56 protein-coding genes (1 of these 56 cut by a window edge) are annotated in these 54244 nt (G+C 75.6%); 26 read left to right on the top strand and 30 right to left on the bottom strand.

The genetic code is table 11. The annotated features are described in order from the left end of the window. The 8 genes from ACFU74_RS06330 to ACFU74_RS06295 form a co-directional block, all read right to left on the bottom strand. A protein-coding gene (locus ACFU74_RS06330) for a VOC family protein (RefSeq protein ID WP_380752611.1) crosses the window boundary here: on the bottom strand, window positions 1-45 show its 5' end (the start). Its footprint begins 711 nt before the window's first position; only the first 45 of its 756 coding nucleotides appear in the window; its start codon is at window positions 43-45; the stop codon falls past the left edge of the window. Window positions 46-951: 906 nt separating this feature from the next. After that, window positions 952-1776, bottom strand: a complete 825-nt coding sequence (locus ACFU74_RS06325) for a class I SAM-dependent methyltransferase (protein ID WP_380752608.1) — start codon at window positions 1774-1776, stop codon at window positions 952-954. After that, window positions 1773-2450 carry a hypothetical protein gene (locus ACFU74_RS06320; protein ID WP_380752659.1) on the bottom strand — a complete coding sequence of 226 codons (678 nt, stop codon included), beginning with the start codon at window positions 2448-2450 and terminating at the stop codon, window positions 1773-1775. Before ACFU74_RS06320 ends, ACFU74_RS06325 begins: the two co-directional genes overlap by 4 nt. A 2-nt stretch (window positions 2451-2452) precedes the next feature. Then, on the bottom strand, window positions 2453-3571 hold the full coding sequence (locus ACFU74_RS06315; RefSeq protein ID WP_380752605.1) for a dipeptide epimerase: 1119 nt from the start codon (window positions 3569-3571) through the stop codon (window positions 2453-2455). Between the two features lie 28 nt (window positions 3572-3599). After that, the gene (locus tag ACFU74_RS06310; RefSeq protein ID WP_380752602.1) at window positions 3600-3794 is read right to left on the bottom strand and encodes a hypothetical protein; all 195 of its coding nucleotides are present in this window, start codon (window positions 3792-3794) and stop codon (window positions 3600-3602) included. Window positions 3795-3822: 28 nt separating this feature from the next. Beyond that, window positions 3823-4938 carry a PLP-dependent cysteine synthase family protein gene (locus ACFU74_RS06305; protein WP_380752599.1) on the bottom strand — a complete coding sequence of 372 codons (1116 nt, stop codon included), beginning with the start codon at window positions 4936-4938 and terminating at the stop codon, window positions 3823-3825. Then, entirely contained in the window at window positions 4935-5819 is an 885-nt protein-coding gene (locus ACFU74_RS06300) for a Rossmann-like domain-containing protein (RefSeq protein WP_380752596.1), read from the bottom strand. Before ACFU74_RS06300 ends, ACFU74_RS06305 begins: the two co-directional genes overlap by 4 nt. Beyond that, window positions 5816-7114 carry an ATP-grasp domain-containing protein gene (locus ACFU74_RS06295; RefSeq protein ID WP_380752593.1) on the bottom strand — a complete coding sequence of 433 codons (1299 nt, stop codon included), beginning with the start codon at window positions 7112-7114 and terminating at the stop codon, window positions 5816-5818. The genes ACFU74_RS06300 and ACFU74_RS06295 overlap by 4 nt, the downstream gene beginning before the upstream one ends. 222 nt (window positions 7115-7336) lie before the next feature. Here ACFU74_RS06295 and ACFU74_RS06290 point away from each other — a divergent pair, with 222 nt between their 5' ends. From ACFU74_RS06290 to ACFU74_RS06275, 4 genes are all read left to right on the top strand, one after another. Continuing rightward, a complete protein-coding gene (locus tag ACFU74_RS06290; RefSeq protein WP_380752590.1) occupies window positions 7337-7933 on the top strand; it encodes a GNAT family N-acetyltransferase in 597 nt (198 codons plus the stop codon). 111 nt (window positions 7934-8044) lie between these two features. Continuing rightward, window positions 8045-8710 (top strand): TetR/AcrR family transcriptional regulator, encoded by a 666-nt coding sequence (locus ACFU74_RS06285; RefSeq protein ID WP_380752587.1) that lies wholly within the window; start codon window positions 8045-8047, stop codon window positions 8708-8710. A gap of 194 nt (window positions 8711-8904) precedes the next feature. Further along, a complete protein-coding gene (locus ACFU74_RS06280) occupies window positions 8905-10431 on the top strand; it encodes an MFS transporter (RefSeq protein ID WP_380752584.1) in 1527 nt (508 codons plus the stop codon). A 395-nt stretch (window positions 10432-10826) separates the two neighbouring features. Continuing rightward, window positions 10827-11267, top strand: coding sequence for a PPOX class F420-dependent oxidoreductase (locus ACFU74_RS06275; RefSeq protein WP_380752581.1), 441 nt, complete (start codon window positions 10827-10829; stop codon window positions 11265-11267). Window positions 11268-11342: 75 nt separating this feature from the next. On the opposite strand, the gene ACFU74_RS06270 is transcribed toward ACFU74_RS06275, so the two are convergent. Continuing rightward, the gene (locus ACFU74_RS06270; protein WP_380752578.1) at window positions 11343-11540 is read right to left on the bottom strand and encodes a hypothetical protein; all 198 of its coding nucleotides are present in this window, start codon (window positions 11538-11540) and stop codon (window positions 11343-11345) included. Continuing rightward, a complete protein-coding gene (locus ACFU74_RS06265; protein ID WP_380752575.1) occupies window positions 11537-11806 on the bottom strand; it encodes a DUF1876 domain-containing protein in 270 nt (89 codons plus the stop codon). The genes ACFU74_RS06270 and ACFU74_RS06265 overlap by 4 nt, the downstream gene beginning before the upstream one ends. 159 nt (window positions 11807-11965) lie before the next feature. Between ACFU74_RS06265 and ACFU74_RS06260 the strand changes: the two genes are divergently transcribed. The 3 genes from ACFU74_RS06260 to trxA all read left to right on the top strand — a co-directional run bounded on the left by ACFU74_RS06260 (window position 11966) and on the right by trxA (window position 15019). Beyond that, window positions 11966-12799 (top strand): YndJ family protein, encoded by an 834-nt coding sequence (locus ACFU74_RS06260; RefSeq protein WP_380752572.1) that lies wholly within the window; start codon window positions 11966-11968, stop codon window positions 12797-12799. After that, window positions 12796-13326 carry a DUF1990 domain-containing protein gene (locus ACFU74_RS06255; RefSeq protein WP_380752569.1) on the top strand — a complete coding sequence of 177 codons (531 nt, stop codon included), beginning with the start codon at window positions 12796-12798 and terminating at the stop codon, window positions 13324-13326. The genes ACFU74_RS06260 and ACFU74_RS06255 overlap by 4 nt, the downstream gene beginning before the upstream one ends. A gap of 1303 nt (window positions 13327-14629) precedes the next feature. Then, window positions 14630-15019, top strand: a complete 390-nt coding sequence (trxA, locus tag ACFU74_RS06250; protein WP_380752566.1) for a thioredoxin — start codon at window positions 14630-14632, stop codon at window positions 15017-15019. A gap of 87 nt (window positions 15020-15106) precedes the next feature. Here trxA and ACFU74_RS06245 read toward each other — a convergent pair whose 3' ends face one another. Further along, window positions 15107-16072: a helix-turn-helix transcriptional regulator gene (locus ACFU74_RS06245; protein ID WP_380752563.1), complete on the bottom strand. Its 966-nt coding sequence runs from the start codon at window positions 16070-16072 to the stop codon at window positions 15107-15109. A 143-nt stretch (window positions 16073-16215) separates the two neighbouring features. Here ACFU74_RS06245 and ACFU74_RS06240 point away from each other — a divergent pair, with 143 nt between their 5' ends. The 3 genes from ACFU74_RS06240 (at window position 16216) to ACFU74_RS06230 (ending at window position 19879) form a co-directional block, all read left to right on the top strand. Next, entirely contained in the window at window positions 16216-16959 is a 744-nt protein-coding gene (locus tag ACFU74_RS06240) for an alpha/beta fold hydrolase (protein ID WP_380752560.1), read from the top strand. A 138-nt stretch (window positions 16960-17097) separates the two neighbouring features. Next, window positions 17098-18603 (top strand): dihydrolipoyl dehydrogenase family protein, encoded by a 1506-nt coding sequence (locus ACFU74_RS06235; RefSeq protein ID WP_380752557.1) that lies wholly within the window; start codon window positions 17098-17100, stop codon window positions 18601-18603. Window positions 18604-18754: 151 nt separating this feature from the next. Beyond that, window positions 18755-19879, top strand: coding sequence for a WD40/YVTN/BNR-like repeat-containing protein (locus ACFU74_RS06230; protein WP_380752554.1), 1125 nt, complete (start codon window positions 18755-18757; stop codon window positions 19877-19879). Window positions 19880-19917: 38 nt separating this feature from the next. Here the strand turns inward: ACFU74_RS06230 and ACFU74_RS06225 are convergent, their stop codons facing one another. Next, the gene (locus tag ACFU74_RS06225) at window positions 19918-20370 is read right to left on the bottom strand and encodes a hypothetical protein (protein ID WP_380752551.1); all 453 of its coding nucleotides are present in this window, start codon (window positions 20368-20370) and stop codon (window positions 19918-19920) included. Window positions 20371-20566: 196 nt separating this feature from the next. On the opposite strand from ACFU74_RS06225, the gene ACFU74_RS06220 reads away from it, so the two are divergent. Continuing rightward, complete coding sequence (locus tag ACFU74_RS06220) at window positions 20567-21343, top strand: GNAT family N-acetyltransferase (RefSeq protein WP_380752548.1); 777 nt, start codon at window positions 20567-20569, stop codon at window positions 21341-21343. 29 nt (window positions 21344-21372) lie between these two features. Here the strand turns inward: ACFU74_RS06220 and ACFU74_RS06215 are convergent, their stop codons facing one another. Further along, on the bottom strand, window positions 21373-22233 hold the full coding sequence (locus tag ACFU74_RS06215; RefSeq protein ID WP_380752545.1) for an EamA family transporter: 861 nt from the start codon (window positions 22231-22233) through the stop codon (window positions 21373-21375). Window positions 22234-22313: 80 nt separating this feature from the next. Here ACFU74_RS06215 and ACFU74_RS06210 point away from each other — a divergent pair, with 80 nt between their 5' ends. After that, the gene (locus ACFU74_RS06210; protein WP_380752542.1) at window positions 22314-23177 is read left to right on the top strand and encodes a MurR/RpiR family transcriptional regulator; all 864 of its coding nucleotides are present in this window, start codon (window positions 22314-22316) and stop codon (window positions 23175-23177) included. A gap of 150 nt (window positions 23178-23327) precedes the next feature. After that, window positions 23328-24356, top strand: a complete 1029-nt coding sequence (locus ACFU74_RS06205; RefSeq protein ID WP_380752540.1) for a LacI family DNA-binding transcriptional regulator — start codon at window positions 23328-23330, stop codon at window positions 24354-24356. 46 nt (window positions 24357-24402) lie between these two features. On the opposite strand, the gene ACFU74_RS06200 is transcribed toward ACFU74_RS06205, so the two are convergent. The 4 genes from ACFU74_RS06200 to ACFU74_RS06185 all read right to left on the bottom strand — a co-directional run bounded on the left by ACFU74_RS06200 (window position 24403) and on the right by ACFU74_RS06185 (window position 28203). Further along, window positions 24403-25659, bottom strand: a complete 1257-nt coding sequence (locus ACFU74_RS06200; RefSeq protein WP_380752537.1) for an FAD-dependent oxidoreductase — start codon at window positions 25657-25659, stop codon at window positions 24403-24405. Between the two features lie 124 nt (window positions 25660-25783). Continuing rightward, window positions 25784-26821 (bottom strand): ABC transporter permease subunit, encoded by a 1038-nt coding sequence (locus ACFU74_RS06195; protein WP_380752534.1) that lies wholly within the window; start codon window positions 26819-26821, stop codon window positions 25784-25786. Beyond that, window positions 26818-27744, bottom strand: coding sequence for an ABC transporter ATP-binding protein (locus ACFU74_RS06190; protein WP_380752531.1), 927 nt, complete (start codon window positions 27742-27744; stop codon window positions 26818-26820). The genes ACFU74_RS06195 and ACFU74_RS06190 overlap by 4 nt, the downstream gene beginning before the upstream one ends. Window positions 27745-27762: 18 nt before the next feature. Further along, a complete protein-coding gene (locus ACFU74_RS06185; RefSeq protein WP_380752528.1) occupies window positions 27763-28203 on the bottom strand; it encodes a GntR family transcriptional regulator in 441 nt (146 codons plus the stop codon). Between the two features lie 189 nt (window positions 28204-28392). Here ACFU74_RS06185 and ACFU74_RS06180 point away from each other — a divergent pair, with 189 nt between their 5' ends. Continuing rightward, on the top strand, window positions 28393-29445 hold the full coding sequence (locus ACFU74_RS06180) for a fatty acid desaturase family protein (RefSeq protein ID WP_380752525.1): 1053 nt from the start codon (window positions 28393-28395) through the stop codon (window positions 29443-29445). Window positions 29446-29597: 152 nt separating this feature from the next. On the opposite strand, the gene ACFU74_RS06175 is transcribed toward ACFU74_RS06180, so the two are convergent. Beyond that, the gene (locus tag ACFU74_RS06175; protein ID WP_380752522.1) at window positions 29598-30110 is read right to left on the bottom strand and encodes a GNAT family N-acetyltransferase; all 513 of its coding nucleotides are present in this window, start codon (window positions 30108-30110) and stop codon (window positions 29598-29600) included. A gap of 88 nt (window positions 30111-30198) precedes the next feature. Between ACFU74_RS06175 and ACFU74_RS06170 the strand changes: the two genes are divergently transcribed. Next, complete coding sequence (locus ACFU74_RS06170; RefSeq protein ID WP_380752519.1) at window positions 30199-31326, top strand: hypothetical protein; 1128 nt, start codon at window positions 30199-30201, stop codon at window positions 31324-31326. A 90-nt stretch (window positions 31327-31416) separates the two neighbouring features. On the opposite strand, the gene ACFU74_RS06165 is transcribed toward ACFU74_RS06170, so the two are convergent. Then, window positions 31417-31743 (bottom strand): rhodanese-like domain-containing protein, encoded by a 327-nt coding sequence (locus ACFU74_RS06165; RefSeq protein WP_380752516.1) that lies wholly within the window; start codon window positions 31741-31743, stop codon window positions 31417-31419. A gap of 45 nt (window positions 31744-31788) precedes the next feature. Here ACFU74_RS06165 and ACFU74_RS06160 point away from each other — a divergent pair, with 45 nt between their 5' ends. The 3 genes from ACFU74_RS06160 to ACFU74_RS06150 all read left to right on the top strand — a co-directional run bounded on the left by ACFU74_RS06160 (window position 31789) and on the right by ACFU74_RS06150 (window position 34420). Next, complete coding sequence (locus ACFU74_RS06160; RefSeq protein WP_380752513.1) at window positions 31789-32454, top strand: TetR/AcrR family transcriptional regulator; 666 nt, start codon at window positions 31789-31791, stop codon at window positions 32452-32454. A gap of 209 nt (window positions 32455-32663) precedes the next feature. Next, a complete protein-coding gene (locus tag ACFU74_RS06155; RefSeq protein ID WP_380752510.1) occupies window positions 32664-33038 on the top strand; it encodes a YciI family protein in 375 nt (124 codons plus the stop codon). Window positions 33039-33196: 158 nt separating this feature from the next. Continuing rightward, a complete protein-coding gene (locus ACFU74_RS06150; protein WP_380752656.1) occupies window positions 33197-34420 on the top strand; it encodes an RNA polymerase sigma factor in 1224 nt (407 codons plus the stop codon). Between the two features lie 50 nt (window positions 34421-34470). On the opposite strand, the gene ACFU74_RS06145 is transcribed toward ACFU74_RS06150, so the two are convergent. Next, window positions 34471-34986 carry a MarR family winged helix-turn-helix transcriptional regulator gene (locus tag ACFU74_RS06145; RefSeq protein ID WP_380752507.1) on the bottom strand — a complete coding sequence of 172 codons (516 nt, stop codon included), beginning with the start codon at window positions 34984-34986 and terminating at the stop codon, window positions 34471-34473. Between the two features lie 138 nt (window positions 34987-35124). Between ACFU74_RS06145 and ACFU74_RS06140 the strand changes: the two genes are divergently transcribed. Further along, window positions 35125-35907, top strand: a complete 783-nt coding sequence (locus ACFU74_RS06140; RefSeq protein WP_380752504.1) for a dioxygenase — start codon at window positions 35125-35127, stop codon at window positions 35905-35907. Window positions 35908-35936: 29 nt separating this feature from the next. Here ACFU74_RS06140 and ACFU74_RS06135 read toward each other — a convergent pair whose 3' ends face one another. After that, on the bottom strand, window positions 35937-36596 hold the full coding sequence (locus ACFU74_RS06135; RefSeq protein WP_380752501.1) for an NAD(P)-dependent oxidoreductase: 660 nt from the start codon (window positions 36594-36596) through the stop codon (window positions 35937-35939). A 122-nt stretch (window positions 36597-36718) separates the two neighbouring features. Here ACFU74_RS06135 and ACFU74_RS06130 point away from each other — a divergent pair, with 122 nt between their 5' ends. Further along, on the top strand, window positions 36719-37309 hold the full coding sequence (locus ACFU74_RS06130) for a maleylpyruvate isomerase N-terminal domain-containing protein (RefSeq protein WP_380752498.1): 591 nt from the start codon (window positions 36719-36721) through the stop codon (window positions 37307-37309). Between the two features lie 9 nt (window positions 37310-37318). On the opposite strand, the gene ACFU74_RS06125 is transcribed toward ACFU74_RS06130, so the two are convergent. Genes ACFU74_RS06125 through ACFU74_RS06115 form a run of 3 tightly spaced genes read right to left on the bottom strand, consistent with a single transcriptional unit; the run spans window position 37319 to window position 38755 of the window. Then, window positions 37319-37705, bottom strand: a complete 387-nt coding sequence (locus ACFU74_RS06125) for a VOC family protein (protein ID WP_380752495.1) — start codon at window positions 37703-37705, stop codon at window positions 37319-37321. A gap of 40 nt (window positions 37706-37745) precedes the next feature. Beyond that, window positions 37746-38300, bottom strand: coding sequence for a GNAT family N-acetyltransferase (locus ACFU74_RS06120; protein WP_380752492.1), 555 nt, complete (start codon window positions 38298-38300; stop codon window positions 37746-37748). Continuing rightward, window positions 38297-38755, bottom strand: a complete 459-nt coding sequence (locus ACFU74_RS06115; protein ID WP_380752489.1) for a group II truncated hemoglobin — start codon at window positions 38753-38755, stop codon at window positions 38297-38299. The genes ACFU74_RS06120 and ACFU74_RS06115 overlap by 4 nt, the downstream gene beginning before the upstream one ends. A gap of 171 nt (window positions 38756-38926) precedes the next feature. On the opposite strand from ACFU74_RS06115, the gene ACFU74_RS06110 reads away from it, so the two are divergent. The 3 genes from ACFU74_RS06110 to ACFU74_RS06100 are packed head-to-tail and all read left to right on the top strand — an operon-like array spanning window position 38927 to window position 41705. Continuing rightward, complete coding sequence (locus ACFU74_RS06110) at window positions 38927-39694, top strand: SDR family NAD(P)-dependent oxidoreductase (RefSeq protein ID WP_380752486.1); 768 nt, start codon at window positions 38927-38929, stop codon at window positions 39692-39694. A 45-nt stretch (window positions 39695-39739) separates the two neighbouring features. Then, window positions 39740-40120: a MerR family transcriptional regulator gene (locus ACFU74_RS06105; protein ID WP_380752653.1), complete on the top strand. Its 381-nt coding sequence runs from the start codon at window positions 39740-39742 to the stop codon at window positions 40118-40120. 52 nt (window positions 40121-40172) lie between these two features. Beyond that, window positions 40173-41705, top strand: coding sequence for an AMP-binding protein (locus ACFU74_RS06100; RefSeq protein ID WP_380752483.1), 1533 nt, complete (start codon window positions 40173-40175; stop codon window positions 41703-41705). Between the two features lie 18 nt (window positions 41706-41723). On the opposite strand, the gene ACFU74_RS06095 is transcribed toward ACFU74_RS06100, so the two are convergent. After that, window positions 41724-42509, bottom strand: coding sequence for a LuxR C-terminal-related transcriptional regulator (locus ACFU74_RS06095; RefSeq protein ID WP_380752480.1), 786 nt, complete (start codon window positions 42507-42509; stop codon window positions 41724-41726). Between the two features lie 216 nt (window positions 42510-42725). Between ACFU74_RS06095 and ACFU74_RS06090 the strand changes: the two genes are divergently transcribed. Then, window positions 42726-43556 carry a TIGR03084 family metal-binding protein gene (locus tag ACFU74_RS06090; protein ID WP_380752477.1) on the top strand — a complete coding sequence of 277 codons (831 nt, stop codon included), beginning with the start codon at window positions 42726-42728 and terminating at the stop codon, window positions 43554-43556. Between the two features lie 89 nt (window positions 43557-43645). Next, complete coding sequence (locus ACFU74_RS06085) at window positions 43646-44134, top strand: hypothetical protein (RefSeq protein WP_380752474.1); 489 nt, start codon at window positions 43646-43648, stop codon at window positions 44132-44134. An 84-nt stretch (window positions 44135-44218) separates the two neighbouring features. Here the strand turns inward: ACFU74_RS06085 and ACFU74_RS06080 are convergent, their stop codons facing one another. The 5 genes from ACFU74_RS06080 to ACFU74_RS06060 all read right to left on the bottom strand — a co-directional run bounded on the left by ACFU74_RS06080 (window position 44219) and on the right by ACFU74_RS06060 (window position 51635). Next, the gene (locus ACFU74_RS06080; protein ID WP_380752471.1) at window positions 44219-44851 is read right to left on the bottom strand and encodes a hypothetical protein; all 633 of its coding nucleotides are present in this window, start codon (window positions 44849-44851) and stop codon (window positions 44219-44221) included. Between the two features lie 46 nt (window positions 44852-44897). Next, a complete protein-coding gene (locus tag ACFU74_RS06075; RefSeq protein ID WP_380752468.1) occupies window positions 44898-45623 on the bottom strand; it encodes a DUF4232 domain-containing protein in 726 nt (241 codons plus the stop codon). A gap of 36 nt (window positions 45624-45659) precedes the next feature. Continuing rightward, entirely contained in the window at window positions 45660-48923 is a 3264-nt protein-coding gene (locus ACFU74_RS06070) for an error-prone DNA polymerase (protein ID WP_380752465.1), read from the bottom strand. 89 nt (window positions 48924-49012) lie between these two features. Beyond that, window positions 49013-50944 carry a DNA polymerase Y family protein gene (locus ACFU74_RS06065; protein WP_380752462.1) on the bottom strand — a complete coding sequence of 644 codons (1932 nt, stop codon included), beginning with the start codon at window positions 50942-50944 and terminating at the stop codon, window positions 49013-49015. A 1-nt stretch (window position 50945) separates the two neighbouring features. Next, a complete protein-coding gene (locus tag ACFU74_RS06060) occupies window positions 50946-51635 on the bottom strand; it encodes a hypothetical protein (protein ID WP_380752459.1) in 690 nt (229 codons plus the stop codon). Between the two features lie 418 nt (window positions 51636-52053). On the opposite strand from ACFU74_RS06060, the gene ACFU74_RS06055 reads away from it, so the two are divergent. Beyond that, window positions 52054-54228 (top strand): serine/threonine protein kinase, encoded by a 2175-nt coding sequence (locus tag ACFU74_RS06055; RefSeq protein WP_380752456.1) that lies wholly within the window; start codon window positions 52054-52056, stop codon window positions 54226-54228. Window positions 54229-54244: the final 16 nt, after the last annotated feature.

Genomic DNA, 54244 nt, shown 5'->3' with positions numbered 1-54244 from the left:
GAGGTCGCGCGCCATCAGGCTCACCCAGCACGGGACGGCCGCCACACAGCGCACCTCGGCCGTTGTCCCACCGCTGACCATCGCGACCACCTCCGAGACCCCGGCCGCCGGGCCCCTCCCGACTCCCACGGCCGTCCGGCCGTCCGGGCGACTTCAGCCTAGGCCGTGTCCGACGGTTCGCGGCGGATCAGCGCGCGGGGTGGGGTGGAGGCGCGGTGAGGCCATGGTGGGGCCGTAGTGAGGCCGTAGTGAGGCCGCGGTGAGGGGCGCGCGCGGGAGGCGTCACGCCCCTGGAGGGCTCGGAGCACGGGCGCACCGCCGGAGCCGCTGCCGCCCAGCGCCGAGGAGCGTGACGAGGACGGCCTCGAACCCAACGCCGCCCTGGCCGGGTCCGTCGGAGCGGCGGGTCGCCGCCCTCTCCGCGGACCCCGCCGGCACCCCCGTCCGCGGCCGCTCCGGCCGGCCCTGACCGCCCCGGGGCGCCGTGCTCGGCGGCGGCCCGGACGACGGGGTCGGCGAACGGGTCCGGGAGGATCACCTGCGCCCGGCCGCAGGCGGCGCTGAGGCGTTCGAGCACCTCGTGCGGGCACCACTCCGCCCCCCCAGCGGGGACTCCGCGCGGATCAGCCGCCGGCCCGTACCGGACGGTGACGGGTATCCGGTCGTGCAGCCCGGCGCGGCGAACGCCTCCTCGTACGTCCCGCCGGACGGACGGCCACCAGTGGTCGGGCAGCGGCCCGGGAACCCGGCCTCGAACGCCCGCCGGACGGGCGGCTCGTCGACGCCGCGCGCCGACGCCGCGGCGCCCAGGACGGCGAGGAGCGCGGCGACCGCCTCGGGGCGGGGACGGCGGCGGTCGCGGTGTTCACGGTGCGGACGCCGGCCGAGGGGTCCGGCACCCCGTCACCCGGACGGGTCAGCGGCATCGGGGACCACCGGCGCCTCCGGTCGTCAGGCGGGGTCCAGCCGGGCGACCAGGTGGAGGCGGTCGCCGTCGGCGGTGGCGGCGGGGCGGGCGCCATCGGTCCAGGGCGGTTCGGTGCGCGGGCCGGGGCGGTCGTGCAGGGCGAGGACGGTGAAGCCGTGGACGGCGAGCAGGTGGCGCAGCTCCTGGGGGAAGAGCAGCCGCCAGGCGGAGTGCTGCTCGACCGGCGGGGCACCGTCGTCGCTGGCCCAACTGCGCGTGCGGCGCAGGAGTTGGGCGGCGTGGTCGATCCACAGCACGGTGCGCGAGATGTGCGTGACGCCCTCGTGGGTGACGCTGTCGAAGCGCGGGGCGTCGAGGAGTTCGGTGCGGCCGAGGAAGAAGGCGCCGTTGCGCATCTCGGCGACCAGCAGGCCGCCGGGTCGCAGATGGTGGCGGAGCCGGCCGAACAGGGCGTCGAGGTCGGCGTTGGTGTGGCAGTAGAGCAGCGCGCTGTCCAGGCAGAGCACGGCGTCGAACCGCCCGGGCAGGGTGAAGTCCCGCATGTCGCCGACGTGGTAGGCCGGTCCGGGGTGGCGGGAGCGGGCGTGGGCGATCATCGCCGGGGAGCTGTCCAGACCGGTGACGGTGCGCCCGGCGGTGCGGTGCAGCCAGCCGGCGTCGCGGCCGGTACCGCAGCCGAGGTCGAGGACGTCCGGCCCGGCTTCGTGTTCGCGGAGCATCGAATCGGCCCATCGGGCGGCGGTGAACTCCGGATCGGGGAAGCGGAGTTCGTAGAGCTCCGGGCGGTCGGTGAGCAGATTGCGGCGGGCGGTGGCGGCCGGGGCCGGGGCCGTTCGGCGGCGGTTCATCGGGCCTCGCGGGGAAGGGGGCGGGCGGGGGCGGGGAGCCGTCCGGTGCGGTGCAGCCGGGCGAGGACGGCGGCGGAGACGAGGCCGAGGGCGGCGCGGAGCAGCCGGGATGCGGTGGCGGCGCTGTCCACGGCCCGGACGGCCGGGGTGTCGCCGAGGGCAGACCGGCCGAACGCGGGGACCAGCGCCAGGACGAACGGCTGCGCAGGCATCAGGCCGAGTCGGAGCAGCAGGAAGCCGGCGGCGTCGAGGGCAACGTCGACGGCGACGTCGAGGCCGCACGGGATCCGCCGGGAGGGCGGGCCGCGCCGTTGCAGCCGGGTGGTGAGGCGCAGTTGCCGGGTGCGGTCGGCGAGGCTGCCGGTCAGGAGAACCTGGCCGGCGGCGCCCGTCCAGCCGGTGGCGCGGCGAGCGGCCCCGGGCAGCGCGAACAGCCCGGAGCCGACGCTTCGCGGCGCGCACCCGGCGATGATGTCGCGGCCCGCGCCGAGCCGGTCGGCGGCCGAGCCGCCGACGGTGAGCAGGCCCTGCCGGCCGGGGTCGCGCAGCCCGAGGTCGTGGCCGAGGCGGCCGGCCGGGCGCGGGATGAACAGGCGGACGCCGGTGTTGACGCCGAGCCGGTCGACCGGCAGCAGCCGTACGGGCAGCGGGAAGGACCGTACGGCGCGCAGCATCCTCACCGGCCGGCCACCGGTCGGGGCGCCGCGAGCGGTCCGGCGTCCGGTCCGGCGGACGGTGCGGGGAGCGGCGCGGCGGCGGGCGCGGGCCGCACGCCGAGGCCGGCCCGGTCCGGGGTGCGGACGGTGCCGTCGGCGCCGCCGATGCCACGCCAGGGGTCGTCGGCGAGCAGCAGGTGCCCGTCGAGGTCGAGCCAGCGGGCCCGGTCTGCGAGGTGCACGGCGGGCGCGATGCCGAGCGAGCTGGCGGCCAGGCAGCCGAGCATCAGCTCGGTGCCGCTGCCGCGCAGGGCCTCGGCGATCCGCAGCACCTGGTGGACGCCGCCGCACTTGGCGAGCTTGAGGTTGACGCCGTGCACCCGGCCGGCGAGCCGGCAGGCGTCCTCGTAGCCGACGGCGTCCTCGTCGGCGATCACCGGGATCGGCGAGCGTTCGGCGAGGGCCGCGAGCGCGTCGGGGCGCCCCGGGGGGATCGGCTGCTCGACGGCCTCGACGCCGGTGGCGGCGAAGGCGGGCAGCAGCCGGAGCGCCTGGCCGGGGGTCCAGGCGCCGTTGGGATCGAGCAGCAGCCGGGCGTCCGGGGCGGCCTCGTGGACGGCCTGGACCCGGGCCAGGTCGAGGCCGGGGTCGACGGCGCCGGCCTTGACCTTGAGCACGGTGAACCCGGCGTCGGCGAGCCGGGCGGCCTGCACGGCGGCCCGGGCGGGCGGTTCGATGCCGATGGTGCGGGCAGTGGCGGCGGCGACCGGCTCGGCGCGGCCGAGCAGCCGGTGCACGGGCTCGCCGGCCCGTTTGCCGACCAGGTCGAGCAGGGCGGCCTCGACGGCGGCCAGCACCCCGGCCGGCAGCGCCGCGTACGGGGCCGTGCCGTCGCGGAGGTCGGCGAGCGCCTGCTCCGGGTCGGGGCCGTGCTCCAGCGCGGGACGCAGCGCTTCGAGTCCGCGCCGGATCCGGTCGGCGGGCAGGTCCAGGTAGACGCTGCTGACGGCCTCGCCGTGGCCGGTCAACCCACCGTGGCCGAGGGCGAGTTGGACGGCGTCCCGTTCGGTGGTCACCGAGCGGGAGATACGCAACGGCTCGGCCAGCCGGAGCCGAACAGTACGGACATCGAGCCTCATCGGCCCTCCTCGGTACGGGCGGAAACGGTCACAGGGTGGGTCCGACCGCACCCACCGGCACGACGGCGGGCGCGCTCCGGTCGGCGGGCAGGTCCAGGTGGACGCTACCGACGGCCTCGCCGCGGCCGAGGGCGAGTTGGACCGCGTCCCGCACGACGGCCACCGAACGCATGCGCAACAACTCGGCCGGCCGAAGCCGAACAGTACGGACGACGAGCCTCATCGGCCCTCCTCTGTACAGGCGGGGACGGTCACGGGGTGGATCCGGCGGCGCCCACCGGTAAGGCGGCGGGCGCGCTCCGGTCGGTGCGGCAGCGTGCCCAGCCGGTGACCTCGGCGGCCGCCGGGTGCGGGATCTCGGTCGGACGGGGCGCGGCCCGTGCGGCGTCCAGGCCGTGCCGGCGGCAGAACGCGTCGTCGTAGACGGTGCCGAGGTAGCGGTGCGGGCCGTCGGGGAAGACGGTGGCGACGGCGGCGCCCGGCTCGGCACGGGCGGCCCAGGCGGCGACCAGGGCGACCGCGCCGGTGGACCAGCCGCCGCTGACGAAGGCGCCCCGGGCGAGGCGCCGGCAGGTGTCGACCGCCTCGGCCGGGCCGACCCAGTGCACCTCGTCGAAGGCCTGGTGGGCGACGTTGCGCGGGTGGATGGAGCTGCCGAGGCCGCGCATCAGCCGCGGCCGGGCGGGCTGGCCGAAGATGGTGGAGCCGACCGAGTCGACGCCGATGATCCGCAGCCCGGGCCAGCGGCGGCGCAGCGCCTCGGCGAGCCCGGCGCTGTGGCCGCCGGTGCCGACGCTGCAGACCAGCACGTCGAGGTGGTCGAGTTCGGCGGTGATCTCCTGGGCCATCGCCCCGTAACCGGCCGCGTTGTCAGGGTTGTTGTACTGGTCGGGCCAGTAGGCGTCGGGCAGCCGGTCGAGTACGGCGCGCAGCCGGTCGAGCCGGGCGGCCTGCCAGCCGCCGTGCCGGGCGGGCTGCTCGACCAGCTCCAGCCGGGCGCCGTAGGCGCGCAGCAACTGCCGCATGGACGGTTCGAGTTCGCTGTCGCCGACCAGCACGACGGGGTGGCCGAGGACCTGCCCGGCGAAGGCCAGGCCGACGCCCATGGTGCCCGAGGTGGACTCCACCACCGTGGCGCCTGGCCGCAGTTCGCCGCGCGCGTGGGCGCCGCGGAGCATGGCGACGGCCGAGCGGGCCTTCATGCCGCCGGCGCTCAGCCCCTCCAGCTTGGCCCAGAAGCCGGGGTGCGGGTGCGGCAGCGGGGTGGTGATCCGGGCCAGCGGGGTGCCGCCGAGCAGCGGCAGCAGGGCCGGGTTGCCCAGGGCCGGCCGGCCCGGCGCCGCGGCGGAGGCGAGCAGGGCGGTCACCGCTTGGCACCCCCGTACAGGTGGAGCAGGCTCGGGCCGCCGTCGAGCCAGAAGAAGGGGTAGGGCTCGGCGCTGACGGCGGTGACGCCGTCGCCGATCAGCCGGGGCAGGACGGCGCTGCCGGTCTGGGCGAACAGCACCAGGGGCTTGCCGGTGGCGCGGGCGTGGGTGAGCAGCGGGTCGAGGGTGCCGTTGCCGAGGGTCATGCCGGAGGCGAGGATGGCGTCGCAGTCGTCGAGGTGGGCGAGGGCGTCGGTGTGCACCGGCTCGTCCCATTCGGTGGTGCCGCCCTTGAGGTCGCACGGCAGGTAGCCGACCTCATTGGAACGGAGCTGCTCCAGGAGGGAGTTGACGACGCCGACGACCAGCACCCGGCGGACGGCGGCGAGCGGCAGCAGCCCGACCACGGCGGCGGCGCGGACCCGTGACTTCACCAGCGAGGAGCCGGCCGGCAGCCCGAAGCGCCGGGCGCCGTAGGCGGGTGCGTGCGGGAGGCAGTGGCCGAGGTACGCGTCGAGCGCGGCGACCCGGACGGCGGTGTGCGGGTGGTCGAGCAGTTCGCCGACGGTGGCGCCGACGCAGTCGGTGACCGTGTCGGCGGGCAGGTCGCCGGGTTCGACGGCGCAGGAGCCGACGGCGGCGCCGAGCCGGAGGCTGAGCACCTCGTTGCGGTAGCCGCGGGTGCGCCCGCTGTGCCGCACGGCCTGGGTGGTGCCGAAGGCCAGCGCGATCCGCAGCGAGGCCGGGTCGGGCCCGTACGCCCCCGTACGGGCCCGCCCGGTGATCAGGTCGAGCACGGGGTAGGCGTCGATCCCGAAGCTCGTGGTGGGGGCGGGGGTGGGGGTGAGGGCAGGGGCGGTCAGGACGGTCGTGGCGCTCATGCGGACACCGCCGCGGGCTCGGCGGGGTCTGCGGTGGGGGCGAGGCGGGGGGTGAGCCCGGCGAGCAGCCGCTCGGCCGTACGGCGCGCCCCGGCCCCGCCGGAGTCGGCGGTCATGACGTGTCCCAGGTACTCGTTGTTGCTGGTCGCGGGCCGTACTTCGCGGCCGGACCCGGCGAGGGCGAGCTCGACCACGGCCGGGTCGTGCCGCACCGCGTCCTCCCCGTCGAAGCCGTCCAGCAGCCCGGCCTGCCGGCCGCCGGGCACCAGGAACGCGATGGCGGCGCTGGCGACCCCGGTCGGGCGGGCGGCCAGGTCGGGCCGGCGGCCGAGGGCGAGGTCGACGGCGGCGGCCGCCAGGTCCACCCCGGTGACCCGACGGACCAGCTCGGTGATCCGGTTCCCGGCCGGGCGCGGGTTGACCTCCACCACCCGGGGGCCGGCGGGGGTCAGCTTGATCTCGGTGTGCGCGACGACCTGGTCGAGGCCGAGTGCGGCCAGGGCGGCGACGGCGGTCCCGGCGGCGGCCTCGGCCTCCGCCGGGTCGAGGGCGGCCGGGAACATGTGGCCGGTCTCGACGAAGGCGGGCGCGCCGCCGACGCTCTTGTCGGTGATCCCGACGACGTGCGCGACGCCGTCCACCGAGACCGTCTCGACGCTGACCTCCGGTCCGGTGAGCAGTTCCTCCAGCAGGACCGCGGGCTCCCGCCGCTGGCCCCTGGCGTTGATCGGGAAGGCCTCCAACGCACCGATCGCCGCGAGGAGTTCGGCCTCGTCGCGGACCGCGCGGACGAACATCCCGGCGCACAGGTCGACCGGCTTGACGACCAGCGGGTAGCCGATCGCCCGGGCCTCGGCGCGGGCCTGCCCGGCGTCGGCGCAGAGCGCGTACGCGGGGCCGGGGACGCCGGCCCCGGCGAGCCGGCGGCGGGTGAGGTCCTTGCGGCAGGCGGCGGCAACGGCGTCGGGCGACGGCCCGGGCAGCCCGAGTCGGCGGGCCACCAGGGCGACCTGCGGCAGGTAGTAGTCGCAGGAGGAGAGCACGCCGTCGAAGCCGAGCAGCGCGTGCAGCCGTTCGGCGTACGGGGGAAGCGCTTCCGGGTCGTTGGTGTCGGCGGTGAGGACGTTCTCGGCGGCGAGCAGCGGGTGCGGACCGTCGGCGGGGGTGGCGGCGCGCAGGTAGTGGTGCAGGTCGCGGGTGAGGAAGGTGAAGCGGTGGCCGCCCTCCCCCAGCGCCCGCGGCAGCAGCCTGCTCATGGAGCCGACCCAGCTCTCGATCACCAGCAGATGTGCCACGACTCTCCCTTTCGACGGACACGACGCACACGACGGACGCGGTGGACACGACGGACACGCTCTCGACGGACACGGTGGACCCGGCCGACAGGCAGGACCGTAACGGGATTCGTTTTCATTTTCAACACGCCCGACCGCATTTCCGTCGATGCGTCAGATGAAAGTGGTTTTCATGTACTCTTGCCCACACCCGCCGCGCCCCAGTCCTGTCGGAGATGCCTGATGGATCGTCAATTCCCTTACACCGTCCGCCATGCACTCCCCCATGACGTGCCCGGCGCACGCCGGCTGATCCTGGACACCTTCTACCGCGAGTTCGGCTACGGCTACGTGCCCGACTGGCACGCCGACGTCGTCGACCTCCAGGGGCACTACCTGGACCACCCCCGGCACGCACTGCTGGTCGCCGTGCACGGCGAGGAGGTGGTCGCCACCACCGCGCTGCACTCCACCGGGCCGGCCCACCCGCCGCACCCGCGCGAACTCGCCCGGCGCTACCCGTCCGGGACCACCGCGCAACTGGTCCGGGTCTACGTCCGCGCCGAGCACCGGCGACACGGACTGGCCCGGGAGCTGGTCCACCGCGCGCGCGCGTTCGCCGCCGGGGAGGGCGGCTACCGGCGGCTCTACCTGCACACCAACACCGCGATCCCGGGCGCCGAGGCGTTCTGGCGAAGCCTCGCGGAGGAGGTCTACGACGCCCGCCCGACCGGGGAGCACGGGCCCGGGGTGTCCACCGTGCACTTCGAGATCCCGCTGCACCGGCCGGTGGCGGCGAGCCTCGGCAGGGACGCCGGCGGGGGTGTCAGGACGATGTGACGCAGGTCACATCCAGGTGCGAAATTTCCGGGGATGGATTCCCCGTTTAGCCCTTCGTTGGACTAAGCGGGGAGTGACTCCCCGGAAACCCGTACCCGGGAGGAGTGCCCCGTGACCACCGTCGCCCCCCGTTCGGCCTGCGCCGCGGGCCCGGCCCGCGCGCCCAGACTGCGCGCGGACGCGAGCCGCAACCGCGAGCGGATCGTCCTGGCGGCCCGGGACGCGTTCGTCGAGCACGGCGCGGACGCGCCGCTGGACGAAATCGCGAAGCGGGCGGGCGTCGGAAACGCTACGCTCTACCGGAACTTCCCCACCAGGACGGCGCTGATCCGCGAGGTCGCGCTGCTGGTCAAGAACCGCATCGTGGCGATCGCCGAGCGGGCGGCCGCCGAGGTCCCCGGCCCGTTCGACGCCCTGGAGCGGTTCGCCCACGAGACGGTCGACGAGAAGGTCGGCGCACTCTGCCCGCTGCTCACCAACCGGGTCGACCTGAACGACCCGGACCTGGTCGAGGCGCGCGAGCGCCTGATGGCCGTCGCCGGCGGTCTGCTGGAGCGGGCGAAGGCGGCGGGCGAGGCCCGTCCGGACGTCGACCACGGCGATCTGTTCATCGCGCTGAGCCAGCTCACCCGCCCGCTTCCGGGCACCTCGTGCCACGTCCTGGACGGCTTCGTCCACCGGCACCTGCAACTGTTCCTGGACGGCATGCGGGCTCCAGCCCCCACCGTCCTGCCCGGCCGGGCCGCGACCTTCGAGGACTTCCACGGCGACCACTGATCCACCACTACCGATCCACCACTGATCCGTCACTGATCCGCCACTGACCCGGCGCGCCGGACCGACCGGCGCGACCCGACACCGAGGACCCCTTCACCGTGGCGACGCGCTGCGGCCGCCCCTGCGCGCCCGCCGCTGCTTCCCGCGTTCCTCCGCACCTACCGCACACCCCGCACACCGAAGTGAGTACCCCCATGCCGGAAACCGCCCAACCCGCCCTCCAGCCCGATCCGAGGCGCTGGAAGGCCCTGATATTCATCGGCCTCGCGCAGCTGATGGTCGTCCTCGACGCCACCATCGTGAACATCGCCCTGCCGTCCGCCCAGAAGGACCTCGGCATCACCGACGGCAACCGCCAGTGGGTGATCACCGCGTACGCGCTGGCCTTCGGCGGACTGCTGCTCTTCGGCGGCCGGGTGGCCGACCTGTGGGGGCGCAAGCGGGCCTTCGTGGTCGGCCTGACCGGCTTCGCGCTGGCCTCCGCGCTGGGCGGCGCCGCCGCCAACACCGCGATGCTGCTCGGCGCCCGCGCCCTCCAGGGCGTCTTCGGCGCGCTGCTGGCCCCGGCCGCGCTCTCGCTGCTGGCCGTCATGTTCACCGAGGCCAAGGAGCGCGCCAAGGCGTTCGGCATCTACGGCGCGATCGCCGGCGGTGGCGGCGCGATCGGTCTGATCCTCGGCGGCCTGCTCACCGAGTACATGAACTGGCGCTGGACCTTCTTCGTCAACATCCCGTTCGCCGTGATCGCCGCCGTCGGCGCCGTCATGGTGATCCGCGAGCCGGCCGTCGGCCGCAACCGCGACCGCCTCGACGTCCCCGGCGTGCTGCTGGTCACCACCGGCCTGGTCGCCCTGGTCTACGCCTTCACCCGGGCCGAGTCGGACGGCTGGAGCTCGGGCGTCACGATCGGCCTGTTCGTCGCCGCCGCCGTGCTGCTGGCCGCGTTCGTCGTGGTCGAGCGGAAGGTCAAGGCGCCGCTGCTGCCGCTGCGGGTCGTGCTGGACCGCAACCGCGGCGGGGTCTACCTGTCGCTGGGCCTGGCCGTGATCGGCATGTTCGGTCTCTTCCTGTTCCTGACCTACTACCTGCAGATCGTGCTCGACTACAGCCCGGTCCTGACCGGCGTGGCCTTCCTGCCCATGGTGGCGGGCATGATCACCGGCTCGACCCAGATCGGCGCCCGGCTGATGACCCGCCTGCCGGCGCGGTTCCTGATGGCGCCCGGCTTCCTGGTCGCCTCGCTCGGCATGCTCATCCTGACCCAGATCGACCTGGACACCTCCTACCCGGCGCTGATCCTGCCCGGCCTGGTCCTGATGGGCCTCGGCATGGGCACCGCGTTCATGCCGGCCATGAGCCTGGCCACGCACGGCGTCCAGCCGCGCGACGCGGGCGTGGCGTCCGCCATGGTGAACACCTCGCAGCAGGTCGGCGGCGCCATCGGCACCGCGCTGCTGAACACCATCGCGGCCAGCGCCACCACCACCTGGCTGGCGGCCCACGCAGCCTCCGCGACCACCCCGGCCGCCGCGCAGGCGGTGCAGTTCCAGGGCATGGTGGAGGGCTTCTCGACCGCGATCTGGTGGTCCTTCGGCATCCTGGTGCTGGCGTCCGCGCTCGCGTTCGTCCTGATCAACGCCGGCCGGCCCGGCCACGGCGCGGACGGCAAGGGCGCCGACGCGGACGCGGCGGCCAACGAGGTGCCGGTGCTGGTGCACTGATCCCGCGGGGTCCACGACGGTGTGCGGCGGCCCGTCCGGTGTCTTCCCGACACCGGGCGGGCCGTTCGCCGTCTGCGGGGGCGTTCGCCGTCCGCGGGGGCGGCCACCGGCCGGGCGGGGTGCCGGGCCTACGCCGTCCGGGTGGATTCCCGTCGTCCCGGCGGCCGTCCAGGGCGCGGGACGGGTGCCGAACGGCCGCGCACCCTCGAACCGCCGGCCCCCGTGGACGACAATGGACTGGCCCACCCCGCCGGGGTGCTCGACCGCACCCGTGCGACGCTGTTCCGCGGGCCGTACGGCGAGGGCGCCCGGGACCACCGGACCCGGCGCCGGGGAGTTCCACCGGGCCCGCCACCGCGCACCACCCACCCGCCGAACCGGACAGGGAGGACACCGTGCACGACCGTACCGACCAGTTGGCCGACAGCAGATACCTCCTGCTCACCACCTTCGGCGAGGACGGCCGTCAGGTCCGCTCGCAGAGCTGGGTGATCGCCGACGGCACCGCGCTCGGCATCTGGACGCCCGCCCACTCCGGCGAGGCCGAACGGATCCGCCGCCACCCCAAGGTCCTGGTCGGCCCGTGCGACGCGCACGGGCGCCCGACGGGGCGCCAGCTCCCGGCCCGCGCCGCCGTCTGCGACGAGGACGCCACCGCCCGGTACCGCACGTCACTGATCAACAAGTACGGTCTCGCGGCCTTCCTGGCCCTGGCCCGCAGCCGGATGCGCCTCGGGCTGGCCGGGACCGTCGGGATCCGGATCACGCTCAACGAGCTGGAGCAGTGGCTGATCGGGCCCGAGTGGCAGGTGCCGACCACGTACTGCCCGAACTGAGGCGGGTGCCGGCCGTACCGGGGGGTCGGGCTGCGCCAGGGGCGGGCCGTGCCGTGGGGCGGACCGTACCGGGGGTCAGGCCGTGCCGTCATCCGGTGCGCGGGCCAGGTCCCCCGGCTCGCAGGCCTCGCGGCCGGTGCCGGCGTGCACCACCTTCACCGCGCGGCCCGGACCGCCCGGCACCACCCGCTGCTCCCGCCCGCAGCGCGGGCAGATCAGCGGGATGCGGGACCGGTGGGCGGTCGGGCCGGCGGTGCCGTCCGATGGCGTCACGACAGCGGGTGGGTCGGGACCGGGCTGACCTCCTGGATCTCACCGTGGGCCTTGGTGAGCAGCTGCGAGGCGAGGTCGTTGAGCGCCCGCGCGGCCGCGATCTCCTCGCCGACCCTCAGCTGCTCCGGGTCGGAGGGGTGACGGCTGGCGGCACCACGCGCGCGCAGCTCCGCACCGTCCCCCAGTCTCAAGAGGGCGACGGCGGCCGTGTGCGGCCCCTCCTCCCGGAACTCCATCTCGATGTGCCAACCGACAAGAGTCTGCATGGCGGATCACCTCCGGCGGTCGCTTCTGGTCCGGGTTACTCCTCCAGGGTGCGCCGCACCCCCGGTGAACACCAGGGCAGGGGACTTGAACGCGTTCAAGACAGTGCGTAGAGTCGGCGCGCGAGAATCATTTGAACGCGTTCAAGAGAGTGGGCCGCCATGGGACGAGGCACCACGGAGCTGGTCAGCCTGCTGGTCCTGCTAGGCATGGGCGCGGTGATCCCGCTCGGCCTCGCCCTGATCGACGAACCCCGCCTCGCCCGGCTGCGCCGCCTCTGGCCGCTCGCCGCCGTCCCCGGCGCGCTCTCGCTCTGGCTGCCGCGCGGCGCGCTCGCCACCGGCAGCGCCACGCTCTACGCACTCGGCACGCTCGCCCTCGCCGCCCACGCCCCGCTCCGACTCGCCCGCACCCGCTCGCTCGCTCCGCCCGAGATCACCGTGCTCACCGCGCTCGCGGCACCGTCGGTGGCCGGGGTCGCGCTGGTCGCGGAGCGCTCCGGGCACCGGCTGCTCGGATTCGACCTCGACGTCCTCGCCCTGACCGTCCCCCACTTCCACTACGCCGGGTTCACCGCCGCCCTGGTCGCCGGACTGGTGTGCCGCGCCGTACCGGACCGCCCGGCCGCGCGGTGGGCCGCGCTCAGCGTGCCCGCCGGGACCCTGCTGGTACTGGGCGGCTACTTCGTCGGCGACTGGGCGGAACTCGCCGGGGCCGCCGTCCTCACCACGGGCATGTGGCTGGTCGGCCTGCTGACCTGGCGCGACCTGCGGGTCCGCGGCACACCCGTACTGCTCGGCGTCTCGGCGGCCGTGCTCGCCGTCACCATGCTGCTCGCCCTCTGGTGGGCACTCGGCGAGGCCACCGGGCTCCCCCACCCCACCCTCGGCTGGATGGCCGCCACCCACGGCGTCGGCAACGCGCTCGGCTTCGCGCTGTGCTCGCTCCTCGCCTGGCGCCGACTCACCCCGACTCCGCAGGAGCGCACCCGATGAACGACCTCAACTACCCCGAGGTCGGCGCCAGCACCGACCTCCACGCCCCGCTGCCCGCCGGCTACAACCACCTCCGCCACCGCGCCCTCGTCGGCCACGGCCGCGCCGCCCTGGACGCGGCCGGGGCCGCCGTCCTGGGGTGGCGGATGCACCGGGCGGCCGGGGTCCGCGTCACCGCCGAGGCGGACCGGGCGGCGGCGGGCGTCGCCGTCCACTGCGCCGTCGGCATCGGCCCGCTGCGGGCCGGCGCCCCGTGCCGGGTGGTCTGGAGCACCGCCGACAGCGGGGACGGCGACCGCCACGGCTTCACCTACGGCACGCGCCGGGGCCACCTCGCGGTGGGCGAGGAGACGTTCATGGTGGAGATGGCGGCGGACGGCGCGGTCTGGTTCACCGTCAACGCGTTCAGCCGCCCCCACCGCTGGTACGCCCACCTCGCCGGCCCCCTCCTCCCCCTCGCCCAACACCACTTCGCCCACCGCTGCGCCCGGACCCTCACCCACCTGGCCACCCTCACGACGCACTAGCGGAGCGGTTGGAGTGGAAAGTCGGACCGGCCGACTTCCTGCTCCGGCACCGAAGGGTCGACCGGCGGCAGTGCCTCCGACGGCCACAGGCGAAGCACGGAACCACCCGCCCCACGGATTCCCGCGCAGGCGAGGACCGGCGGAACACCCGGACGGCAAGCAGCCCGCCCACCAGCCCCGGAGCGCACACATGGCCGCACGGCGGGCCGGGTGATGCAGGCTGGGGAGAAAGCACACACCCAGGGGCTGCGGGCAGGAGCGTGCCCCAACACCCGTACGGCGAGGGGCGCGCGGCACGGGGGGCCAACCAGGGTCCTCCGTGCACACGCGATACCACCGGGCTCCGGCGGTGCGAGGCACCGGCGGAGCCTGCGGGCAGGCCACCTGGAGTGGGCCCGCTACCGGCGGCTGCGCATCGGCGGGGTCCGAGGGCGAAGGTGGAGTGGAAAGTCGGACCCGCCGACTTCCTGCTCCGGCACCGAAGCACAGGCAAATTGCTGAGCCACCTGCCCAGGGGCTCCGCGCGGGCATGGCCGCAGCGGGCCGCGTGCCAAGGCCAGTTGATGCAGGCTAAGGAGAAGCCACACGCCCCGGGAGGCTGCGGGCAGGAGCGTGGCCCAACGCCCATGCGGCGAGGGGTACATAGCATCAGGGAGGCCAACCAGGCTCCTCCGTGCACGCGATACCACCGGGCTCCGGCGGTGCGAGGTACCGGCGAAGCCTGCGGGCAGGCCACCTGGAGTGGACCCGCTAACGGCGGCTGCGCATCGTCGGCGGGGTCCGAGGGCGAAGGCGGAGTGGAAAGTCGGACCCGCCGACTTCCTGCTCCGGCACCGAAGGAGGACCGGCACAGGCAGCGGGCGAAACCACCTGCCCAAGACCTCCCCCACAGCCACGGCCGACGAACTCAGCGCCCGGAAACACACCGAAGCCAGGACACAGCAGGCCCCCGCCCACCAACCCCGGATGCGAAGTCCGGGCTGCGGGGCGGAGGCCCGTCGGGAGCGGGTGGTGTGCGGGCGGAGAGCGGAGTCCGCGCGCTGGGGGCCGGCCGGGGCCGGGCCCGCGGGTGTGGGTGCGCGGCGGGTCGGGTGGCGCAGGCCCTGTGCTCGCCGGAGTCCGGGGCGCGTGGGGGTGGCCGGACTCGTGGCGGGTGGAGCCACGGGAAGTCGGGCGGGGCGACTTCCCGCTCCGGACGGCCGCTGCGGGGAGCCGGTAGGGGTGCGGAATAGGGCGTGGGCGGTAGCCGTTGTCGGGGGCACATGGCCTTGACCCCCACCACCGGAAGGGCAGGAACCGCGAGATGAGCAGCACGGTCGAGCTGACCAAGGAGAACTTCGACGAGATCGTCCCCGGCCCGGACGGCAAGGATTTCGTCTTCATCGACTTCTGGGCGAGCTGGTGCGGCCCGTGCCGCCAGTTCGCGCCGGTGTTCGAGAAGGCCGCCGAGCGTCACTCCGACCTGGTCTTCGCCAAGGTGGACACCGAGGCGCAGCAGGAACTGGCGGCGGCCTTCGGGATCCAGTCGATCCCCACGCTGGCGATCATCCGCGAGGGCGTGCTGGTCTTCTCCCAGGCCGGTGCACTGCCCGAGCCGGTGTTCGAGGACCTGATCGGCCAGGCCCGCAAGCTGGACATGGACGAGGTGAAGCGGAAGGTGGCGGCGGAGCAGGACGGCGGCCCGAAGGCCTGAGGCCCGGCCCGTTCGTCATGGCGAGCCCCCGGGGTGGTGCACCCGCCCGGGGGCTCGCCGCCGTGCGTTCGGGGGCGCCGTCCGCGTTCAGTCCTCGTCCGCCTCGCTCCAGGCGGTGAGGCGGGCGGCGAGGGCGCGTACTTCGTCCCGCAGGGCGGCGGGGCGGCGGACGGTGAAGGGCACGCCGAGGCCGGCCAGCATCACGGCCATGCCGTCGAGCCGTTCGGCCCGCGCGCGGAACAGCACGCGCCCGTCGCCGCTCCCGGTGACCGTGCCCGCGACGGGCGGGATGCGGTGGCGGGCCTCGTCGAGGGTGGTCGTGAGGACCACCTCGACCTCGTGCGTCCACGGCACCGAGGCGAGCGACTCCAGCACCCGCTGCACCGGGTCGACGCCGGCGGGCGGTTCGAACCCCTCCTCGCTCAGCTCGGCCGCGTGGATCCGGTCCAGCCGGAAGGTCCGCTGCTCGCCACTGCGGTGGTCCAGCCCCGTGGTGTACCAGCGGCCCGAGTGGAAGACCAGCCCGTACGGGTCGAACGCGCGCTCGCTGGGCGTGCCGCTGCGGTCCCGGTAGTCGAGCCGGACGCGGCGCCGCCGGCGGGCCGCCTCGGCGAGCGTGAACAGCGCGGACGCGGCCGGGCTGGGCCCGGCGGCGGGCGCTGCGGTCAGTCCGAGGGTCTGTTCGACGGCCGCGACCCGCTCGCGCAGCTGCGGCGGCAGCACCCGCTGGATCTTGGCGAGCGCCGACTCCCCGGCCTGCTCCCCCACCGACATCCCGGACCGCCGGCCGGCCAGCAGGCCGAGCACCACGGAGGCGGCCTCGTCGCCGGTGAGCATCAGCGGCGGCAGCCGGTAGCCCGGCATCAGGCGGTAGCCGCCGTACCGGCCCCGCTCGGCGCGGACGGGGATGCCGAGGTCGGCGAGCCGGGCGGCGTACCTGCGCACGGTGCGGACGTCGACCTCCAGCCGGGCGGCGAGTTCCGCGCCGGTGAGGCCGGGCCGGGCCTGGAGGAGTTCGAGCAGCGCGAGGGTGCGGCTGACCGGGTGCTCCACGGGTCTGCGCTCCTCGGTCGACAAGCCGGTTAATCCGGACGGGTTCTGTCCTCATGCGATTCTAGGGTCGGAATCGACGACGGGGCGGCCGGGCGACGTGCCCAGCACCCCAGGACACGACACTCCAGGAGAGGACCGTCCTCATGAGCACCTTCGTACTCGTTCCCGGTTTCTGGCTCGGCGGCTGGGCCTGGGACGCGGTGGCCGAACCGCTGCGCGCCGCGGGCCACATCGTGCACGCGGTGACCCTGCCCGGGCTGGCCGAACGCGCCGGCGAGGCCTCGCCGGAGACCGGCTCACAGGCCCACATCGACGATCTGACCGACCTGCTGGTCCGCGAGGACCTCCGGGACGTGGTCCTGGTCGCGCACAGCGGCGCCACCGTCGCCGTGAGCGGCGCGGCCGACCGGGTGCCGGAGCGGATCCGCCGGGTGGTCTGGGTGGACTCCGGTCCGATGGCCGACGGCGTCGCGATCGGCGACCTGTGGGACCCCGCCTACCGCGCCGCGCTGGAGGACTCGCTGGTCGACGGCTGGCGGCTGCCGCTGCCGTCCTGGGAGGTGCTGGCCTCGGGCGGCGCCGACGTGGCGGGGATCGACGAGGCGGGCCTGGCCCGGTTCCGGGAGAGGGCGACCGACCAGCCGGGCCGTACCCTCTCCGAGCCGGTGCGGCTGGCCGGCGGGGCGGCGAAGCTGCCGAAGGGCCTGGTCTCCTGCTCGATCCCGCTGGCGCAGGTGAGGGAGATGATCGCCGCCGGGCATCCGTACTTCGCCGCGCTCGGCGGGCCGGAGTGGGAGCTGCGCGAGGTGCCGACGGGGCACTGGCCGATGTTCTCCCGGCCGGCCGAAACGGCGGCGGTGCTGGCCGAGTTGGCGGCCGTCGAGTAGCGGGACCGCGGGAGCGGGGCGCCGGGGCGGTCGCGCGGACCGGCGCTTCGCCCGCGTGTTCGGCTGCGCCCGGCGGGCGGGGCGGCGCAGGATGGGCACGGCACCACGGCACACCCGCGAGAGCACGGAGGAAGACGGATGACCACGCCCCAGTCCACCGCCCCCGAGGAGTACGACGTCATCGTGGTCGGCGCCGGACCGACCGGCGAGAACGTGGCCGACCGGACGGCCGCCGCCGGCCTGCGCACCGTGATCGTGGAGAGCGAGCTGGTCGGCGGCGAGTGCTCGTACTGGGCCTGCATGCCGAGCAAGGCGCTGCTGCGCCCGGTGGCCGCGCTGGCCGACGCCCGCGCGGTGGCCGGCTCCCGGGAGGCGGTCGGCGACGGCGCCCTGGACCCGGCCGCGGTGCTCGCCCGGCGCGACTCCTTCACCTCGCACTGGAAGGACGACGGCCAGGTGCAGTGGCTGCGCGACACCGGCATCGAGCTGGTCCGCGGCCACGGCCGGCTGGCCGGCGAGCGGCAGGTGACGGTCGAGTCGGAGGACGGCCGCGAGCGGCTGCTGGTGGCCCGGCACGCGGTGGCGATCTGCACCGGCAGCCGGCCGGTGCTGCCGCAGGGCGTCCCCGGACTGGCCGAGGCACGGCCGTGGACCAACCGGGAGGCGACCGGCTCGCCCGCCGTCCCCCGCCGGCTGGCGGTGGTCGGCGGCGGCGTGGTCGGGGTGGAGCTGGCCACCGCCTGGCGGGCGCTCGGCTCGCAGGTGGTGCTGCTGGTGCGCGGCGGCGGGCTGCTGCCCCGGATGGAGCCGTTCGCCGGTGAGCTGGTCGCGGACGGCCTGCGGGCGGCGGGGGTGGACGTCCGGTTCGGGACCGAGGTCGCCTCGCTGGAGCGGCGGGCGGCGGGCGGGGCGCCGGACACGGCGGCGGGCGCGGCGGCGGGCGCGGACGGCGGGCCCTCCGACGTCACGCTGGTGCTGGGCGACGGTGAGCGGCTGACCGTCGACGAGGTGCTGTACGCGACCGGGCGCGCCCCGCGCACCGCGGACGTCGGCCTGGAGCAGGTCGGTCTGCACCCCGGCGGCTGGCTCGACGTGGACGACAGCTGCACCGTGCTCGGGGTCGAGGGCGACTGGCTGTACGCGGCCGGGGACGTCAACCACCGGGCGCTGCTCACCCACCAGGGCAAGTACCAGGCACGGATCACCGGCGCGGCCATCGTCGCGCGCGCCAAGGGGCGCCCGCTGGACAGCGCGCGCTGGGGCGCGCACGCCGCGTCCGCCGACAGCGCGGGCGCGCCCCAGGTCGTGTTCACGCACCCGGAGGTCGCCGCCGTCGGCCTGACCCTGGACGCCGCCGAGCGGGCCGGCCTGCGGGTCAAGGCCGTCGACCACGACCTCGGCGCGGTGGCCGGCGCCTCGCTCTACGGCGACGACTACAAGGGCCGGGCCCGGGTGGTCTTCGACCTGGACCGGGAGGTGCTGGTCGGCGCGTCGTTCGTCGGGCCCGGCGTCTCCGAACTCCTGCACTCGGCGACCGTCGCGGTGGTCGGCGAGGTGCCGATCGACCGGCTCTGGCACGCGGTGCCCGCCTACCCGACGATCAGCGAGGTGTGGCTGCGGCTGCTGGAGGGCTGCCGGGGCTGACCGCCGCCCGTGCCGACGGGCCGCCCACCGGTTTCCGACGGGCCGCCCGGTGCCCGGCGCGGCGAGATGTGGCGGGGGTCCGTCGGCGGGACACTGGCCCGAGGAGGGGTGTCCGGGCGGGGCCGTTTTCGCCGAGCAGGTGGTGTGTGCAATGAGCGAAGTGCTGTTGGCCGTCGGAACCGAGAAGGGCCTCTTCCTCGGACGCAGCCGCGACCGGTTGAACTGGGAGTTCAGCGGGCCGCACTTCCGGATGAACGCGATCTACTCCGTCGCGATCGACCGCAGGGACCACGCGGACGGCGGGCCCCGGCACGACGGCGGCGTCCGGCTGCTGGTGGGCGCCGACAGCAGCCACTGGGGGCCGTCGGTCTGGCACTCGGACGACCTCGGCGCCACCTGGGTCGAGCCGACCACCCCGGCGATCCGCTTCCCCGAGCACACCGGCGCCTCGCTCACCCGGGTCTGGCAGCTCCAGCCGGCCGGCCCCGAGGCCCCCGGCGTCGTGTACGCGGGCACCGAACCGGCCGCGCTGTTCCGCTCCGAGGACGGCGGCGAGAGCTTCACCCTGGTCGAGCCGCTCTGGAACCACCCGCAGCGCGGCGAGTGGGGCGCCGGCTACGGCGGCCAGGGCCTGCACACGGTCCTCCCCGACCCGCGCGACCCGGAGCGGCTGCTGATCGCCGTCTCCAGCGGCGGCGTCTACCGCAGCAAGGACGGCGGCGGCAGCTGGGAACCCTCCAACAGCGGTCTGCGGGCCGAGTTCTTCCCGGAGGAGAGCCAGTACCCCGAGTTCGGCCAGTGCGTGCACAAGATCGCCCGGGACGCCGTCAACCCGGACCGGCTCTACCTGCAGAACCACGGTGGCGTGTACCGCAGCGACGACGCCGGCGCGAGCTGGCGTTCGATCGCCGACGGGCTGCCCGCCGACTTCGGCTTCGCGATCGCCGCCCACCCCCGGCGCGCCGACACCGCGTACGTGTTCCCGCTCGGCGGGGCCGACGACCGGATTCCGCCCGGCCGGCGCTGCCGGGTGTTCCGCACGAACGACGCCGGTGACAGCTGGCAGGCGCTGGCCGAGGGCCTGCCGGGCGAGGACCACTACGGCATCGTGCTGCGCGACGCGCTGCGCACCGACGACGTCGAGCCAGCCGGCATCTACTTCGGCAACCGGACCGGCGACGTCTACGCGAGCCACGACGAGGGCGAGCACTGGGCGTTGCTGGTCTCCCACCTTCCGGACGTCCTCTGCGTCCGGGCGGCCGTGATCGCGGACTGAGGGGCCCGGGGGGCGACGGCCCGGGGCGGCGGGCGGGCTCAGGTGTCGTACTCGCCGTCCCACGGGGCGTGGAAGCCGAGGTTGTCGGGGTAGAGCTCGGCCCAGTCGTCCTCGGCCGCGTCCTCGCCGTGCCGCTCGACGACCAGGCCGAAGAGGCAGTCGTCGACGTGCACGGCGAAGGGTGCGATCGCGATGTCCCCGAACTCCCGCTCCGGCAGGGCGTCCAGCCACTCCCGCAGCCGGTCGTCGGCGGCTCGGGCGGCCCCGGGAAGCCCGCCGGGCACCGCTTCGATCCGGGAGTCGAGGTGGCGGCCCGCCTCGTCGAAGCGGTGCAGCACGGCGAAGCAGCAGTGGCTCTCCGGGGCCGCCGCCATCCCCCCGGGCGCGGCGTAGGTGACGGAGGCGAAGAACTGGCCGCCCCGGAACCGGCCGATGGTGTCGGTGCGGTAGCCGGGCTCGTACGCGATCGGGATGACCTCGGGGACGCTCATACCCGGACACGGTAGGCCCCGGTACCGACAACGACTCGCTCGGGGCGGGTGGGCGGAGCCCGGCGGCGAGGGCGTGGCGAGGTGGAACGCGCCGACCGGGCCGAACCGGTTGATCCGAACGGATCGTTCACCGAGCATGGCCGGGGACAGGGCGCGCCGAGGGGGCGCGCCGACGCGCGATGATCGGACAAGCGGCGTGGCTCAGAAGGAACCTGACTGGCAGTACGGCTACGGGGCCGACGGCGTGGCGCTCGTGCGGTACGGACTCGGGGAGCGGGAGGGGCGTCCCTGGGCGGATCTGCTGGAGGTGGTCGACCCGCGCGCCGATGTGGCCGCCCAGGTCGCGTACGTGCGGGCGGAGATGGCGGGCTGGGTGCTCTCCGGACCGGTAGAGCTCGGCCTGGAGCTGGTGCGGCAGGGGGCCGCGGTGCTGCGCCACGGCCACACCATGCACCGCGAACTCGCCGACGCACCGCCCGCCGGGGGCTGGGAGGCCTGGGCGCGGACCCCGCTGCGGGACGGGTTCCGCGCCGTTCCGTGCGACCGCGCGGCCGGGGACCTGGTCGCCGGCTCGCTGGCCGCCTTCGGCCCCGGCCACCCCGACCACCGCCCGGAGGAGGGCGAGGGCGAGGAGGCCCCGGTCCAGCGGCTCGCCGAACTGCTCGCCGGGCAGGTCATAGGACCGCTGCTGCCGTCCAGCGCCCTGGTCGTGAACGACGCCGACCGGGTGGTGGCCGGAGCCGTCCTGACCGACTGGGACGGCCTGCCCTGGATCGCCCACGTGTTCCGCGACCCCGCGCTCGGCTACCCCGGGCTCGGTCGCGACCTGCTGCGCCGCGCCATCGCGGACGTCGCCCGCACGGGCGCGCCCGGGATCGGACTGGCGGTTACCGAGGGCAACCCGGCCCGACGGCTGTACGAGGAACTGGGTTTCACGGTGACCCGCAGCTCGCTGACGGTCATCGTCCCCTGAAGCCGGCGCGGTCGTCCTGGAGCCGGGCCTCAGGGGTGGGCCAGCTCCAGGACGGCTATCCCCGCGAGCACGGCCGCACTCGCCGCCATCCGCAGCCGTCCCAGGCGCTCGCGGAAGACCAGGGTGGCGATCAGCGCGGCGATCACGATACTGGTCTCGCGCAGGGCGGCGATGGTCGCGAGGTTGCCCCGGGACTGCGCCCAGACCACCAGCCCGTAGGCGGCCAGTGAGAGCACCCCGCCGAGCAGCCCGAACGGGACCGCCGGGCCGGCCCCCGCCAGCAGGCTCCGCCCCCGGCGCGCCCAGGCGATCAGCGCCAGCAGCGGCCCCTGGAGCAGGAACAGCCAGGCGACGTAGCCGCCGACCGTGCCCGCGTGCCGCACCCCGCCGCCGTCCGCGACGGTGTACCCGGCGATCATCACCCCGGTTCCGAGGGCCGCAGCGAGCGCGGGCAGCTGGGCCCGGCCCGGGATGCCGTGCGCGAAGGCCAGTCCGGCCAGTCCGCAGGAGATGACGGCCACTCCGAGCAGTTCCCAGGCCCCGAGCCGGTCGCCGAGCACGGTGACCGAGAGGGCCGCCACCAGCAGCGGCGCCGACCCGCGCGCGAGCGGGTACATCTGCCCGAAGTCCCCCAGCTGGTAGGCGCGCAGGAGGAGCAGCTGGGAGGTCACCTGCAACGCCACCGAGGTGATCAGGTACGGCCAGGCCGCGGCCGCCGGGAGCGGGTTGAGCAGCACCAGGACCAGCGCGCAGGCGGTGTACGAGAGGTTGATCAGCGTGAAGCCGACCAGCTTGTCCCGGATCCGGTGCGCCAGCCCGTTCCAGACCGCGTGCAGCACGGCGGCGGCCAGGACGGCCGCGGGGACCGTGGCGGGAACGGCGGCGGGCATGGCGGGACTCCCCTCCGGCGGGCGGTGAGGGGCCGGCGGAACACCGGCCCCGGAATCGGGTTCCACGGTACACTGATTCCATGGAAGAGCATTCCGATTTCTCCCCGCTGGAGTCCCAGCTGGCCGCGCACGTCCGCGCCCGGCTCGGCGGCCTGCGCGGCAGCGAGGCCCGGGTGGCCCAGGTGGTCCTCACCCGGGGCGCCGACCTGGTCGGCCTCAGCGTGAGCGATGTCGCCGAACTGGCCGGGACGGCTCCCTCCTCGGTGGTCCGCGCCTGCCAGCGGCTCGGCTTCCGGGGCTACCAGGAGCTCAAGATCGCCGCCGTCCGGCAGGCCCCGGCCCCCGCGCCCGGCCCCGCCGACAGCGGGGACCCGGCCGCCCGGGCGCTCGCCGACACCGTGCGCGCCGCCCGCGAGGCGCTCGACGGGATCACCACCACGCTGTCCCCGGACCGGCTGCGGGCGGCGGCCGAGGCGCTGGACGCCGCCGACCACGTGCTGGTCCTCGGCGCGGGCCTGTCCGGTGCGGTGGTCCTGGACGCCGCGTACCGGCTGCGCGCACTGGGCCTGCGCGCCGACGCCCCCGCCGACCCCATCACCGCCGGGCTGGCCGCCGCCCAGCTGCCGCCCACCGCCGCGTGCCTGGCCGTCAGCCACACCGGTGCCACCCGCACCGTGGTGGACGCCGCCCGCCACGCCCGCGACAACGGCGCCACCGTGATCGCCCTCACCGGCTACGCCCGCTCGCCGCTGGTCGACGCCGCCACCCACGCCCTGGTCGCCGGCGGCCAGGACCTCGTCTTCGGTCTGGAGACCACCGCGAGCCGGATCGCCCACCTCACGGTGCTGGACGCCCTCACCCTGACCCTGCTCGCGCTGCGCGGCGAACCGGCCGAGCGCGCCCTGCGCCTGTCGGCGGACGTGACGGCCGACCACGCGTACTGACGCCGGCACACCGGCACCGGCGCCGGCAGCGGACGGCCGGTTCCGCCCTTCCCTTCCGCCTCGGCACCCCATCGCACCGCCACCGCCCCGCCCGTCCAGCCGGTGAAACGGCGGAGAGGGCCGTCGGTGGCGGTGTGTAGGCTCGCGGGCATGGCAAGGGTGACGCGGGACGACGTGGCGAGGGCGGCGGGGACGTCGACTGCGGTCGTGAGTTATGTGATCAACGACGGGCCGCGTCCGGTGGCGGCCGCGACGCGGGCCCGGGTGCTCGCCGCCGTCGAGCAACTGGGGTACCGGCCGAACCGGGTCGCGCAGGCGATGGCCCGGCGGCGCACCGACCTCATCGGCATGGTCGTGCCGGACGCCCGCCAGCCCTTCTTCGCCGAGCTCGCGCACACCGTGGAGCGCGCCGCCGCCGAGCGCGGCCGGCTGCTGCTGATCGGCAACTCCGACTACGCGGACGAGCGCGAGGCCCACTACATCCGCGCCTTCCTCGGCATGCAGGTGGACGGCCTGATCCTGGTGACCCAGGACCCGTCCGTCCCCGGTGTCAGCGGTGTGGACGCCCCCGACGGGACGCCCGTCGTACTGCTGCACCACCGCGCCGAGACCGAGCGCGGGATCGCGGTGGTCGCGGACGACGAGGGCGGCGCCCGCGAGGTCGTCCGCCACCTGCTCGGCCACGGGCACGCCGAGGTGCACTGCTTCGGCGGCACCTTCGCGCTCAGCCCGAGCGACCCGGTGACCGTCCGCACCGCCGGCTGGGCCGCCGCGCTCACCGAGGCCGGCCTGACCACCGAGGGCCGGCTGACCCCGGCGCCGTTCGACCGCGTGCGGGCGCACCGGGAGGCGCTCGCGCTGCTGGCGCGCGCCGACCGGCCGTCCGCCGTCTTCTGCGCGACCGACGACCAGGCGATCGGCCTGCTGCGGGCCGCCGACGACCTGGGCATCCGGGTGCCGGAGGACCTCGCGGTGGCCGGGTTCGACGACATCGCCGAGGCGGTGATCGCCGGACCGCCGCTGACCAGCGTGGCCACCGCCCAGGCGGAGATGGCGCGGGCCGCCGTCGACCTGGTGCTGGGTGCGGGCGCCGACGGGGGGTCGGCGCCCGCCGCCGGGGCCCGGACGTTCCCGGCCCGGATGGTGGTCCGCCGCTCCTGCGGCTGCGCCGGGGACTGACGGGCGCGGCGCGGGCTCCGCGGCCGGGGACCGACCGGGGCGCGGCTCAGGCGTCGCCCGAGCCGCCCGGCGGCGGGCCGCCCATGAGGTGCAGGTTCTCGTGGCCGTCGGGGGCGAGCATCCGGTCGTGGTTGAACGCGGCGATCCCGGCCCAGAAGGCGCCCCGCTCGAACATCGCCTTCTCGTAGCCGGCCACGGCGGCGTCCAGGGCGTCCGGGTCGGCACGGCCCTCGCTCCCGGCCAGCACCGGGGCCACGGCGAGGGCGAGTTCGGCGGCGTCCCACATCGCGAGGTTGACGCCCTGGCCGGCGAACGGCGACATCAGGTGCGCCGCGTCGCCGACCAGCGTCACGCCCGGGCGGCGCGGCCAGCTCAGGCCGACCGGCAGCTTCTCCAGCCGCTGGGTGCGCAGCGTGTCGTCGCAGGCGGCCAGGGCGGCGCGGAACTCCGGCGCCCAGTCCGCGAAGTGGCGGGCCACGGCGGCCCGGGTGCGCTCCGGCTCCCGCTCGGAGAGGCCGGCCGCCGTCAGCCAGTCCTCGGGGCAGCGGAAGAACGCGTAGACCCGGATCCGGCCGTCGCTGTTGCGCTGGAGGACCAGGCCCTTGTTGTCGTGGAAGGCGAACAGGCTGCCGTGGCCGACGGCGGCCGCCGCCCCGGGGGCGGTGCGGTCGGCGTCGGGGATGCCGAGTTCGACCAGGCTGACGCCGGTGTAGTGGGGCTCGGCGGCGGTGAGCAGCGGGCGGACGCGGGAGTGGGCGCCCTCCGCTCCGACGAGCAGGTCGCAGGTCTCGACCGCGCCGCCGGCGAAGTGCAGCCGGTGCCTGCCGCCGTCGAGCGGTTCGGCGCGCTCCAGGCGGTGGCCCCAGCGGACGGCGGCCGGGTCGAGCGAGTCGAGGAGCAGGTCGCGCAGGTCGCCTCGGTCGATCTCGGGGCTCCCGGCCCGTCCGTCCGCGCCGCCCTCCTCGTCCGTGCCCGGGGCGAGGCCGGTCTCGAAGGTGACGTGGGCGGTGCCGTGCTTGTCGACGACCCGGAAGTCCTCGCCCTCGGGCCTGGCCTTCGCCCGGAACTCCTCGGTCAGCCGCGCCTCCTGGATCGCGCGCCGGCCGGTGTCGGCGTGCAGGTCGAGGGTGCCGCCCTGGCCCCGGACGCCGCGGGCGGCCTCGCGCTCGTACACGGTGGCGGCGATGCCGTGCACCCGCAGGATCCTGGCCAGGGTGAGGCCGGCGGGGCCGGCGCCGATCACGGCGATCCGCGGGGTGCCCGGCGTGCTGTCCTTCGTGGGGTCCGTCGTCGCTCCGGTCATGCTGCGCCGTGCTCCTTCCGGGACGGGGAGGCCTTCCGGCCGTGACGCCGCCCCAGTCTGCTCGGCCGGGTGCGCGGGCAGTAGACCGGAATCGGACGGCGTGCGACCGCCCGGCCCGGCCCGGTCAGATGGCCGCCCGGGTGAACCGGCGGAAGACGACGGCCACGATGACGACGGTGAGCGCCAACAGGATTCCGGCCTCGACGAGTTGGATCGGAATGAAGTGCGACACCGGGTGGTACCGCCCCCAGGAGGCCGGCGCCGCGTTGCAGACCTCGATGGCGTTCGAGCAGTCGGCGTCCGTCATCCTGGTGCCGTCCGCCAGTACCGCCCCCTGGTCCAACAGCCAGGCGTTGGTGGGCTGGTAGAAGCCGCCCAGGTTGGGCCGGCGGGACTGCACCTCGACGACCGCCGGCCAGAGGTGCGGCCGCAGCGCGATCATCCCCGCGTGGGCGAGGGCCATCGCCACGCCGCTCGCCAGCACGGCGGCGACGGTGCGCCGCAGCAGCTGGCCGACCAGCACGCCCAGCGCCAGGCCGAACAGCGGCCAGGCGACGGGGACCACGCCGAGCACGGGGTAGGTGAACCCCCGGAACGGCGGCTCGAAGGCCGCCCGGCTGTACAGGATGTCCGACCACCACACCCAGCTGGTCAGCCCGGCCAGCACGCTGGACAGCAGCAGCACGACGGCGCCCGGGACGGCGAGCCGGGCCGCCAGCCAGCGGGCCGGGCCGACGGACTGCGCCAGCACCAGCCGCAGGGTGCCGCGCTCGTACTCCTGGGCGAGCAGCGGACCGCCGAGGAACGCGCCGAGCAGCACCGGGACGGCGGCGACGGCCGGTTGCAGGCCGTTCGCGAAGATCCAGGTCAGCGTCTCCAGCCGGCGGTACCGGTCCCGGCACTCCAAGGTCCAGTCCACTCCGTCGCAGCCGGTCCGCTCCAACAGCCCGGTCCGGTCCTGGATGAGGAAGTGCAGGACGATCAGAAGCACTACGGCGAGGATCGCGGAGACGGTCATCATCCACACGGACAAGCGACTCTGCCGCCAGGAAAGCCAGAGCACGCCGCGCGGACCGCGGGAGCGGCGGGCGGTCACGGGGCCTCCGGGCGCGCGGTCCGCGGGCGCCGGGGCGGGCGGGCCGGTCAGGGTGCTGGTGCTCATGCGGCGGCCTCGCGATCGGGGACGGTGGCGGGTGTCGGGACCGGGGTGCGGAGGTAGGACAGCAGCAACTCCTCCAGGCTGGGCCGGGCCGACTCCCACGGCCCGTCGACCGGCTCCCCCGTGTGCAGCAGCGCGGTGACCTGGCGGCCGCGGACCCGCCGCTCCACGGCGGTGCCGGCGGGCAGTTCGGCCCCGTCGGCGACGCCGGTGAGCAGCCGGTGGCCGTCGAGGATCTCCTCCAGGTCACCGGCCAGCCGGATCCGGCCCGCCTGGACCAGCAGCAAGTGGTCGATGACGCCGTCGAGTTCGGGCAGGATGTGGGAGGAGACCAGGATGGTGGAGCCGCGTTCGGCGGCCTCGGCCATCAGCGCGCCCATCAGCTCGTGGCGGGCGAGCGGGTCGAGGTCGGCCATCGGCTCGTCGAGCAGGAGCAGGTCGGCGCACTTGCCGAGGGCGACCGCGAGCGCGACCCGGGTGCGCTGGCCGCCGGAGAGCGAGCCGACCCGCGCGCCCGGCCGCAACTCCCCCATTTCGACGATCCGTTGGGCAGCCTCCTCGTCCCACCGGGGGTTGAGCTCACGCCCGATGCGCAGGGTGTCCGCCACCGTGAAGGAGGGGTAGAGCGGCTTCTCCTGGGTGACGTAGGCGACCCGGGCACGGGACTCCGGGGTGCTCGACACCTCGCCGAACACCCGCAGTTCGCCCTCGGTCGGCCCGATCAGGCGGGCGGCCAGGGTGAGCAGGGTGCTCTTGCCCGCCCCGTTCGCGCCGACCACGCCGCAGATCCGGCCGGCCGGGACGCTGAAGTGGCAGTCGCGCAGCGCCCATCGGCCGCCGCGGTAGCGCTTTCCCAGTCCCACGGCCTCGACGGCCGGCAGCCCCTCCCCCGGTGTCGCGTCCGGTCCGGATGTCGCTTCCGTCATGTGGTCCCCCCACCCTTCCTAGTTCGGTTCGGCCGGATCCGCCGGCCCGGTTGACGTGTGCGGCGCCGCCGGGGCACCGGCCCCGAAGCGCTGGTCCAGCACGGCGGCCATCAGCGCGGCGATGTCCTCACGGTCGAGCCCGGCCGTGCGGGCCTCGTCGACCCACCCCGCCAGCCCCGCCCGCAACGGCCCGTCGGCGGCCGCCTCGGGTCGGGCGAGCGAGCGGCGGACGAAGGTGCCGAGGCCCGGCCGCGGCTCGACCAGCCCCTCGCGTTCCAGCTCGCGGTAGGCCTTCAGCACGGTGTTCGGGTTGATCGCGGTCTGTTCGACCACCTCCCGCGCGGTGGGCAGTTTGTCCCCGGGCTGGAGCACACCGAGCCGCAGCGCCTGCTTGGTCTGCTGCACGATCTGCTGGTAGGTGGAGATGCCGCTGCGCCGCTCGATGCGGTACTCGATCACACCTGCATCACCCTTTCACTAGTTCATTAGTGGAATAGTGATGGAGTACGGCGCCCGGGTCAAGTCGGAACCCGAGCGGGTGCCGCGGTCCTGGGGGTGGCCCGCCTCCCAATGGTGGGGTTAACTCCCCCACCGGGAAGGGGGCTTCTCCGATTCCGGGGCGGCGGCCCGGCCAGCAGACTTCCTGCCATGAGCCCACAGCCCACGTCCGCACCGGCCCCGGCCGCGCCACCGCGCCGCGACCCGGACGGCAGCGACTTCGCCCAGCTCACCCGCCGGATGGTCGAGGAGGGACTGCTTGAGCGCCGCCACGGCTACTACGCGGTCCGCTTCGGCGTCACGCTGGCCGCGTTCGCGGGCGGCTGGTACGCCCTGTTCGCACTGGGCGACAGCCGGCTCCAGCTCGCACTGGCCGCCGCGATGGCCGTCGTCTTCGGCCAACTCGGCCTGCTCGCACACGATCTGGCGCACCGCCAGGTCTTCGGCGGGCGGCGCGGCAGCGAGATCGGCGGACGGATCGTCGCCAACCTGCTGATGGGCATGAGCTACGGCTGGTGGATGAACAAGCACACCCGCCACCACGCCAACCCCAACCACGAGGGCCGGGACCCGGACGTCGCCCCCGACATCGTGGTGTGGTCGCAGCAGCAGGCCCGGCAGGCGCGCGGCGTCCCCCGGTTCATCGGCCGGCGGCTGGCGTACCTGTTCGTGCCGCTGCTCCTCCTGGAGGGCCTCAACCTCAGCTACAACAGCTTCCGCGCACTGCGCAGCCCGTACCTGAAGCGCCCCCGGCTGGAGGGCGCCCTGCTCGTCCTGCACTTCGCGGCCTACTTCGGGGCCGTCCTCGCCGCGCTGCCGGCCGGCCGGGCGGTCGCCTTCCTCGCCGTCCACCAGGCCCTGCTCGGCGTCTACCTGGGCTTCGTCTTCGCGCCGAACCACAAGGGCATGCTGATGGTGACGCCGGAGATGCGGCTGGACTTCCTCCGCCGCCAGGTGCTGACCTCGCGCAACGTCCGGGGCAACCCCGTGCTCGACACGCTGATGGGCGGCCTCAACTACCAGGTGGAGCACCACCTGTTCCCCAGCATGCCCACCCCCGCGCTCCCCCGCGCGGCCCGGATCACCCGCCGCTTCTGCGCGGAGAAGGGCATCCCGTACCACGAAACCGGGCTGCTGCGCTCCTACCGCGAGATCTTCGCCCACCTCCACCGCACCGGCGAACCGCTGCGCGCGGAACACTGAGCCGGCTCACCGGGCGGCCGTCCCGACGCCCCTCCGGCCAGGAGTCTGATGAAGATCCTGAAACGGCGCCCGGCTTGCCCTGCTTCAACCTGATTGACAGCAGGCGATCCGGGGTGAATCGGGCAGCTGGAGAAGGATCTTCATCAGTCTTCTTAGGCGAGTTCGTCGGCGAGCAGGTCCATCAGCAGGTTGTCGTGCCAGCTGCCGTCGGCCCCGCGCTCGTACTGCCGCATCACGCCCACGGGACGGAAGCCGACCTTCTCGTAGCAGCGGATGGCCGGGGCGTTGTCGACCGCCGGGTCGATGACCAGCCGGTGGAAGCGGTGGTGGTCGACCAGGTGGCGGGCCAGGGTGCGGACGGCGTCGGTTCCGTAGCCCCGGCCGTGCCGGGCAGGGTCGAGGTAGATGTCCAGACCGGCGTGCCGGTACTCGTCGTCGTCGTTGGCGTACCACTGGACGGCGCCGACCACCCGGCCCGCCGCCTCGATGGCGAAGGTCTCGGTGCCGGAGTCGGCGAGGTCGCCGGTGACGGCCGCGGTGAGGTCGTCACCGCCGCGCCACCGGGCGAGGACCTCGGGGGTACGGCGGATGGCGACCAGGGCCGGGATGTCCTCGGCCGCGGCCGGGCGGAGAGTGACGTGCGCGCCGTGCAGAATCGTCCCCATACCAGCGGATGCTTCCACGGAAGGCCCCGCTCGGCGAACCGTTTTCGACTTTGCGCGCACCGCCTCCCGGCAGGGATGATTCGCCGTCGTGATACGTCTGCTGATCTTCCTCCTCTTCGTGGTGGGCTACATCGTCTACCGGATCGTCCGCCGCAAGCGCCATCTGAAGTGGGCCCAAGAGGGCTTCGACCCGGCGGCGTACGGCATGCCCCCGCGTGAGCGGCTCGACCCGACCCGGGCCGGTCCGCCGGTCCCGCTGGAGCAGCGGCGCCGCTCGCAGGCGATCGCCGACGCGGCCTGGGCCGGGGACTGGCGACCGGCCGCCGAGTACGTCGCCGAGGCCGGCGACCACTGGGACGAGCGGTGGTCGCGGCTGGGGCTGCTGGCGGCGATCGCCGGCGACGGCGACGGCTGGCTGGGCGCCTGGCGCTCCGCGGAGCCCGGCAACTGCGACGCCGCCACCCTGGAGGCGAAGCTGATGGTGCACCGCGCCTGGGAGGTGCGCGGCTCCGGGTACCGGGACGAGGTCGGCGACGACGCGATCAACGCGTTCCGGGAGCTGCTGCCGGCCGCGATCGAGGCGGCCCGCCGGGCGGCCCTGCTGGACCCGGCGAACCCGGGCCCGTGGGTGGTGGTCGTGACCGCGGCGCGCGGGGCGCAGTTCAGCCCGGAGCAGTTCCAGGAGGCCTGGGACGAGCTGGTGAAGCGGGCCTGGTACCACTACGACGGCCACTGGCAGGCCATGCAGTACTGGTGCGAGAAGTGGTTCGGCTCGAACAAGCAGATGCTGGCCTTCGCCGAGCGGGCCATGGACGCGGCCCCGCCCGGGAGCCCGCTGGGCGGGATCTACCTTCACGCCCTCGCCGAGCTGGAGGACCGCGGCAGCATCGCCCGGACGATCACGGCGGACAAGACCAGGTGGCGCGTCGAGAACCTCGCCGCCCAGCTGCGGCAGGTCCGGCCGGACGACGAGCGGATGCCGCAACTGCGGCACCTGCTGGCGCACTTCGCCGGCGAGGTGGAGGCCTACGACGTCGCGCTGGAGCAGTTCCGGGCGATCGGGCCGTGGTGCGGCGCGGCACCGTGGAACGACCGGGAGGACCCGGCGGCGGCGTTCGACCTGGCCCGCGCGCTGGCAGTGAAGCGGGCCAAGGCGGAGCCGCCGGCGGCCGAGCTGCGGCCGGTGAAGAACGCCGGGGCGGGGCAGGGACTGTAGCGGTCCGGCCGCGACGAGGGCGCGGGAGGGGCGCTCCCCCCGTTGCGCCCCTCCCTCGTCGCTCCTCCCCCCGCGAGCGGGCCGCCCGGCTCAGGCGCTCTCGACCGGCAGGCCCGCCGCGGACCAGTCCTGGATGCCCTCGCGGTACTTGCGGACGTCGGTGTAGCCGAGCGCGGTCAGGCGGTCGGCGACCTGGCCGCTGTTGGGGCAGGCCTCGTTGGAGCAGTAGGTGACGATGGCGGCGCCGCGGTCCGGCAGCAGCTCGGGCGCGAGCCGGTCGACGTCGGCCCGGACGAGCTCGATCGCGCCGGGCAGGTGCTGCTGGGCGTAGTAGTCGCCGCCGAGGGTGTCGACGACGGTGACGGAACCGGCCTCGATGGCGGTGGCCAGTTCGGCCCGGGTGATGAGTGCGGTCATGCTGCGCCTCCTGGGCTACGCGCTGATTCGGACTATAGTCCGCTTATGACCCAGGACAATACCGGACCGCAGTCCGCTTATGCAACGCCTTCCCCTGCGCCGGGCGCTCCCGTCCCGCTGGAGCTGCTGCGCACCCCGCCGCCCGTCGAGCGCGCCGACGCCGCCCGCAACCGGGCCGCCGTGCTGGAGGCCGCGGCGCGGCTGTTCGCCGAGCACGGGGTGGAGTCGGTCTCGATGGACCAGGTGGCCGCTGCGGCCGGGGTCGGCAAGGGCACGCTGTTCCGCCGCTTCGGCGACAAGGCCGGGCTCGGCGCGGCCCTGCTGGACGCCCGCGAACGCGCGCTCCAGGACGCGATCCTGCGCGGCCCGGCGCCGCTCGGGCCCGGCGAGCCGGGCGCCGGGGCGGCGAGCGGCGCGCGGCTGGCGGCGTTCGCCGCCGCCTATCTGGACTACCTGTTGGAACACCTCGACCTGGTCCGGATGTCCGAGACGGCCGGCCGGGGCTCGCGCTACCGCATCGGCGCCTACCGGTTCTGGCACCGGCACGTCGCGCTGCTGCTCGGCGCGGGCGGGCACGCCGAGGACCCCGAGCACGACGCGCACGCCCTGCTGGCGGCACTGGCGGCCGAACACGTGGCCGCCCTGCTCCCGGAGCTGGGCGAGGAGCGGATCCGGGCGGGGGTCCTGCGGCTCGCCGCCAGGATGGCGTGACGGCCGGACGGTGTGACGGCCGGACGGTGTGACGGCCCCGGGGGGCGTGTGACGGCCCGGGCCCGGCCTTCCCGCCGCGGCTCCGGTGGCCGGGTCCGGGGAGTGCCGAAAGAATTCTCGGACCGGCTGTCGAAACGGCCGCCGTCCGTTCGACGCAGGGGTGAGCGGCGGGGAGAGGCCCCGCCCGCACCGACGAGGAGTGAGCCGCCATGCCGCGCTTCATGACGCTGATCCGCATCGACGAGGAGCAGGCCTCCGAGTTCCAGCCCGACCCCGGGTTCGAGGAGCGGATGGGGGCCCTGTTCGAGGAGATCACCAAGGCCGGGGTGATGCTGGACACCGCCGGGCTGCTGCCCACCAAGGAGGGCACCCGGCTGCTCTGGGAGGGCGGCAAGGTGGCCTTCACCGACGGCCCGTTCACCGAGACCAAGGAGGTCGTGGGCGGCTACGCGCTGCTCCAGTGCAAGGACAAGGCGGAGGCGGTCGAGTGGACCCGGCGCTTCCTGGAGACGCACCCGCCGCAGTGGACCGTCGGCGCCGAGCTGCGGCAGATCGACGAGGCCGCCACGCCGCCGGAGGCGTGAGCGGCGGGGCGGTGGTTTGCCGCCGTCGGTGGCGGCTGCTCTGATGGGTGACCGTGACGGAGCGCAACGCGGCAGCGGCGGGGGCCGCACGGACGACGGGAACGACCGGAACGACGGGGACCGCGGAGGCGGCGGAGACGGTCAGGACCGTCGAGACCGTGTTCCGGATCGAGTCCGCGCGGATCATCGCGGGCGTCACCCGCATCGTGCGCGACGTCGGCATCGCCGAGGAGCTGGCGCAGGACGCCCTGGTCGCCGCCCTGGAGCAATGGCCCGAGTCGGGCGTCCCGGACCGTCCGGGCGCCTGGCTCACGGCCACCGCCAAGCACCGCGCGATCGACCTCGTCCGCCGCCGGGAGACGTACGCCCGCAAGCTCGCCGAGGTCGGCCGGGCGCTGGAGGACGTGCCGCCGCCCGAGCCGTCCGGCCCCGACGACATCGACGACGACCTGCTGCGGCTGATCTTCACCGTCTGCCACCCGGTGCTGTCGGCGCCGGCCCGGATCGCACTCACCCTGCGGCTGCTCGGCGGGCTGACCACGGCGGAGATCGCCCGGGCCTTCCTCTCCAGCGAGCCGACGGTGGCCCAGCGCATCGTGCGCGCCAAGCGGACGCTGGCGCAGGCCGGGACACCGTTCGAGGTCCCGTACGGGGAGGAGCGGGCGGCCCGGCTCTCCTCCGTGCTGGAGGTCGTCTACCTGGTCTTCAACGAGGGCTACTCGGCGACCGCCGGGGACGACCTGCTGCGGCCCGCGCTCTGCGAGGAAGCGCTGCGCCTGGCCCGGGTGCTGGCGGCGCTGATGCCGGCCGAGCCGGAGGCGCACGGGCTGGCGGCGCTACTGGAGTTCCAGGCCTCCCGGACGGCCGCCCGCACCGGGCCGGGCGGCGCACCCGTCCTGCTCGCCGACCAGAACCGCGCCCGCTGGGACCGGCTGCTGATCCGGCGCGGACTGGCCGCACTGCGGCGGGCGGGCACCGGTCCGTACTCCGTGCAGGCCGCGATCGCCGCCTGCCACGCGCGGGCCGCGCGGTACGAGGACACCGACTGGGCGACCATCGCCGCGCTCTACGGGCGGCTGATGGCGCTGACGCCGTCGCCGGTGGTGGAGCTGAACCGGGCCGTGGCGCTGTCGATGGCCGAGGGGCCGACGGTGGCGCTGGAGGTGGTGGACGCCCTGGCGGCGGAGCCCGCGCTGCGCGGGTACCACCTGCTGCCCAGCGTCCGGGGCGACCTGCTGGCCCGGCTGGGGCGCGGCGCCGAGGCGCGGGCGGAGTTCGAGCGGGCGGCGGGGCTCACCCGCAACGCCCGGGAGCGGGGACTGCTGCTCGCCAGGGCGGCGGAGGCGGCCGAGGCGGCAGCAGCCCGGGCGGACGAGGGCTGAGGGTTCGAGGGTTCTGCGGGCTTCGAGGGTCCTGCGGGTTCCGAGGGGAGTCAGAGCGCGTCGTCGAGGCGCAGCCGGGCGCTGACCTGGCCGAGGCCGTCGGCGAGCACGGCCAGCTGCTCCCGGGTGAGCACGTCGATGAGCAGCTCGCGGACCAGGGCGACGTGCCCGGGGGCCGCCTCGCGCAGCATCTCGTCGCCCTGCTCGGTGAGTTCGGCGAAGACGCCGCGCACGTCGCTGGGACAGGAGCGGCGGCCGACCAGGCCCATCTTCTCCAGCTGGGTGACCTGGTAGGTCAACCCGCTCTTGGAGGTGACCAGTCTGTCCGCCAGCTCGGTCATGCGCAGCGAGCCGCCCGGGGCGGCGGAGAGGTGGACGAGGATCTCGTACTGGGTGTGGGAGAGGCCCGATTCCTCCTTGAGCTGGCGTTCCAGGCGGCGGTTGAGAAGGTTGCTCGCGGTGACGAAACTCCGCCAGGCGGCCTGCTCCTCCTCGTCGAGCCAGCGGGGCTCGTGCGGGGAGGCGGCGGAGGGGGGCGCCGAGGGTGCGGACGAGGTGGAGGGCATGGGGTGATCGTACTCCTATTGTTCAAATTCGAACGAAGGTGTACGGTCTAAGTGTCACTGTTCAAATTTGAACTACCGCCGTCCGCCACCCAGGGTCCACCGCAGCCGAGAGCCGAGGGCCGGAGGAGAAGAGCCGCCATGAGCACCGCCGCACCCGAGCGCATGCCCGCCCTCTACCTGTCGCACGGCGCGCCGCCGCTCGCCGACGACCCCGTCTGGCCCGGGGAGCTGGCCGCCTGGTCCGCCGACCTGCCGCGCCCCAAGGCGATCCTGATGGTCTCCGCGCACTGGGAGGAGGCCCCGCTCGCGCTGGGCGCCGTCACCACCGTGCCGCTGGTCTACGACTTCTGGGGCTTCCCCGAGCACTACTACGGCGTCCAGTACGCCGCCCCCGGCGCACCGGAGCTCGCCGAGCGCGTGCGCAAGCTGCTGCGCGCCCCCGGCACGCCCGTCCAGGACATCCCCGACCGCGGCCTCGACCACGGCGCCTACGTCCCGCTGGTGGAGATGTTCCCGGAGGCGGACGTCCCCGTCCTCCAGGTCTCCATGCCGACCCTGGACCCCCAGCGGCTGCTGGAGATCGGCCGCCGGCTCGCCCCGCTGCGCGACGAGGGCGTGCTGATCGTCGGCAGCGGCTTCTTCACCCACAACCTGCGGGCGCTCAGCCGCGACGGGCAGGTCACCTCGGTGATGGCCGAGTTCGACGACTGGGGCCGGCGCGCCCTGGCGGACCAGGACCTCGACGCGCTGCTCGACTTCGAGCGGAAGGCTCCGGCCGGCCGGCTCGCCCACCCGCGCACCGAGCACTTCGCCCCGCTGTTCGTCACGCTCGGCGCGGCGGAGCACGAGCTGGGCAGCCAGCGCACGGTGATCGACGGGTTCTGGATGGGCCTGGCGAAGCGCTCGATCCAGATCGGCTGACGGCTCGGCCGGGGCCTCCCCCGCTCCGGTCAGAGCGCGCAGCAGGTGAAGCGCTCGCCGATGTGCTCGGGCTGTTCGATCTCGTCGACCAGCGCCACCGCGTAGTCCGGCACCGAGATCCTGCTCTCCCCCTCGGCGTCGGTGAGCAGCTGCTCCAGCCCGGTGCGGTAGCGGCCGGTGCGCTCCCCCGGGCCGATGTGGGCGGCCGGGCTGAGCACCGTCCAGCGCACGTCCGCGACCGTCCGGTAGTACGCCAGGGCGTCGCCGTGGGCGTGCATGATCTGCAGCACCGCCTCCGGCAGGCCCGGGGCGTCCCAGACCCTGGTTCCGGGCGCGGTCTCCAGACTGCCCGCGCCGCCGACCGCGACCAGCCGGGGCGCCTCGCCCCCGAGCCGGCGCAGCCCCTCGACCAGCGCCCGGGCCGCCGGTTCGATCAGCGCCAGGTGGCCCGGACCGTCGCCGCCGCCGACCGCGCTCACCAGGACGTCCTGCCCGGTGGCGGCCCTGGCCACGTCCGCCGGGTCCAGCACGTCACCGGCCTCGACGGACACCTCCCCCGGGTGCCGCGCGGCGTCGAAGCGGGACGGGGTGCGGACCACCGCCGTTACCCGGTGGCCGCGGGTGGCGGCCTCCGCGACGACGGCGCTGCCGATGGTGCCGTTGGCGCCGAACACGGCGATCCTGGCCATGGGGGTACCTGCCTGTTCTCCGGGGGCCGGGTGGGGGCCGGGTGGGAATCCGGAGCCAGCAGTAGCACCCGGGGCGGGCGGCACCCTGGCGGACACGCGGGGGTTGGTGGGACGGTGGGCCGATGACCGACCATCCGTTGGACGGAGACGACGTCCGGGCCGCGCTCGGCGAGCTGACGGCCGTGCTGGGCCCCGCGGCCGAGGACGGCGGCGCCCGCTGGGACGCGCCGGCCGGACCGCTGGAATGGAGCTGCCGGGAGACCGCCGCCCACATCGCGCACGACCTGCTCGCCTACGCCGGGCAGCTCGCCGCCCGGCCCGGCGACCGCTATCTGCCGCTGGACCTGACGGTGCGCCCGGAGGCCGGGCCGGCCGAGGTGCTCACCGTGGTGACGGCCTGTGCGCACCTGCTGGCCACCGCCCTGGACGCGGCGCCGCCCGAGCTGCGGGCGTACCACTACGGGCCGTGCGACCCGGCCGGCTTCGCCGCGATGGGCGTCACCGAGACCCTGCTGCACACCCATGACATCACCCTCGGGCTCGCCCTGGAGTGGCGGCCCCCGCGGCGGCTCACCTCGGCCGTACTGGCCCGGCTGTTCCCCGACGCGCCGGCCGGCGACCCGGTGGACGTGCTGCTCTGGTGCACCGGCCGCGGGGAGCTCGACGGCCGCCCGCGCCGGACCTCGTGGAGCTGGCGGGCGGCCGTCGGCTGAGGGCCGGTGTCAGGAAGCCTCGGTGGCGAGCCGCTCGGCGGCGCTGCGCACGACGCAGAACTCGTTGCCCTCGATGTCGAGGAGGGTCACCCAGCCCTTGCCGTCCGGGGTGCGGTGGTCCTCGAACGGCGTCGCGCCCAGGGCGAGCAGACGCTCCACCTCCTCGTCCCGGGTGCGGTCCTTCGGCTGGACGTCCAGGTGGACGCGGTTCTTGACGGTCTTGCCCTCGGGCACCCCGATGAAGAGCAGCGCGGCACCCTCCGCGTTGACCTCCACCTCCTCGTCACCCGGCTGGTCGCCCTCGCCCAGGGCACCGTCCAGCACCTCCGCCCAGAACCGGGCGAGGGCGTAGGGGTCGGCGCAGTCGGTCGTCACATGTCGCAGAAGAGAAGCCATAGCGGTCACTCTGACCTCGATCACCGCCCCGGTCCACTCGTTAAACCGGCGACCCGGCGGACCCGGCGGGCCGGCTGTGCCAGTGGCCGTCGAGCGGGTAGCACGGCGGGGCGGCCGGGACGAGGGCCTCGAACGGGTAGCCGGCCTTCTCGGCGACCCGGCAGGACGCCGCGTTGTCCCCCTCGTGGAAGAGGTCCAGCCGGACCAGCCCGTCGGCGGCGAAGGCCTCCGCCGCCCAGGCGGTGAGCGCCGCCAGCGCGCGCGGGGCCACGCCCCGGCCGCGCGCGGCGGCGGCCGTCCAGTAGCCCACCTCGGAGCCGGCGCTGCCCGGGGCGCCGCGCTTGAGCACGACCTGGCCGACCAGCGCGCCCTCCTCCAGGACGGCGAAGGAGTACCGGTTGCCCTCGCGCCGGCCCCGGTCCTCGGCCTCCAGCCAGCGGGCGGCGTCGTCCGGGCCGGTCACCCGGTTGCGGACGTAGCGGCGCAGCACCGGGTCGCGGTGGACGTCGATCAGGGCGGGTGCGTCGGCCGCCCGGAAGGGGCGCAGCAGCAGCCCCTCGGCGCTCGGAGCAGCGGCGGCGAGCCCGGTCGTCACCGCAGGCCCTCCCAGCCCCAGCGCGGGGTGGGCCCCGGCTCGCCGAGGTCGGTGCCGGCCGGGGAGGCGGAGACGTCCTCGGCGATCCTGGTGCCCCAGTCGAAGTACTCCAGGACGCGGGTCCGCAGCAGCTCGTCCTCGGGCAGTTCCTCGCGCACCGCCTCGGCCATCAGCTCCATCCAGCGCAGCCGCTGCTGCTCGGTGATGGCGAGGCCGAGGTGGGCGCGGAGCAGCGCCTGGTGGCCGCCGAGGTCGGTGGTGAAGCGGTCCGGGCCGTCGAACACCTCGGCCAGCCAGACGGCGACGTGCTCGGTGTGGGTGGGCGTGAAGTGCGCGAAGACCGGCGCGAGCAGCGGGTCGGCGAGCACGCCCCGGTAGAAGGTGCTGCTCAGCCGCCGCAGGGCGTCGAGGCCCCCGATCGCGTCGTACAGGCTGCCGGAGCGGTGGTCGGTCATCGGTTTCTCTCCCCCGTGGGCGGATCTCCTGGCGCCCTTCCTAGCAGCGGAACGCCGGGCCCGCCTCCTCCCGGCCCCCTGTTCGCCGCCGGCTCACCAACCGGAGCTACGGCCTCCGATCCGGGCCGGGCTTGACCTTGCCGCTGGCGGCAGGGTCGGAGGGTTGCGGTCATGGACGGGACAGTGGGACAGGGGCTCCGGGTGGTGGTGGTCACCGGAGCGGGGACCGGGATCGGGCGGGCGACGGCACGGGCCTTCGCCGAAGAGGGGGCGGGGGTACGGGTGGTGGCCGTCGGGCGGCGGGCGCAGCCGCTGGCGGAAACGGCGGAGCGGGCACCGGGGCGGATCGTGCCGGTGCCCGCGGACATCACCGCGCCGGACGGTCCCGAGCTGGTGGTCCGGGCGGCACTGGAGCGGTTCGGGCGGCTGGACGTCCTGGTCAACAACGCGGGCATCGCGCCGCACGCGACGCTCGGCGGCTACACCCCGGAGGGCGTCGGCGCGCTGCTGGCCACCAATCTGACGGCGCCGCTCCTCCTCGCCCAGGCCGCGCTGCCCGCGCTCACGGCGAGCCGGGGCGTGATCGTCAACGTCAGCACCGCCGTCGGACAGCGCGGCTGGCCGAGCAACTCCGCCTACGCGGCGAGCAAGGCGGCGGTGGACTCGCTGACCCGCAGCTGGGCGGTGGAGCTGGCACCGCGCGGCATCCGGGTGGTGGCGGTGGCGCCGGGCGCGATCGGGACGCCGATCGGCGACCACGCCGGGATCGCCCCCGAGCGGCGGGCGGCCGTGCGGGCGTGGCAGCTGGCGAGCACCCCGCTCGGCCGGATCGGCGCCGCCTCCGAGGTGGCCTGGGCGGTCACCCGGCTCGCCTCGCCCGGGGCCTCCTTCGTGACCGGAGTAGTGTTGCCGGTCGACGGGGGCGCCGTGGTGGGCTGAGCGGCACGAGTGGGCGGCACGGCTGACGGACGGGGGCGGGCGCGGGTGCTGATCGGCGAGCTGGCGCGGGCCACGGGGACGACCGCCCGGGCCCTGCGGCACTACGAACAGGCCGGGCTGATCGGCTCCGGGCGCGCGCCCAACGGCTACCGGGTGTACGACGAGGCGGCGGTGGTGCGGGTGCGCAACATCCGCGCGCTGCTGGAGGCCGGGTTCACCCTGGAGGACGTCCGGCCGTTCCTGGGGTGCCTGGACCGCGACGCGCTGGGGCCGCCGTCGGCCGGCGCGCTGCGGATCGCCCGGGAGCGGCTGGCGGTGCTGGAACGCCGGATCGCCGCCCAGACCGAGGCCCGGGACCGGCTGGCCGCCGCGATCGATGCCGCGCAGACGGCCACCGTCTCCCGGGCACAGGGCCCGTCCGGGTGACACCCCCGATCGGGGGTGTGCAGGGGGCGGCGGGCGGAGGACAGTGGGGCCCATGCAGATTCCACTCTCCGTGATGGACTTCCTCGACCGGGCCGAGCTGGTCTACGGCGACCGGGTCGGCATCGTCGACGAACCGGTTCAACCGGCCGAACCCTGGACCGATCTGACGTACCGTCGGATCGCGCGACTGGCACGGGCGCAGGCCGCCGGGCTCGACCGGCTCGGCGTGGGCCCCGGCGAGCGGGTCGCGATCGTGTCGCACAACTCGGCACGGCTGCTGACCTCGCTGTTCGGCGTGAGCGGGCACGGCCGGGTGCTGGTGCCGGTGAACTTCCGGCTGAAGGCCGAGGAGGTGTCGTACATCGTCGAGCAGAGCGGCGCCTCGGTGCTGCTGGTCGACCCGGAACTGGCCGAACCGCTGGCCGGGGTGGTCGCCAAGCACAAGTTCGTGATCGGGGCGGACAGCGACGCGCTGCTGTACGACTTCGAGCACGCTCCGCGCCGGTACGCGATCGACGAGAACGACACCGCGACCATCAACTACACCAGCGGAACCACCGCCCGCCCCAAGGGCGTTCAGCTCACCCACCGCAACGTCTGGCTGAACGCGACGCTGATGGCCCTGCACTTCGGGGCGAGCGACCGGGACGTCTACCTGCACACCCTGCCGATGTTCCACGCCAACGGCTGGGGCCTGCCGTTCTCGCTCACCGGGCTGGGCGCCCGGCACGTGGTGCTGCGCAAGGTGGACGGCGCCGAGATCCTGCGGCGGGTCGAGCGGCACGGGGTGACCTTCCTGTGCGGCGCGCCGGCGGTCGTGCAGATGGTGCTGGACGCGGCGGCCGAGTGGGACGGGCCGGTCCCCGGCCGGGACCGGGTGCGGATGGTGGTGGCCGGCGCGCCGCCGCCGACCTCGGTGGTGCAGCGGATGGAGTCCGAACTCGGCTGGGAGTTCATGCAGATCTACGGCCTGACCGAGACCTCGCCGGTGGTGACGGTCAACCGCACCCGTGCCGAGTGGGACGAACTGCCCGCCGAGCAGCGGGCGGAGAAGCTGGTGCAGGCGGGCGCCCCGGCGATCGGCAACCAGGTGCGGGTGGACGAGCAGGGCGAGGTGCTGGTCCGCTCCAACGTCGTGCTGGACGGCTACTGGCAGCAGCCTGAGGCCACCGCGGAGGCGCTCCGGGACGGCTGGTTCCACACCGGTGACGGCGGTGTCCTGACCGACGGCTACCTGACCATCTCGGACCGGAAGAAGGACGTCATCATCAGCGGCGGGGAGAACGTCTCCTCGATCGAGGTGGAGGACTGCCTCTACGACCACCCGGCGGTGGCCGAGGCCGCGGTGATCGGCGTGCCGGACGCCAAGTGGGGCGAGACGGTCAAGGCGCTGGTGGTGCTGAAGCCGGGCGCGGAGACCGGCGAGGCGGACCTCATCGCGCACTGCAAGCAGCGGCTGGCCGGCTACAAGTCGCCCACCTCGGTGGAGTTCCGGGACGCGCTGCCGCGCACGACCACCGGGAAGCTGCAGAAGTTCCGGCTCCGCGAGCCGTACTGGTCGGGGCGCGAGCGCAGGGTCAACTGACCTCTCCGGTCGACCGGTTCAGCCGAGCAGTCCGGACTCGCGCGCGGTGAGGGCGAGTTCGGTGCGGTTGCGGACACCGAGCTTGTGCATGGCGCTCTTCAGGTAGCCGGTCACCGTGTTGCAGGTGAGGCCGAGCTGGGCGGCGATCTCCGGGTTGGTCCGGCCGGTCGCCGCCCAGCGGAGCACCTCGTGCTCGCGCCGGGTGAGCGGGGTGTGCGGGGGTCTTCGCGCGGCGCCGGCAGCGGCGGTGGGGGCCGGGGGCGGCGCGGCCGGGGGCTCGCGCCAGGCGGCGGCCCCGGCGAGGGCCAGGGTGGCGGCCTCCGCGAGCCTGGCCACGGCGGCGATCCGGACGTCCCCGAACGGGACCACCGCGCGCAGCGAGGCGTACACCACGCCGTGCACCGTGCCGTCGTGCAGCAGCGGCACGGTGAGCATCGCGTAGAGGTCCTCGGCGATGACGGCGGCGTCGTAGTGGTGCGAGATGGTGGTGTCGGCGCGGTAGTCGGGTGCCCAACTGGGCGCCCGTTCGGCCAGCGCCCGGCCGCCGAGGCCGGTGCCCGCCGGCACCTGGAGGTCGTGCAGCAGGTCCGCCCGGGTGCCGGCCCAGTGCCGCAGCACCATGCCCTCGCCCCCGGCCACGCCCGGCTCGGGCACGCCGACCAGGCCGACGTCGGCGCCGCAGTCGGCGACCACCCGGCGGGCGAGGTCGCCGAGCACGGCGTCCCGGACCAGCCCGGCGGCCCGGGCGGCGAGGTCGTCCGGGGCCTCGGCGCCGCGCGTCGACGCGGTCGGGGCGGTCGTCATCGCGCGATTGTCACACGGCCTCCGGGTGGTGGGGAGGGGTCGCGAGCGTGTTCGGGGTGCGTGTCGTGCGGATTCGTGCGGACTTCCGGGTGGGCCCGGGCGCGGCGGCGTAGGGTACGGGCGCGGGGTTACCGGCGGGTCACCCCCATGGCCCATCGCGGCCCGCCGGGGTTTCCGATGTTTCCAAGGTTTCCGACCGTTGCGAAGGGGAGATCCATGGCCGATCCGAATGCTCCCGAGGGCTCGTCCGTCCTGGCCGGACTGCTGGCCGACCTGCGGGCCGAGAGCGGGGTGCTGGACGGGCTGGTCGCCGCCCTGGACCCCGGCGACTGGGCGCTGGACACGCCCGCACCCGGGTGGACGGTGGCGCACCAGATCGCCCACCTGGCCTGGACGGACAACTGGTCGGAGCTGGCCGCGCGCGATCCGGAGGCCTTCGTCGCCGAGTCCGGCCGGGCCTTCGGCGAGCTGTCGGCGGCGGGCGCGGACCCGGTGGAGGACGGCGCGGCGCGCGGGGCGGGCGAGCCGCCGGCCGCACTGCTGGCCCGCTGGCGGGCCGGGCGGGAGCGGCTCGCGGCCGCGCTCGCGGCGGTGCCGGCCGACGTCCGGCTGCCCTGGCTTGGCCCGCCGATGAAGGCCGCGTCGATGGCCACCGCGCGGCTGATGGAGACCTGGGCGCACGGCCAGGACGTGGCGGACGCGCTCGGCGTCCGCCGGGAGCCGACGGCGCGCCTGCGGCACGTGGCGCACCTGGGGGTGCGGACGACGGGGTTCGCGTTCACCGTGCACGGGCTGCCCGCCCCGCAGACCCCGGTGCGGGTGGAACTGACCGCGCCGGACGGCGGGTCGTGGACCTGGGGACCGGACGGAGCCGCGGACCGGGTGACCGGCCCGGCCCTGGACTTCTGCCTGCTGGTCACCCGGCGCCGGCACCGGGACGACCTCGCGCTGACCGCCGTCGGCGAGGTGGCCACGGCCTGGCTGCCGATCGCCCAGGCCTTCGCGGGACCGCCCGGAGCAGGCCGGGAGGCGGGTTCGTCGCTTTAGCCGATGATGCGTCAAATACGGTGGATTGCAGGGCAAACCACACGTTCCGGCGATATACAGGGTTCGTTGTCGAATGATGGACTTCGGGCATGAAACGAATGAACCCGCTGCGCACCGTCCTCGCCGGGGCCGCTGCCCTGCTCGCCGTGGGCGGTCTCGTCGCCACCCCCGCCCAGGCCGCGTTCGCGCCGCCCGCCGAGCGGACCGGGGCGGCAGCCGCGGCGCAGGTCCGGGCGGGGACGCCGGCCGCGCACCAGGTGTTCACGTTCTTCGAGGCGTACCGGGGGGCGGTGCTCGGCGAGACCGGCGAGACCCCGCGCGCCGTCCGCGAGCGCTACCTCTCCCCGCACCTCGACTTCCGCCTGGACGCCTGGGCGCAGCAGCACGACGCCGATCCGGTGTTCCGGTCCCAGAACGTCCCGGTGGACTACTCCGCCCAGCAGGTGCAGGAGCAGCACGGCTTCGCCTCGGTGCGGCTCACCGAGTTCTGGGACGGCGGCGGCAGCCAGGACGTCTGGTACACCGTCCGACTGGGCGATCTGCGGATCGTCGAGCTGAACGACCAGCCCGCCTTCTGACCGGCCCGCCGGAGGGCCCGGTCACCACGGACCCCGGCGCGGCGCAGGCACCCCCCACGACTGCGCCGCGCCGGTCATCGGCCGCTACTTCCCGCCGTCACGGAGGAGCAGCAGGCCGCCGCCCCGCTCCAGGGCGCCCGCCGCCCAGGCCGGGAGCAGCTCACCGACCAGCCATTCGACCTCCTCGGCCGCGTCCTCGTCGCCGCCCGGCAGGAGTCCGGGATCCTCGTTGATCCGGCCGGGGTCGAAGCCCGCCAGTTCGGCGCGTACGCGGCCGAGTTCGGGGGCGGCCGCGAGGGAGGGGAAGGGCCAGGGATCGGCGTCCGACGCCCCGGGACCCGGCCACGGGAAGTGCCAGGGGCGCGCCCAGAGACCGGCCAGGGCCGGCATCCCCCAGGCCTCGAAGGCGTCCGCCAACTCGTGCCAGCCGCGCCCGGGCAGGACCGCCGAGCCGAGCGCCTCGCCGGCGTCGGGAAGGAGGAGTTCCAGCAGCCAGCCGTAGCCGCCGGGCCGGGCGGGGTCGAGCCGACCGGCGGCGATCTCCCGCAGGGCGGGCTCCACTTCGGCCGGTTCGGTGGCCCGCAGCAGGCGACCGGCGGCCGCGAGCGGGGCGATGCGGTCGAGGACGGACCGGACGAAGGCCTCGTCGCCGGAGCCGACCGTGCGCAGCAGGGTGCCCGCGTCGAGCGCGAACGCCGAGAGGTACTGTTCGGACATCGCGCCATTATGGCGGCGGCGCCATCTCCCCCGGTGCGCAGGGGTGTCAGGGGGTCGGCCTGGTCCAGGGGGCGACGCCGAGGCGGCCGGTGGTGCCGAGGTCGAGGTGGGCCGGGACGGTCAGCCGGGGGCGGCCGGGGAGCGGGGCGAGGTCGAGGAAGCGGCCGTCGTCGGGGCCCTTGTTCCCCGCGGTCACCGTGTTGCGCCAGACCAGTCGGGCCTCCGCGTACTCCTGGGGCTGGAGGGTGAGGGACGCGGGGGCGGCGTCGAAGTTCTCCAGGGTGGCGATGCCGGCCGAGCCGCGTTCGACGGTGACGGCGAGCGGGGCGCGTTCGGCGTCGAGGACGCGGACGGCGGGGTGGCCCTTGAGGGTGTAGGGGCGGGTGCCGCAGTTGGTCAGCCGGACCGGCATCACCCGCAGGCCCATCGCGGCGGCGGCCTCGCCGACGGTCAGCGCGAGGCCCTCGGGGGAACAGCCGGGCGCCGGGGCGGCGGACGGGGTCGTCGGGGCCGGCGTGAAGGGGGCGGGCGGGGTCGTCGGGGCGGGCGTGAAGGGGGTCGGTGTGAAGGGGGCGGGCGTCACGGGAAGGGGCGCGTCACCGATGGTGCGCGCTGGTCCGGGCGCTCCCCCGCCCGCGCCGGTCGCCGGAAGGCTGCCGCACCCGGCCGCCGCCAGCGCGCCGGCCGCGAGCAGCACCCCGGCCCGGACGGGTCGCGTCGTCCGGCGGTTCCCGCCCCGAACTGCGCTCTGCGGCAACGGCGTCGAGTCCATGGGGACGATCATGGCACGGACCGGCCTCCGCACCCGTCACAGTCCGATCCGCAGCGGGGTGAGCCGGGTGGCGACCAGGTTGGTGGCGCCCCGGTCCCGCTCGACGTGCCCGTGCACCAGCAGCCCGGCCCGGTCCAGGGCGGTGCGGCGCTGGGACTCCCAGACCGGCCGGCTGCAGATCACGTTGATCAGCCCGGTCTCGTCCTCCAGGCTGAGGAAGAGCACCCCGCCCGCCGTCGGCGGCCGCTGCCGGTGGGTGACCAGGCCGCCGACCACCACCGCCGTCCCCGCCGCGACGTCCGGCAGTTCGGCGGCCGAGAGCGCGCCGCCGCGCTCCAGATGGGCGCGCAGGTGCTGGAGCGGGTGGCTGGTCGCGGACGTCCCGGTGGCCCAGAGGTCGGCGATGGTCTCCTCGACCGGGGTCATCGCGGGCAGTTCCGGTGCCTCGGTGCCGGGCGTGGTGCCCGGGATGAGGTCCGCCGAGACGCCCGCGAACGCGCCCGCCGCCCAGAGCGCCTGCCGCCGGCCGAGCCCGAAGCAGCCGAACGCGCCCGCCGCGGCCAGCGCCTCCAGGCCCGGCGCGGGCAGCCCGGTGCGGCGGGCGAAGTCCTCCAGGTCCGCGTACGGCCCCCCGGCCGCGATCGCCTCGGCCTGCGCGGCGCCGATGCCGCGCACGGTGTCCAGGCCGAGCCGGATCGCGGGCTGCGGCTTCCCGGCGGTGAGCGGCGGGGCGGGCGTCGGCCCCCGGTACGGCTCCAGGGTGGGCCCGGCGCCGCTGGCGTTGACGTCCACCCCGCGCACCCGCACCCCGTGCCGGCGGGCGTCCGAGATCAGGCTGAGCGGCGAGTAGAAGCCCATCGGCTGGTTGGCCAGCAGGGCGCAGGTGAACGCCGCCGGGTAGTGGTACTTGAGCCAGGCGCTGGCGTACACCAGGTAGGCGAAGCTGATCGCGTGGCTCTCCGGGAAGCCGTAGTTGGAGAAGGCCTCGATCTTGGTGTAGACGTCCTGCGCCACCTCCTCCGGGATGCCTCGCTCGGCCATGCCGGCGAGCAGCCGATCGCGCAGCCGGGCGACCCGTTCGTGCGAGCGCTTGGCGCCCATCGCCTGGCGCAGCCGGTCCGCCTCGGCGGGGGTGAACCCGGCGCAGTCGATGGCGAGTTGCATCATCTGCTCCTGGAACAGCGGCACCCCGAGGGTCTTGCCGAGCGCGTTCTCCATCAGCGGGTGCGGGCAGCCGGGCGGTTCCGCCCCGGCGCGCCTGCGCAGGTAGGGGTGGACGGAGCCGCCCTGGATCGGGCCCGGCCGGATCAGCGCGACCTCGACCACCAGGTCGTAGAAGTGGTCCGGCTTGAGCCGGGGCAGGGTGGCCATCTGGGCACGCGACTCGACCTGGAAGACGCCGACGGTGTCGGCCCGCCGCAGCATCGCGTACACGCCCGGGTCGTCGTCCGGGATGGTCGCCAGGTCGTACTGCTCTCCGTGGTGCCGGGCGACCAGGTCGCAGGTGTCGTGCAGCGCGGCGAGCATGCCGAGGCCGAGCAGGTCGATCTTGACCAGCCCGGCGCCGGCCACCGACTCCTTGTCCCACTGCAGTACGGAGCGTCCCCGCATCCGGGCCCACTCGGTCGGGCAGATCCCGGCGATCGGCTCCCGGGTGAGCACCATCCCGCCCGAGTGGATGCCCAGGTGGCGCGGCAGGCCGTGGAGCTGTCCGGCGAGCGCGAGCACGTCGGCGGGCACGACGGCGTCCGCGCCGGGCGGCGAGCGGAAGTCGGCCTGCCGGCTGAACGCGTCCACCTGCCCCTGCGGGTAGCCGAGCACCCGGGCGGCGTCGCGCAGGGCCAGCCGGGGCCGGTAGGTGATCACATTGGCGACCTGGGCGGCGTGCTCGCGCCCGTAGCGGCGGTAGACGTACTGGATGACCTCCTCGCGGCGGCGGTTCTCGATGTCCAGGTCGATGTCCGGCGGCCCGTCGCGGGCGGTGGAGAGGAAGCGTTCGAAGAGCAGCTTGTAGTGCACCGGGTCGACGGCGGTGATCCCGAGCGCGTAGCAGACCGCCGAGTTGGCCGCCGAGCCGCGCCCCTGGCACCAGATGGACTCCCGGCGGCAGAAGTCGACGATGTCGTGGACGATCAGGAAGTAGCCGGCCAGGTCCAGCGTCTCGATGACGTCCAGCTCGCGGGCGAGTTGGCGGCGGGCCGGGCCGTTGCCGGGCCCGAACCGGGCCGGGCCGCCCTCGGCGACCAGTGCGCGCAGATGGCTGATCTCGGTGCGGCCGGGCGGGACGGGGTAGCCGGGCAGCTCCGGGTCCAGGGCGGCGAAGTCGAAGGCGCAGGCGCGGGCGAGGTCGACGGTGGCCTCGCGGACGCCGGGGAAGCGGGCCAGCCGGGCCGCCATCTCGCGGCCGGAGCGCAGATGGGCGGTGCCGGCGGCCTGGGTCCAGCCGGCCGCCTCGGAGAGGGTGCGGCGGTCGTGCAGGGCGGCCAGGCTCTGGGCGAGCCGGCCCTCGGCGGGGCTCGCGTGGTGGGCGTTGGTGGAGGCGACGGTGGTCAGGCGCAGCCGGGCGGCGAGCTCGGCGAGGGCGTCGTTGCGCAGGTCGTCGCCGGGGAGCCACTGGTGGATCAGCTCGACATGGACGTTCTCCGGACCGAACGCCTCGGCGAGGGAGCGGAGTCGGTGTTCGGGGTCGGCCGGACCGCTTCCGGCGGCGGCCAGGGCGGCGGGGACGCGGCCGAGGCGGCAGCCGGTGAGCACCGCCCAGTGGCCGCCGTGCGCGTCGGCGAGGTCCGCGAAGTCGTAGACCGGGTTCCCCTTGGCCCCGCCCGCGAGTTGGGCCGCGCCGATGACGGCGGAGAGCCGGCGGTAGCCCTCCGGGTCGCGGGCCAGGACGAGCAGGTGCTCGACATCGCCCCTGCCCTGACGGAGTGTCAGTTCGGCGCCGAAGACGGTGGCCACGCCCGTGCCGCGGGCCGCCTCGGCGAGCCGGACCGCGCCGTAGAGGCCGTCGTGGTCGGTGAGCGCGAGGGTCTCGACACCCAGCCGGGCGGCCTCGGCGACCAGTGCCTCGGGGTCGCTGGCGCCGTCGAGGAAGCTGAAGGCGGAGTGGACGTGCAGCTCGGCCCAGGCCGGTCCGGCGGGCTGCTTCCCGGCAGGCTGCTCCCCGGCGGGCTCGGCGGGGGCGTCGGCGGGGGATCCGGTCCGGACGCCGGGCGCGTGCGGGTGCAGCGGGACGACGTCGCCGCCGGACATCCGCCGGTGCAGCTCGCTCCAGGGGAGGAGGGGATGGCTGGTGAATCCCATCGGGGGTGGTGCCTTCGGTCTCTCGTGTGCTTCCTGCCCCCCTTTGTTCTCTTCGGCTGCGTTCTCTTCGGCTGCGGACGGCCCGGCCGTCAGTCGTACCCGGCCTCCACGAACCAGGCACCCCCCTCCACCGTGAGCAGCAGCGCCCGCCCGTCCGCCACCGTCACCTGGAACCGGGCCCGGCGGCGGGCGCGCGCCTGGTCCCACCAGTACTCGACCGCGGGCCAGGGGCCGGTCCAGCCGTCCACCGCCAGTTCCCGCCCGCGCACCGCCACGGTGGCCGGCCGGGCCGACACCCCCGCCCGGCCGTCCACCGTCACCGGCCGCCCGTCCCCGTCCAGCACCGCCGCCGGCACCGGGACGCGGTGCACCACGGCCGGCCAGACGTCCCGCAGGCCGCCGACCCGGCCCGGCCAGGGCGCGTCGGCCGGCGCCGCCGGGTCGTACGGCTCGCCCCACGGCACCCGGACCACCTGGTCGTCCGGCCCCCGGCCGCCGGCCGGCTCGATCCGGCGCAGCCCGGCGTGCCCGAGCACCGCCTGCACCCGGGCCACCGCGCGCTCCACCCGGTCGTCGGCCACCGCCTGCCCCCAGAGGGCGAGTTGGCGGCCCTGGTCGGGGGTGAGGTCGTCGGGGACGAGGCGCAGGGCGGTGAAGCCGCCCGGCTCGGGGGCGGGCGGGTCGCCGAGGTCGCCACCGCGGTCGCCTCCGCGGTCGAAGGTGCCGGTGCTCTGCCAGGCCTGGAGCTGCCAGCGGACGCGTTCGGCGAGCGCCGTCGCCGAGAGCCGGCCTTCGTGCCGCCAGAGCCGCGCGACCGTCCGGCCGTCGGCGCACTCCACCTCGACGGCGACCCGCTGGCAGGTCAGCCCCGCCCCGGCGAGCCGCCGGTGCAGCCGCTCGGCCAAGGTGCGGGCGACGAACACCAGCGGTTCGGCGAGCGGCTCGGGCGGGTCGAAGCGCTGTTCGACGGAGAGGTCGGGCCCCTCGGCGCGCGGCACCAGCGGGCGCGGCTGCAGACCGCGGGCCAGCCGGTGCGCCACCGTGCCGGGCGGGCCGAAGCGGTCGGCCACCGACTCGGCGGGCAGCGCGGCGAACGCCCCGACCGTGGGCAGGCCCAGCCGCTCCAGCAGTTCGGCCAGGTCGGCATCGCCGAGCGCGGCCACCGGGTAGGGCGCGAGGAACTCCGCCGTCCGCCCGGCGGGTACCAGCACCCCGGCACGGGCGGCGAGCACGGCGGCGAACAGGCCGTCGGCCACGCCGACCCGGCCGAGCGGGTGCGGCGCGGAGGCGGACACGGTCCCGGGGGCGGGGGCCGACGGGTGGGCGGGCGGGCGGGCGAAGCCGCCCCGGGCACCGTCCCGTGCGGCGGGCGCGGCGGCGAACAGCTCGTCCGTTCCGGCGGTCCGCCGCCCCTCGGTCCGCCCGGCGTCGGCGGGGTGCAGCGGGACGACCTCGGCCAGGCCGGTGTCCTGGCGGCTCCCGGCCCCGCCGTCGCGGCTCCCGGCCGGCCCGGCGTCCGCCGGGTGCGCCTGGGGACCTGCGCCCACGGGGTTCGCCTGGGGACCGGCGACCGTCGCCGACGCCGCCAGGGCGGCCGTGACCGCCCCCTGGACCTTCGCCGCCAGGGCCTCCTCCCCGCCGAAGTAGCGGGCCGGCCCCTTCACCGGGATCGCGCACAGTCCCGGGCGCAGCACCTCCACCCTGGGGGTGAACGCCTCCACCGCCGCGACCACCGGTTCGAACCGCCGGGCCTCCGCCTCCGGGTCGCGGTCGCGCAGCTCCAGCGCCGGGCAGAGCCGCTGGGCCAGCTTGAGCCGCTGCCCCTGCCGCACCCCGGCAGCCCGGGCCGCCGCCGAGCAGGCCAGCACCCGGCCGCCCTCGACCACCGCCACCGGGGCTTCCTCGGCCTCCCCCGGACGTTCGACGGCCGCCACCGGCCAGTCCGGACACCACACCACCAGCACCCGGGGGGTGAGCGCGCCACCCGTTCCGGTGGACCCGGCAACCTCTCCACCGGTCATCTCACACCACCGCCATACGGTCGAGGCCCGCCCCGGCCCCCGACACCGCGTCCTCCCCCACCACGTTCACGTCCGCCGCCCCGGTGCCGACCGTCTCCTCCACGGTCCGCACCGCGCCCTGCGCATCCGGCAGCCAGAGCCGGGCCGTCCGCCCGCGCCCCGCCGAGCCGCGCCCCTCGGCCACCACCTCCACCTGCCGCCCGGTGAGCTGCCCGTGCCCGTCCCCCAGACCGAACCAGCGCCCGGAGCGCACACCCAGCCGCAGCCCGGCCCCCGGCCAAGGCCCGGCCACCAGCAGCACGCAGCCGCTGCGCCGCAGCACGGCGGCCAGCCGGGCGGCCAGGTTCGGCGGCACCGGACCGTCCGGGCGCAGCATGATCAGCTCGACGGCGCCGGCCAGGACGGAGACCACCTCGGCCCAGTGCGGTCCGGGGTCGTCGGCCACCAGCAGCCGCCGCAGGTCGAGCCCGTACCCGGCGGCCGCGGCCAGCCCGAGGTCCGGCAGCCCGACCGCCGCGGCCCAGCCGCCGTCGGTCTCCCGCACCCCGGCGGCCAGCGCCAATAGCAGCCCGGCGTCCCCGCCCGCCACCGACACCGCCGCACCGCGCCGCAGCCCGCCCTCCGGCAGCAGCCCGCGCAGCGCGGGCACCACCGGCAGCAGGCCCCGGGCGGGGGCAGCGGTCGACGCCACCGGTCGGAGCTCGGGCTTCCGCTCCAGGGTGGATTCGAAAACAGATTCGAAAACGGGCACACCCCCAGGATCGAACATCCGTTCGTAAAGATTCAAGTCCGAATCGTCCGTCTTCGACTGGTGACTCTCCGTGTCCACCCGGGGGAGGCACACGCTCACGCGCGCCGGTCGCGGCAACCGCACCCGCACCCCTTCCTCGTCCGGAGGGGGCCGGTGCGACCTGATGTCGCGTCACCATCCTTCTGCGCATAGGGTGTCGCTGATAGTCCGTTGAACGGAGCGTCGGGCGCTGAGGCGGGGGTTTCAGTGCCCACGTCAAGCCTGCGTTTATTTCCGACCGGCAGGATCTGCCGGTGCGACCGAGGGCCCTCCCGGCCCCGGCGGCGGTCGCGACGACGAAACGAGGTCGAGGAGAATCATGCGTGGCACCACGCTCGGTGACCGCTACCGGCTGGACGAGTGGCTCGGCGGCGGTTCGATGGGCGACGTCTGGCTCGCCCAGGACCAGGTGCTCGACCGCCGCGTGGCCGTCAAGGTCCTGAAACCCGCGCTGCTGGAGGAACCGGGCTTCGCGGAACGGTTCCACGACGAGGCCCGGGTGATGGCCCGGCTCCAGCACCCCGGCATCGTCGGCGTGTACGACTTCGGCCCCGGCCGCACCACCGAGGACGTCCCCTCCTGGGGTGCGCCCTCGGAACCCGCCGCCCGCCCGGTCGCCTACCTGGTCATGGAGCTGATCGACGGCGAACCGCTGAGCACCGTGATGGAACGGCGCGGCCCGCTGAGCGTCCCCGAGGCGCTCGGCCTGGCGCTGGAGGTGCTGGGCGCGCTCCAGGCCGCGCACGAGGCCGGCATCGTCCACCGGGACATCAAGCCCGCCAACCTGATGGTGCGCGACGGCCACGTGGTCATCACCGACTTCGGCATCGCCCGCCCCGGCTGCGACCCCCGGCTCACCGTGCCCGGGATGGTGCTCGGCACCGCCGCCTACCAGGCACCCGAGCAGGCCTCCACCGGCACGGTCACCGCCTCGGCGGACCTGTACGCGCTCGGAGTGGTGCTCTACGAGTGCCTCGCCGGACGGCTGCCGTTCGAGGGCGAGACCGCGCTGGAGCTGATCCTGAAGCACCTGACCGACCCGGTGCCGCCGCTGCCCGCCGAGGTCCCGGCCCCGGTCCGGGTCCTGGTCGAACGGGCCATGGCGAAGGACCCGGCACTGCGCTGGCCGGACGCCGCCGGCATGGCCGCGGCCGTCCTGGCGGCCCTCACCGGCGAACCGGCGGAGGGCCTGGCCCCCGGGCCGTCCTGGGCGGCGGTGGTGCGGTCGACCGGCGCGCCGGCGGCGCTCCGGGCCACCGGGTCGGCGGTGCGTCCGGCGGTCGCGGACGAGGCCGGGGCCGGGGCCGGGGCCTCCGCTCCGCCCCGCCGTGCGGCCAGGTGGCGGGCAGCGCTGTTCGGCACCCGGCGCCGGGCCCTGCTGGTGGCGGGCGCGGCCACGCTCTGCTGCGCGATCACCGCCACCGCGGCGGTCGTGCTGCACCGGGAGGGGAGTCCGGCCGACGTCCGGGCCGCCACGGCGGCCTCCTCCGGACAGGCGGGCCTGCCGCTGACGGCACCCGTCGGGCTGCTCCCCGACCCGGACGCGCCGTCCCCCTCCCCCGGCGCGCCGACCCCCTCCGGGGCCCCCTCGCCGAGCGCGCCGGCCCTGCCGCCGGACGCGCCGCTTCCCGAGGCGGGAGCCGTGGGCGGGGCGGCGGCGGGCGGGGCGGCGGCGGGCGGGGTGGCGGCGGGCGGGGTGGCGGGCGCCGGTGGAGCGGCGGGTGGAGCGGCGGTCGGCGCCGCGTCGAACGCCCCCGCGAACACCCCGGGCGCGCCGCCCGCTCCCGCGGCTTCGGACGCACCCGCCGGCTCAGCCGCCCCACCCGACCCCTCACCGGCGCCCGGGCAGCCCTCGACGCCGGACCGCCCCGCCTACACGGCCGCCCCGCCGCCGAGCGTCCCGGCCTACACCTCCAGCCCCGGACGGACCGTTCCCCCCGCCCCCGACTACACCTACGCGCCCAAGCCGACCTACACCTCCGCCCCTCCCCCGTACACCGCCGCACCGCCACCGCCCCCGCCGACCGGCACCGTCCCGACGGACCCGCCCGTCAAGCCCCCGACCCAGCCGGGCGGCCCGCTGCCTCCGTACGTCCGGCTGTCCAACGGCGGGTCCGTGCTGTACGACCAGGCCTCGCTCAACCGGCCGGGCAACCCGGTGATCACGGCCTCGGACGACGGCGGCACGGGCGGGATCTGGCAGCTGACCCCCTACGTGGAGGGCGGATACGCCCTCTCCAACGGCGCCACCGAGTACTCCAAGGTCCTGAACCTGGAGGAGACCCGCGCCCAGACGCAGCTGGCGTACCGCCCGGTGCCCCCCGCCACCGCCCCGACCCAGGTCTGGTCGTTCTTCCCGGTGCCCGGCGGCTATGTGGTGACCGTCGCACGGGACGCGAAACGCTGCCTCTCCGCCGCCGGCCCGGGCGTGCCGGCCACGGTCCGCACCTGCGCGGGCTCCGCCGACCAGGTGTGGACGGTCTCGGCGGCCTGAGCAGGCCCCTGGTGCC

This window comes from Kitasatospora sp. NPDC057500 (assembly GCF_042802195.1).
Classification (GTDB): domain Bacteria; phylum Actinomycetota; class Actinomycetes; order Streptomycetales; family Streptomycetaceae; genus Kitasatospora.
The sequence above is the reverse complement of the archived record's forward strand: the minus strand, read 5'-3'. Positions and strand labels throughout refer to the sequence as shown.

Coding starts and splice junctions, on each gene's coding strand:
- ACFU74_RS06280 (WP_380752584.1), top strand. CDS start 8,905: ATGCCGGAAACCGCCCAACCCGCCCTCCAGCCCGATCCGAGGCGCTGG.
- ACFU74_RS06125 (WP_380752495.1), bottom strand. CDS start 37,705: ATGGCTTCTCTTCTGCGACATGTGACGACCGACTGCGCCGACCCCTAC.
- ACFU74_RS06095 (WP_380752480.1), bottom strand. CDS start 42,509: ATGACGACCGCCCCGACCGCGTCGACGCGCGGCGCCGAGGCCCCGGAC.
- ACFU74_RS06065 (WP_380752462.1), bottom strand. CDS start 50,944: ATGACCGGTGGAGAGGTTGCCGGGTCCACCGGAACGGGTGGCGCGCTC.
- ACFU74_RS06135 (WP_380752501.1), bottom strand. CDS start 36,596: ATGGCCAGGATCGCCGTGTTCGGCGCCAACGGCACCATCGGCAGCGCC.
- ACFU74_RS06210 (WP_380752542.1), top strand. CDS start 22,314: ATGGAAGAGCATTCCGATTTCTCCCCGCTGGAGTCCCAGCTGGCCGCG.
- ACFU74_RS06320 (WP_380752659.1), bottom strand. CDS start 2,450: ATGCTGCGCGCCGTACGGTCCTTCCCGCTGCCCGTACGGCTGCTGCCG.
- ACFU74_RS06205 (WP_380752540.1), top strand. CDS start 23,328: ATGGCAAGGGTGACGCGGGACGACGTGGCGAGGGCGGCGGGGACGTCG.
- ACFU74_RS06265 (WP_380752575.1), bottom strand. CDS start 11,806: ATGCAGACTCTTGTCGGTTGGCACATCGAGATGGAGTTCCGGGAGGAG.
- trxA (WP_380752566.1), top strand. CDS start 14,630: ATGAGCAGCACGGTCGAGCTGACCAAGGAGAACTTCGACGAGATCGTC.
- ACFU74_RS06145 (WP_380752507.1), bottom strand. CDS start 34,986: ATGCCCTCCACCTCGTCCGCACCCTCGGCGCCCCCCTCCGCCGCCTCC.
- ACFU74_RS06235 (WP_380752557.1), top strand. CDS start 17,098: ATGACCACGCCCCAGTCCACCGCCCCCGAGGAGTACGACGTCATCGTG.
- ACFU74_RS06310 (WP_380752602.1), bottom strand. CDS start 3,794: ATGAGGCTCGTCGTCCGTACTGTTCGGCTTCGGCCGGCCGAGTTGTTG.
- ACFU74_RS06315 (WP_380752605.1), bottom strand. CDS start 3,571: ATGAGGCTCGATGTCCGTACTGTTCGGCTCCGGCTGGCCGAGCCGTTG.
- ACFU74_RS06110 (WP_380752486.1), top strand. CDS start 38,927: ATGGACGGGACAGTGGGACAGGGGCTCCGGGTGGTGGTGGTCACCGGA.
- ACFU74_RS06255 (WP_380752569.1), top strand. CDS start 12,796: ATGAACGACCTCAACTACCCCGAGGTCGGCGCCAGCACCGACCTCCAC.
- ACFU74_RS06325 (WP_380752608.1), bottom strand. CDS start 1,776: ATGAACCGCCGCCGAACGGCCCCGGCCCCGGCCGCCACCGCCCGCCGC.
- ACFU74_RS06070 (WP_380752465.1), bottom strand. CDS start 48,923: ATGGGATTCACCAGCCATCCCCTCCTCCCCTGGAGCGAGCTGCACCGG.
- ACFU74_RS06240 (WP_380752560.1), top strand. CDS start 16,216: ATGAGCACCTTCGTACTCGTTCCCGGTTTCTGGCTCGGCGGCTGGGCC.
- ACFU74_RS06230 (WP_380752554.1), top strand. CDS start 18,755: ATGAGCGAAGTGCTGTTGGCCGTCGGAACCGAGAAGGGCCTCTTCCTC.
- ACFU74_RS06180 (WP_380752525.1), top strand. CDS start 28,393: ATGAGCCCACAGCCCACGTCCGCACCGGCCCCGGCCGCGCCACCGCGC.
- ACFU74_RS06195 (WP_380752534.1), bottom strand. CDS start 26,821: ATGAGCACCAGCACCCTGACCGGCCCGCCCGCCCCGGCGCCCGCGGAC.
- ACFU74_RS06260 (WP_380752572.1), top strand. CDS start 11,966: ATGGGACGAGGCACCACGGAGCTGGTCAGCCTGCTGGTCCTGCTAGGC.
- ACFU74_RS06140 (WP_380752504.1), top strand. CDS start 35,125: ATGAGCACCGCCGCACCCGAGCGCATGCCCGCCCTCTACCTGTCGCAC.
- ACFU74_RS06160 (WP_380752513.1), top strand. CDS start 31,789: ATGACCCAGGACAATACCGGACCGCAGTCCGCTTATGCAACGCCTTCC.
- ACFU74_RS06190 (WP_380752531.1), bottom strand. CDS start 27,744: ATGACGGAAGCGACATCCGGACCGGACGCGACACCGGGGGAGGGGCTG.
- ACFU74_RS06100 (WP_380752483.1), top strand. CDS start 40,173: ATGCAGATTCCACTCTCCGTGATGGACTTCCTCGACCGGGCCGAGCTG.
- ACFU74_RS06130 (WP_380752498.1), top strand. CDS start 36,719: ATGACCGACCATCCGTTGGACGGAGACGACGTCCGGGCCGCGCTCGGC.
- ACFU74_RS06080 (WP_380752471.1), bottom strand. CDS start 44,851: ATGTCCGAACAGTACCTCTCGGCGTTCGCGCTCGACGCGGGCACCCTG.
- ACFU74_RS06200 (WP_380752537.1), bottom strand. CDS start 25,659: ATGACCGGAGCGACGACGGACCCCACGAAGGACAGCACGCCGGGCACC.
- ACFU74_RS06225 (WP_380752551.1), bottom strand. CDS start 20,370: ATGAGCGTCCCCGAGGTCATCCCGATCGCGTACGAGCCCGGCTACCGC.
- ACFU74_RS06300 (WP_380752596.1), bottom strand. CDS start 5,819: ATGAGCGCCACGACCGTCCTGACCGCCCCTGCCCTCACCCCCACCCCC.
- ACFU74_RS06115 (WP_380752489.1), bottom strand. CDS start 38,755: ATGACCGACCACCGCTCCGGCAGCCTGTACGACGCGATCGGGGGCCTC.
- ACFU74_RS06055 (WP_380752456.1), top strand. CDS start 52,054: ATGCGTGGCACCACGCTCGGTGACCGCTACCGGCTGGACGAGTGGCTC.
- ACFU74_RS06085 (WP_380752474.1), top strand. CDS start 43,646: ATGAAACGAATGAACCCGCTGCGCACCGTCCTCGCCGGGGCCGCTGCC.
- ACFU74_RS06175 (WP_380752522.1), bottom strand. CDS start 30,110: ATGGGGACGATTCTGCACGGCGCGCACGTCACTCTCCGCCCGGCCGCG.
- ACFU74_RS06290 (WP_380752590.1), top strand. CDS start 7,337: ATGGATCGTCAATTCCCTTACACCGTCCGCCATGCACTCCCCCATGAC.
- ACFU74_RS06090 (WP_380752477.1), top strand. CDS start 42,726: ATGGCCGATCCGAATGCTCCCGAGGGCTCGTCCGTCCTGGCCGGACTG.
- ACFU74_RS06075 (WP_380752468.1), bottom strand. CDS start 45,623: ATGGACTCGACGCCGTTGCCGCAGAGCGCAGTTCGGGGCGGGAACCGC.
- ACFU74_RS06155 (WP_380752510.1), top strand. CDS start 32,664: ATGCCGCGCTTCATGACGCTGATCCGCATCGACGAGGAGCAGGCCTCC.
- ACFU74_RS06165 (WP_380752516.1), bottom strand. CDS start 31,743: ATGACCGCACTCATCACCCGGGCCGAACTGGCCACCGCCATCGAGGCC.
- ACFU74_RS06215 (WP_380752545.1), bottom strand. CDS start 22,233: ATGCCCGCCGCCGTTCCCGCCACGGTCCCCGCGGCCGTCCTGGCCGCC.